This window comes from Paenibacillus sp. J22P15 (assembly GCF_056269345.1).
The window spans coordinates 345,408-403,078 of sequence record NZ_JBWDNT010000001.1; the positions used below are offsets into that span (position 1 = coordinate 345,408).

Genomic DNA, 57,671 nt, shown 5'->3' on the forward strand with positions numbered 1-57,671 from the left:
ACCAGAGCCTAACAAAGAAGGCGTGGGCAAGGTAGGGATCAGTGCCGCATTGCCAACACGTCCAGCTACTTTTTCGGAAACATTTACAGGTGCAGGCAAGCTCATGAAAAACATGACGATAAGTATTTTTGAAGGCTTCAAGAAACTTATTTTCGGAGAGTTCAAGCTTGATGACCTTGGAGGACCTGTTCGAACTGCTGAGGTTACGAGTCAGATCGCACAGCAGGGCATCGCTCAGCTTACTTCATGGACAGCATTGCTCAGCTTATATTTAGGTATATTTAATCTACTCCCAATTCCGGCACTGGATGGCAGTCGTCTTATATTCCTTGGAATTGAAGCGATTCGACGGAAGCCAATTGATCCAAACCGTGAGAGTATGGTACATTTTGTCGGTTTCGCATTAATCATGTTATTAATGCTCGTAGTAACTTATAATGATATTTTACGATTGGTAAAAGGGGAGTAAGTAGTCGCATATGTCAAAGGATAAACAGTTCGTTACAGAAATCACGCCTCAAAGCGAAGATTTCTCCAGATGGTATATTGATGTTATTAAAAAAGCAGAGCTTATGGATTACTCACCGGTAAGGGGCTGCATCGTGTTTCGCCCTGAGGGTTATGAACTTTGGGAAAATATTCAACGAGATCTCGATCGCCGCTTCAAAGAAACGGGACATCGCAATGCTTATTTCCCGCTATTTATTCCAGAAAGCTTCTTCCAAAAGGAAAAGGAGCACGTTGAAGGTTTTAATCCTGAGCTGCCTTGGGTAACCGAAGCTGCAGGTGAGAAGCTGGAAGAACGCCTTGCTATTCGTCCTACATCTGAAACGATGTTTGGTCATATGTATTCGAAGTGGATTCAATCGTACCGCGATTTGCCTTTGCTAATTAATCAATGGGCGAATGTTGTCCGTTGGGAGAAGCGTACGATGCCTTTCTTGCGTACAAGCGAGTTTTTGTGGCAAGAAGGTCATACTGCTCATGAGACAGAAGAGGAAGCTCGTCAAGAGACGATGCAGATGCTTGATGTTTATACGCAATTCGTCGAAGAGTTCCTTGCAATTCCAGTAATCAAAGGTGAAAAAACTCCTTCTGAGCGTTTTGCAGGCGCAGTTGATACGTATTCTATCGAAGCGATGATGAAAGACGGTAAGGCTGTACAAGCTGGAACATCCCATTATCTGGGCACGAAGTTTGCGGTCGCTTTTGACATTAAATTCCTTGATCGTGAAAATACATTGCAATTCGCGCATACGACCTCATGGGGAGTAAGCACAAGATTGATCGGCGCACTTATTATGGTGCATGGTGATGATCGTGGTCTTGTTCTTCCGCCAAAGGTTGCACCAACGCAAGTCATTATGATTCCTATCGGTCCAGCTAAAATGCGCGAGCAGGTCATTGGCCGTGTGGATGAGCTTTATGCAGAATTGAAGAAAGCCGGAATTCGCACACGCGTGGACGATCGCGCTGATGTAAGTCCAGGCTGGAAATTTAACGAGTATGAGATGCGCGGTGTTCCACTTCGCCTTGAACTTGGACCTCGCGATATGGAAAATGGACAGGTTGTTCTTGTTTCCAGAGTTACTGGAGAGAAACGTGTAGTACAGCAAGCTAATCTTGTTGCTGAAATTGAGGCTATGCTTGAAGAAACGCATCAAGAGATGTTTAATAAAGCAAAGCAGTTCCGTATCGATAATTCACGTTCCGTTGAAACGCTTGATGAAATGAAGAGTTTTCTGGAAGAACAGCGCGGCTTCGTAGAAGCTGGCTGGTGCGGCTCTGCCGCTTGTGAGAAGCAGGTTAAGGAAGAAACAGGAGCAACAAGCCGTAATATTCCTTTCGAACCGTCTACACACAAAGACAATTGTCTCGTATGCGGTGATCCTTCGAAGCATACTGTCGTATTTGCACGGGCTTATTAAGGACTGAAGCTAGTTCGGTTCGGATCTTAAGGAGTGGAGTTTTATGAGCCAAACCGCAGAAAAGCGGCAGCGTTTTGAGATGCTTTTACAGCATACCGAGCTGCCGCAAGAACTTATACAAACCTATTTTCAAGATGGATATATTGATCAAGTTATTGTCAGCAACAGCAATCAAGAATGGACGTTTTGCATCTGCAAAACGTCCATGGTTCCTTTAATGGCCTATAATGGACTTTTACAAGCAGCTCGAATGAAGTTTGAGTATATTGCAGCGGTTAAGTTTGTGTTCATTTATGATGATGTTGTGGAGACGGAATCCATCGTTCTGCAATACTGGCCCTTATTCATGGAGTGGGCTCAACGTGAGATCGCTTCGGTAAATGGATGGCTGCAGAAAGCATCGATTGAGGCAGAGGGTGACGTATTAACGTTGTCGTTGCTCGATAATACTGGATTAGAGCTTGCTCGCAAGAAACGTTTAGATGATGAAATTATTCGATTTTTTAAAGAAAATTTCCACCGTTCTTGTAAAGTGAAAATGATCGTTAGTGAATCGAGACAAGAGATTTTTGACGAATTCTCACTTCGAATGGTTCAAGAAGAGCGTGAATACGTGCAGGAACTGATGGCGAGTGCGCAATCCGAGTCTGAGCTCGTAGATGAGGGTGAAATCAAACTTGCTGTTGGTTATGATATCCGCGAAGAGCCAGTTCCTTTGATGAACATAGTGGAAGAAGAGAAAAAAATAACGGTTCAAGGCGCAGTATTTGGTCTTGATATGAAGGAGCTTCGTAACGGAAGCACATTGTTCACGTTCAACGTGACCGATTTCTCGGATTCCATAGCTATGAAGATGTTCGCGAAGACGAAGGACGATGTGAAAATTTTAAGTCAACTTGCCAATGGCAAATGGATAAAAGCACGCGGCAGAATTGAATATGACCGCTTTATGCAGGAGCCTGAGCTTGTTATGATGCCGAATGATTTGCATGAGGTTAGAACGCCTGCTGATCGAATGGATAAAGCGGAAGAAAAACGGGTTGAATTTCATTTGCATACTACAATGAGCGCTATGGATGCAGTAACGTCAGTTGATACTTATATCAAAACTGCTGCTAAATGGGGACATAAGGCGATAGCTGTAACTGACCATAGTAATGTTCAATGTTATCCTGATGCGAATAAGTCAGCCAAAAAACATGGCATTAAAGTACTTTTTGGAGTTGAGGCCAATGTTGTAAACGATGCGATACCGATGGTATTGGAATCAAGGCCCGAGCTTCTTGCTTCAGCAACGTATATTGTATTTGATATAGAGACTACCGGTTTATCGGTAACCAACAACAAAATTATTGAGCTTGCTGGCGTTAAAATGCGTGATGGCAAAGAAATCGATCGGTTCTCGACACTTATTGATCCACATGAAAAAATTCCTTACCATATTACACAATTGACTAATATTAATGATGATATGGTTAGAGGACAGCCGGATCTTGAGCCTATGCTTCGAGAATTCATTACCTTTATCGGTGATGATGTTCTTGTAGCCCATAATGCAAGGTTCGATATCGGTTTTATCCAAGCGAACTGTAAAGCTTTCGGTATGCCGGAAGTGAAAAATCCAGTGCTCGATACACTGGAATTAGCTCGATTTATTTTCCCAACACTCAAAAATCATCGTTTGAATACGTTAGCAGATAAATACAAGGTTAGTCTCGATAACCATCACCGCGCTGTAGATGACTCTCTTGCTCTCGGCGGTGTGCTGTATGGCTTGATTGCTGATGCAGCTGAACGGAATATAACGAATCTACATCAGTTAAATGATTATGTGGGCATTGATTTATCCAATTCACGGCCTTTCCACTGTAATATTTATGCACTTAACGCAGTAGGGAAGAAAAACCTATTCAAGCTTATCTCCATCTCCCACACCGAGCATTTCAAACGGGTAGCCACGATTCCAAAAACGAAACTGGTTGCGCATCGTGAAGGCTTGCTCGTTATATCGGGCTGTGAGAAAGGTGAGTTTTTTGAAACCGTTCTGAATAAATCGTATGAAGAAGCGTTGGAGGTTGCACGTTTTTATGATGTGTTAGAAATCCAGCCGATTGATTTCTACATGCATTTAGTCGAGAAGGGATTGGTCGGAAGCAGAGCTGAGATCGAGCAGGCTCATCGCCGAATCTGTCAAATTGGGGATGAGCTGGGCAAGCCGGTTATTGCAACGGGGAACGTTCATTATTTAAATCCTCGCGATAAGATGTATCGTGACATTACGATTCACGGGATTACTGGCTTTAGTCCGCTGAAAAGCATACGCAAACCTGATGCTCATTTCCGCACGACGGAAGAAATGTTGGAGGAATTTGCGTTCTTGGGAGAAGCTAGAGCCCGCGAAGTCGTCATTACGAACACGGTAGAGCTCGCTGATCGATTTGAGCCATATGATATGTTCCCAACGGGACTGTTTGCTCCGATCATTGAAGGCGCCGATGAGGAGATTCGCAACACTTGCTACGATACAGCGAAATCCATGTATGGGGAAGATCTTCCTCAGGTAGTCATCGACAGACTGGAGAAAGAACTTATTCCTATTATCAAATTTAAGTTCTCTGCCAACTACCTGATTTCTGAGAAACTTGTAAAGAAATCGAACGCGGACGGATATTTGGTCGGCTCTAGGGGATCAGTTGGATCCTCTGTCGTCGCAACGTTCTTAGGTATTTCTGAAGTTAATCCGCTGCCTGCTCATTATTTATGCATTAACTCGGATTGTAGGCACAGCGAATGGTTTTTGGACGGAAGCATTCCGAGCGGATTTGACTTACCCGATAAATTATGTCCGAAATGCGAGAAGCCAATGAAGGGTGAAGGACAGGATATACCATTTGAAACGTTCCTTGGATTCAAAGGCGATAAGGTTCCCGATATCGATTTGAACTTCTCGGGGGACTATCAGCCGATTGCCCATAACTATACAAAAGTATTGTTTAGTGAGAAGTGCGTGTTCCGTGCGGGTACGATCGGTACGGTTGCTGAGAAAACGGCTTATGGCTTCACCAAAAAGTACGAGGAAGAGCATAACAAAAAATGGCGCGGTGCTGAACTGGCCAGACTTGCGAGTGGCTGTACCGGCGTAAAGCGAAGCACAGGGCAGCATCCAGGTGGTATCGTGGTTGTGCCTGATTATATTGATGTTGAGGATATTACACCTGTACAATTTCCAGCGGACGATGTGAATGCAGAATGGAAAACAACCCACTTTGATTATCACGCGTTTGATGAAAATCTGCTTAAGCTTGATATTCTTGGACATGATGATCCGACAATGATGCGGATGCTTCAGGATTTGACCGGAGTTGATCCAACTACGATTCCAATGAATGATCCTAAGGTAATGAGTATGTTCAACTCAACGAAGGCACTTAACGTTCCTGGAGAACAAATCAGATCATCAGTAGCCACATACGGCGTACCTGAGATGGGAACGAAGTTTGTAAGGCAAATGCTTCAAGAGACGCAGCCTTCTTCGTTTGCGGATTTGCTGCAAATTTCTGGACTGTCTCATGGTACGGGAGTTTGGCTTGGAAATGCACAAGAGTTGATTAAAAACGGTACGTGCAATATTAAGACGGTAATTGGATGTCGTGATGACATCATGTTGTTCTTGATTTATAAAGCAGGAATGGATGCTGGACTTGCTTTCAAAATCACGGAAAGCGTACGTAAAGGTAAAGGTTTGACGCCGGAGTGGATTGAAGAGATGAAGCGCTGCAAGGTGCCGCAATGGTACATTGATTCTTGCCTCCGTATCGAGTATATGTTCCCGAAAGCCCACGCTGCCGCTTATGTTATTTCAGCGGTTCGCACCGCCTTTTTTAAGCTGTATTATCCAATAGAGTATTATGCAACTTACTTTACGGTAAGAGCAGATGATTTTGACTTAGAATTGCTTTGCCAAGGATATGATGCGATTTTGCGGAAGCTGATCGAGATCGAGGCGAAAGGATTTAATGCGCTCCCTAAAGAGAAAAACATGGTGTCACAGCTTGAAATGTCACTAGAAATGACAGCACGGGGTTTTGCCTTTAAGCCTATTGATCTGTATCGATCACATGCGACGAAGTTTCTCGTAGAAGGCGATTCACTTATACCGCCTTTTGCTGCGGTTGCAGGAATTGGGGATAATGCGGCACGCAATATTGCAGCATCAAGAGACGATGGAGAATACTTGTCAATCGAGGATTTCCAAATGAAATCCAAGGCTACAAAAACGATTGTAGAGGTTCTTACCAACATGGGCTGCTTCCGTGGATTGCCTGAATCTAACCAGCTTTCGCTGTTCTAGTAAAGGCTTGAGTAGAAAAGATTTCTTGTCACTATAGTGCGGTTATGTTATAATTTTTCTGGCAATGATGATTATAAAGACTTTGATGCAGAAGAGTGGGGAAACCCACTCTTTACGTTTTGTAAACGGCAAAATGGCATAGTGCGTATAAACAGGGGGTCAACTGAATTTGAGTACATCCAAAATCAAAGCCGCTGTCCAGGAAATAGCTTTACCATACCTCAGCAGCAATGGATTTGAACTGGTTGATATTGAGTATGTTAAAGAAGGAAGCAATTTCTTTCTTCGCCTATTCGTCGATAAAGAAGGCGGCATCGACATCGATGATTGCGGCCGTATCAGCGAATTCATGAGTGAGCAGCTGGACAAAAACGATCCAATAACAGATGCTTATTTCTTAGAAGTTTCTTCTCCGGGAGCAGAAAGACCGCTGCGGAATGAAGACGAAGTACGTAAAGCAATCGGTAAGCACGTTTACATAACGACATATGAACCGATTAGCGGCGCTAAAGAATTTGAGGGGCTGCTACTTTCATTTGATGGAGAAAATGCAGTCATTCGAACAGCCAAAAAGGAGTATTCCATTCCTTATGCTAAGGTGGCTAACGCTAGGCTCGCTATCGTGTTCTAAATATTCGTTTCTTATATTGAAGGGGGGACATCCAGTCCAATGAGTATGGATTTTATTGAGGCACTGCAAGAAATAGAAAGAGATAAAGGGATTACCAAGGATGTGCTCCTTGAAGCCATTGAGGCGGCGCTTATCTCCAGCTACAAGAGAAATTTTAATACAGCTCAAAATGTCCGCGTAGATATTAATCGTCATACTGGCGTTATTAAAGTATATGCCCGTAAGACGGTTGTTGATGAAGTTCTGGATCCGCGTCTGGAAATTACAGTTGAGGCATCTAGAGAAATTAATCCGCATTATCAGCTTGACGATATTGCGGATATTGAAGTAACACCACGTGATTTCGGACGTATCGCTGCGCAAACAGCGAAGCAGGTCGTTACTCAACGTATTCGTGAAGCAGAGCGCGGACTGATTTATAACGCATTTATCGATAAAGAGGAAGATATCGTTAACGGTATCGTACAACGTCAAGATGTTCGCAACTTGTTTGTGGATCTAGGCAAGGTTGAGGCAGTATTGCCTTTGACTGAGCTTATGCCTACCGATAAGTTTAAACATGGTGACCGCGTGAAGTCTTATATCACGAAAGTTGAAAATACGACTAAGGGTCCACAAATCATTTTATCCCGTACGCATCCTGGTCTTTTAAAACGTTTGTTCGAGCTTGAAGTGCCTGAGATCTATGACGGAGTGGTAGAAATTCGTTCGGTAGCTCGCGAAGCTGGCTTCCGTTCCAAAATTGCGGTTCATTCCCGCAACTCCGAGGTTGATCCAGTTGGTTCATGTGTTGGACAAAAAGGACTGCGCGTTCAGACGATCGTAAACGAGCTTAAAGGTGAGAAAATCGATATCGTTCGTTGGTCTGAAAGCGTGGATGAATATGTTGCGAATGCGCTAAGCCCTTCTAAGGTGCTTGAAGTAATTGTATTCGAACAGGAAAAAATGGCTCGGGTAATCGTTCCAGATTATCAACTATCGCTTGCAATCGGAATTAAAGGACAGAATGCAAGGCTTGCTGCTAAGCTGACTGGCTGGAAAATCGATATTAAGAGCGAGACGCAAGCAGAGCAAGAGTACGGTCGTCCGAAATCGATGACAGCAGTCATGCATCAGGATTCAGTTTCCATCGACTAATCTAACTTTATACGGGTAAGCGTCAATTCAGCTGGCAGAGGAGGGGTGTACAATGAGACCGAGAAAAGTACCGCTTCGCAAATGCGTCGCTTGTCAGGACATGATGCCGAAGAAGGAACTCATTCGGATTGTGCGGACACCGGCCGAAGAGGTGCAGATTGACCTGAAGGGCAAACAAGCAGGCCGTGGTGCATATTTGTGCGGCAAAGTTAGTTGCTTCAAACTAGCGAAAAAATCCAAGGCGCTTGATCGAGCGCTGAAGCAGCATGTTGGCGAGCATATTTACGATCAACTTGAGCAGGATTTTGTAGCAGTAGAGGAAGAGTTTATCGCAAGTAAGGAGCTGGTAAGCGATGAATCAGAATAAAAGCTTATCACAGCTCGGCATGGCAATGCGTGCCGGAAAGCTGATTACTGGCGATGAAATCGTACTCAAAGCTGTAAGAAATAAGAAAGTGCATCTCGTTATTATTGCAGGAGATGCTTCAGAAAATACAAAAAAAAAGTTTCGTGACAAATGCAACACCTACGGAATACAACTCGCCGAAGCATTCGACCGTGAGCAACTAGGAAAGGCGATTGGTAAGCCAGAACGGGTTGTACTAGCGGTGACCGATGCGCAATTCGGAAAAATGATTGCGAGTCATCTGAGCCATAATACGGAGGTGGATCATATTGGACAATAAACAAGACAGCAAGGACAATAAGGATAAGCTGCGCGTTTACGAGTATGCCAAGTCACTGAATATGAGCAGCAAAGAAATCATTACGATCCTAAAACGACTAGATTTGCCTGTAAATAACCATATGAGCGTCATGGAAAATGAAATGGTAAACAAGGTCGAAGGTTTTTTTCGCAATATTAAACAAAATGCAGCCGTTAAACGGGCGCAAGAATCTACAAATGTATCTGTTTCTTCTGCACAACCTACTGCTAACAGGCCGCAATCGCAGCAGCCTCAGCAACAGGAACAGAAGCCGCAACCAGCAACAGAAAATAAAAATACTAATCAAGACAGACAGGGGCCTATGAATTCTATTAATACGAAACCACAAACAACCCAACAGCAGTCGGAACAAAGACCAGCAGGACAATCAACTAATCGTCCTGCATCACAATCAAGCAGCAATCGTCCAGCACAAGGAAGCTCTAACTCAAGCCGTCCAAGCCAAGGTCAAGGCGGACAAGGCAATCGCCCTACAGGGTCAAATGCAGGTTCAAGCCGTCCAGGGCAAGGTCAAGGCGGTCAAAGCAGTCGTCCAGCATCATCTGGTCAAAGTCGTCCATCACAAGGCGGACAAGGGAACACAGGCAGCCGTCCAAGCGCACCGCGTCAAGACGCTACTAGCCGTCCATCATCTGGTCAAAGTCGTTTTGACTCTAAGCCTGCACAAGGCCAGTCACGTGGCAATGACAACAGAAATGCAAGACCGGGTCAAAAGAGATTTGAAGACGGCAAACCAGGCGGCTTCAGAGGAAACAACGGTCGTGGCGGACAAAAAGGACGCGGCGGCAAGTTCCAACAGCAACCGCCTCGTGAGAAAATCGACAACACGCCTAAAAAGATTATCGTACGCGGTACGATGACTGTTGGCGAATTGGCGAAATTGCTCCACAAGGATGCATCAGAAGTAATCAAAAAACTGATTTTCCTAGGCGTAATGGCTACAATCAACCAAGAAATCGACATGGATGCGATTCATTTGATCGCAACGGACTACGGTGTAGAGGTTGAAGTTAAAATTCCTGTTGAGGAAGATTCTTTCGAAACTGTAGAAGAGTCAGACGAAGACGAAGATTTGGTAACACGTCCACCAGTTGTAACAATTATGGGTCACGTTGACCATGGTAAAACAACATTGCTTGATGCCATTCGCCAAACGAATGTAACTGGCGGAGAAGCAGGCGGAATTACACAGCATATCGGTGCATACCAAGTTGAAATTAACAATAAAAAAATTACGTTCCTAGATACACCTGGTCACGAAGCGTTTACGCTTATGCGTGCTCGCGGTGCGCAAGTAACGGATATTACAATTATCGTGGTAGCAGCTGATGACGGCATTATGCCGCAAACAGTTGAAGCAATCAACCATGCTAAAGCAGCTGGCGTTCCTATTATCGTAGCGGTAAACAAAATCGATAAGCCTGAAGCGAATACAGAGAAAATCAAGCAAGAAATGACTGAATATGAACTAGTTCCGGAAGAGTGGGGCGGCGATACAATTTTCGTCGAAGTTTCTGCTAAGCAAAGAATTGGTCTTGAAGGTCTTCTTGAAATGATTCTGCTCGTTGCTGAAATGAACGATTACAAAGCTAACCCTGATAAACGTGCTCGCGCTACAGTAATTGAAGCAGAGCTTGATAAAGGTAAAGGTCCTGTTGCACGTATTCTCGTTCAACATGGTACTTTGAAAATCGGAGATGCTTTCGTAGCAGGTAACTGTTTCGGCCGGATCAGAGCAATGGTTAATGATAAAGGTCGTCGTTTAAAAGAAGCAGGACCTTCAACTCCAGTAGAAATTACTGGTCTAACAGAAGTTCCATTAGCTGGAGATCCGTTCATGGTGTTTGAAGATGAGCGTAAAGCCCGTGCTATTGCTGACCGTCGTTCCATTAAACAGCGTCAAACGGATATGGGTGCAAATACACGCGTAACGCTTGATGATCTGTATAACCATATCAAAGATGGTGAAATTAAAGACCTGAACGTTATTATCAAATCCGATGTTCAAGGCTCTTCCGAAGCACTTAAAGGCTCGCTTGCAAAAATTGAAATCGAAGGTGTTCGCGTAAAAATCATCCACAGCGGTGTTGGCGCGATTACTGAATCGGATATCATTTTGGCATCGGCTTCCAATGCTATCGTAATCGGATTTAACGTTCGTCCTGATCCGCAAGCTGAAGCAACGATTGCACAAGAAAAAGTTGACGTACGTATGCACCGCGTCATTTACAACGTAATCGATGAAATTGAGCAAGCGATGAAAGGTATGCTTGATCCAATCTTTAAAGAAGTTGTTATCGGTCATGCTGAAGTTCGTAACGTATTCAAAGTTACTAAGGTTGGCGCGATTGCAGGCTGCATGATTACAGATGGTAAAATTTCTCGTAACGCTGAGGCACGTCTGGTTCGCGGCGGTATCGTAGTCTTCACTGGTAAGATCGAGTCCCTTAAACGATTCAAAGATGATGCTAAAGAGGTCTCAGCGGGTTATGAGTGTGGTATTACGCTTGATCGCTTTAACGATGTTCGTGAAGGCGATACGATTGAAGCATTTGTCATGGAATCAGTAGAGAGGTGAGTAAAGCATGGCAAAAATCCGAGTAGGACGGGTCGGCGAACAGATTAAAAAAGAGCTGAGCCAAATTATACAGACAGAGCTTAAAGATCCAAGAATCGGGTTCATTACCGTAACTGGTGTAGAAACTTCGAGTGATTTATCACAAGCTAAAGTATATTTAAGTGTACTTGGCAGCGAAGAGCAGAAGGAAGCTACACTTAAAGCGCTCGCGAGCGGAACTGGATTTATTCGCACAGAGCTTGGCAAGCGCATGCGCCTTCGTCATACTCCAGTATTGCTGTTTAAGTTTGACAGCAGTATTGAATACGGCAGCCGAATCGAAGCTTTGCTTGAAAATATTAACAACGGGAATTCAGCACGATGATGGAGCAAAACAGCTATTCGAGACAGCTAGATGAAGCGCTGGCGTTCATGAAGCGTTACGAACATTATTTAGTCGTATCACATGTTCAACCTGACGGTGACGCTATAAGTTCTACTGTTGTCGTTGGCTGGTTACTTCAGAAGCTAGGGAAAACGGCAGTTTTGATTAATGAAAGCGAACTGCCGTCTAGACTTAGCTTCTTGCATCAATTTGATTCGATCGTCAATTATAAGAAAGCAGTACCTCAGCAAAAATTCGATGCCATTATATCAGTCGATTGTGCGGATTTCAAACGTATTGGAGAGGTGGCAAGCAGCTTTGCATTAGATGCAAAGCTGCTTAACATCGATCATCATCCGACAAACAATGGGTTTGGTGCTGTAAATGTTATTCGAGCAGAAGCTGCTGCTACAGTGGAAATATTATATGATTTAATCGAGAGAACAGAAATTTCACTCGATTTGAATTGCGCGACAGCCATCTATACCGGTTTACTAACCGATACTGGCGGTTTTCGTTATTCTAATACGAGTCCGCGTGTAATGGAGATTGCGTCACATCTTCTTGCTTTAGGCGTTTCTGGAAATGAGCTCGCTGATCATCTGCTTGAGAAGATGACAATGGCAAAGCTCAAGATCCTTCAAATTGCCCTCAACCGCCTTACTTTTACGGATAACTTGGAGATCGGCTGGGTCCATATTGGCAAAGATGATTTGCGCGATACGGGAGCTGTACCTGAAGATCTTGAAGGAATCGTAAATTATGCACTCAATGTTGATGGTGTTGAAGTAGGGATTTTGTTTAAAGAAACGGATGACGGAGCTGTTAAGGCAAGTCTTCGTTCAGCAGGAAGGGCCAATGTAGCCGAAATTGCGCAAGCATTTGGCGGTGGCGGTCATGTGCGCGCAGCGGGTTGCCGTATCGAAGGTACTTTAACAACTTCGATTAATGAGCTAGTGGAAGCAGTCAGAAAGGCGTTGGTTTAAACGATGGACGGCATTTTGGCAGTTTGGAAGCCGGAAGGCTGGACTTCTCATGATGTAGTTGCAAAGGTTCGCCGATTGCTGAAGATGAAGCGAATTGGACATGCAGGTACGCTTGACCCCATGGTGACAGGTGTATTGCCATTATGTCTTGGGCGTGCAACAAGAGTAGTCGAATATGTTCAAGAGCGGCCTAAGTCTTATGAAGCGGTATTGCAGCTTGGTATCGCTACGGATACGGAAGACTTAACCGGAACGGTAATTGAGCAGCAATCGTCAATATCTGTTACTGAAGAAGAAGTTCGCCAAGCACTTGCTCAGTTTCTGGGCGAAATCGAACAAGTTCCACCAATGTATTCTGCAGTCAAAGTTGACGGCAAACGGCTATACGAGTTAGCTAGAGAAGGTAAAACAGTTGAGCGGAAATCAAGAAAAGTAACTATTCATCAAATTGATCTCATTGACGTTCAGCTTGAACTCGATCAGCCCAAAATTTCGTTTTCTGTCGTTTGTTCAAAAGGTACATATATTCGCACCTTGTGTGTAGACATTGGTAAAGCGCTGGGCGTTCCTGCAACAATGGCTCACTTGACTAGAACGATGTCAGGCGGCATTACGAAGGAAAGTTGCTTGACGCTAGAGCAGATTGAACAATTGCAGCAAGCTGGTGAATTAAGCGAGCATTTAATTGCCGCTGATGAAGCCATCACTCATTTGGAACGTGTAACTATTCCACAATCATTTGGCAAGCTAGCATTGCAAGGGCAGAAGGTTAGCCTCAGCCATGCAGTTGATCTTACTCCTTTGATTGTTGATGGACAGCTTATTCGTCTCTATAATGACCAAAGCTCGTTCTTAGGTATTTATCAGATCGACCAAAAAACATCCGTTTTCAAGCCGATCAAAGTATTTTCAGCTTAGCTTATCGTTGTAGAAAGTTAATAGGAAATGCAGGTGCTTCAGCGTTGGAAATTATTCCATTAAGTTTTCCATTAAACGGTTTGTCCACGTTGTCGCTGGACAAACCGCTTTCCATAGCAATCGGTCATTTTGATGGTGTTCATCGTGGGCATCAAAACGTGATTCGTCAAGCTGTAAATGCGGCGAAGGAATCCGACATGCTATCAGCGGTTTTGACATTTGATCCTCATCCGAAGGAAGTTCTTGGACAAGGTGATCAATATTATCGTTGCCTTACACCGTTTGACGCAAAGACAGCTTTGTTCGCGGAGCTTGGCGTGGATCTTGTTTTCATCATGAAGTTTGACCTCGAGTTCGCTTCTGTGTCTCCTGAGCGCTTCGTGGATGAGGTTTTGCGTACACTTCGTGCCAAACAAGTTGTTGTCGGCTTTGATTTCAATTTCGGTCATCGAGGTTTAGGGAATACAGCAGCCTTGAAACAATTGGCGGAGCCTGACATTTCTGTTCATGTCATTGAACCTTTGTACGAAAATGGGATTAAAGTAAGCAGTACATACATCCGTGAAGCGCTAGAAACGGGTGATCTTGAACTAGCTGAACGGTTGCTAGGACGACCATACGAAGTAGAAGGCATTGTCGTTCATGGGGACAAAAGAGGTCGGACGATTGGATTTCCGACAGCTAACCTGCAATTCAATGCTCCGTATATCGCGCCAAGACTTGGCGTTTATGCGGTAATAGCTTGGATTGGAGAAACCGCATATCCTGGCGTATTGAATTATGGTTTAAAACCAACCTTTAATAAACAAGATTTGCAGCCAGTAATGGAAGCACATTTGTTTGATTTCAATAGTGATATATATGGTGAGCAGATGCGATTGCAACTACTGTCGTTTATCCGCTCAGAGAAAAAATTCAATTCTATAGATGAGCTTGTCGCACAAATTGCATCAGACTCAGAACAAGCAAAAGTAATTCACGGTTACAACAACTAGTTGTATAATATAGTGGGACAAGCGAGACTGTTCTTTCATTAGATATGTTTCTCGACAAACGCCCACCTTATGTGTTATACTATACAACGTTGTAAGTAGTCATACATTTTGTATGGTTTACTCACAAACTTAACCTTAGCTTGGATGTCCGATCTCACCGACGGCTTCGAGGCTAATGGCGATTATCAAGAAGGAGGTGAATTAGGATGGCAATTACACAAGTACGTAAAAACGAACTGATTGAGACGCATAAGACACATGCAACTGATACCGGTTCTCCGGAGGTTCAAGTGGCTATCCTGACTGAAAACATCGTTAACTTGACTCAACATTTGCGGGAGCACAAGAAAGATCATCATTCCCGTCGTGGTTTGCTCAAGATGGTAGGTCAGCGCCGTAAGCTGCTTGCATACCTTAAAAACAATGATGTTAGACGTTACAGCGCATTGATCGAAAAACTCGGCCTACGCCGCTAAAACATGCGTAAAAAAAAGCAACCTGGTTGTCCAGCCGTCCGGGAATAACGGATGAGCGGATTCGGGTTGCTTTTTGTAATAGGCAACACTTAGGAAAAACTGCCAGTATGCAGTGAAATAGACTATTCGAATAACTATTAGGAGGGATATAATGGTACAACGAATTGAGATGATGGTAGGCGGAAGACCGCTATCCATTGAAACCGGCCGTCTTGCGAAGCAGGCGAATGCAGCAGTAACTGTGCAATATGGCGATACTGTCGTATTATGTACGGTAACAGCTTCAGCAGGTCCGAAGGATCTGGATTTCTTCCCTTTGACAGTTAACTATGAAGAACGTTTGTATGCAGTTGGTAAAATTCCAGGTGGATTCATTAAACGTGAAGGCCGTCCAAGCGAGAAGGCGATTTTGTCCAGCCGACTTACGGACAGGCCTATTCGTCCGTTATTCCCAGAAGGCTTCCGGAATGACGTTCAAGTAATGAACATCGTAATGAGCGTGGATCAAGATTGTTCTCCTGAGATCGCAGCAATGATCGGTACTTCCGCAGCATTGTCCATCTCTGATGTTCCATTTGACGGTCCAATTGGCGGAGTGAACGTTGGTCGTATTAATGGTCAATTTATTATTAATCCGACAGTGGAGCAAAGCCAAGAAACCGACATTTTCGTTGTCGTAGCTGGAACAAAAGACGCGATTATGATGGTAGAAGCTGAAGCAAACGAAGTTACTGAAGCTGTAATGCTCGAAGCGATTATGTTTGGTCACGATGAAATCAAAAAAATCGTAGCGAAAATTGAAGAGCTTCAAGCTATAGTAGGCAAGCCGAAAATGGAAGTTAAGCTACATACCGTTAATGAACAGGTTAATGCAGATGTTCGTGCTTATGCTTCCGCTGGTTTGGTTGAAGCCATTAAGGTAGAAGAGAAGCACGCTCGTCAAGAAGCGATTGATGCCGTTAACAGTGCTGCAGTTGCACACTTTGAAGAGCAATATATCGATACACCTGAACTTTTATCCGATGTTAAAGAAGTACTTTATGACATCGTGAAGGAAGAAGTACGTCGTCTTATTTCTCATGACAAAGTTCGTCCTGATGGACGTTCGCTGGATGAGATTCGTCCAATTGATTGTGATGTTGCGATTCTTCCTCGCACACACGGAACTGGATTGTTTACACGTGGACAAACACAGGCGCTTAGCATTTGTACGCTTGGTGCGATGGGTGACGTTCAAATTTTGGATGGTATTTCTCCAGAAGAAACAAAACGTTTCATGCATCACTACAACTTCCCGCCGTTTAGCGTAGGTGAGGCTCGTCCGCTTCGTCCGCCAGGCCGTCGTGAAATTGGGCATGGAGCTCTAGGTGAGCGCGCGCTCTCCAAAGTCATTCCTTCTGAAGCAGAATTTCCATATACAATCCGTCTTGTTTCTGAAGTATTGGAATCGAACGGTTCATCCTCACAAGCGAGTATTTGCGCAAGCACACTAGCTATGATGGATGCAGGAGTACCGATTAAAGCACCAGTTGCTGGTATTGCTATGGGTCTTATTAAAGACGGTGACCACTTCGCGATCCTTTCAGATATTCAAGGAATGGAAGATCACCTTGGAGATATGGATTTCAAGGTTGCTGGTACAGCTGAAGGTGTAACAGCTATTCAAATGGACATCAAAATTGCTGGTATTAACCGTGCTATTTTGGAGCAAGCGCTTGAACAAGCCCGTCAAGGACGTATCTTCATTCTAGGCAAAATGCTTGAAAGCTTGCCGACTACTCGTCCAAACTTATCGAAATATGCACCTAAAATTTTGACGCTTCGTATTAACCCGGACAAAATCCGTGATGTTATTGGCGCAGGCGGCAAAATCATCAACAAAATCATTGAAGAAACTGGCGTGAAAATCGATATCGAGCAAGACGGCATGGTATTTATCGCTTCGTCTAACGAAGAGATGAACCAAAAAGCTAAATCGATTATTGAAGGTATCGTTAAAGAAGTGGTTGTTGGTGAAATTTATATGGGTACAGTTAAGCGCGTTGAGAAATTCGGTGCGTTTGTTGAAATCCTGCCGAATAAGGACGGACTAGTCCACATTTCACAATTGTCGAACGAGCGTGTTGCGAAAACTGAGGATGTCGTTAACATTGGCGACCAAATCAAAGTTAAAGTAACTGAAATCGATCAACAAGGCCGGATTAACTTATCTGCAAAAATTTTGATGACGCCAGAAGTACCGTCACAATAAGTATTCAATGCTTAGACGGTAATTTGAATAAATTAGAAAAGAGGCAGATTACATCTGGCTCTTTTTGTTTTTTTCAGAGAGGGATCACTGATCTTCGATGCCGCCACTTGCATATTCTCGTCCTACTTTTCATACATATGAATTAACATGCCGAAATAAGGTCAAGCTTAGGAAGCATGTGAGGACTTATATGGGAGTGGGAATTATGATGGTAAGAAAAGCAGCTATTATTGCGGCAAGTATGCTCATGGTTCTTGTTTTTGTCAGTATGAACGATGGCATGTCGCAATTTCTCACCTCTATAAAATATGGAAAAGATAAAACAGTATCAGCGGGAGTAACTTATACGGAAGCAGATCGACAGAAGCTATTGACCATCATTACTGCCGAGGCGGAAAAGAAGAAAATTGCTCCTATCGATGCTCGTATTGACCGCATATGGAAAGCCATCCCTGGTTATAACGGCTTAGAGGTCGATATAGAGAAAACTCTCGATGCAGCATTGCTTGCACCATCATCCCAAACCATTTCTTATATATATAAAGAAATAGAACCAAAAATTATGCTTCATGATCTAGGGCCACATCCCATCTATCGTGGAAATCCGAATAAGAAGATGATTTCTCTCATGATAAATGTGGCGTGGGGCAATGAGTTCATAGAATCGATCTTAACAACACTTAAACGAGAAAATGTGAAAGCTACCTTTTTCCTAGATGGCAGTTGGTTGAGCAAAAACGCTGATGTCGCTAAGCAAATCCAAGCGGAAGGACATGAAATGTCAAATCATGCCTATTCTCATCCGAATATGAGTACGTTGAGCAGGGAAGCCCAATACAATCAAATATCGAAAACAGAAGAGTTATTAAAATCGAGCTTGAACGTGAACAACAAATGGTTTGCGCCGCCATCAGGTGATTTCAATCAAGCAACGGTACAAATTGCAGAGCAACAGGGTTTAAAAACGGTATTGTGGACCATTGATACGATTGATTGGATGAAGCCGGCAGCAGATACGATTGTACGTAAAATATCGACAAAGCTAGAGCCGGGTGCTTTAATATTAATGCATCCAACGGCCTCAACGCGCGATGCGCTTTCTGGGATGATCGCTGCAGCGAAATCGAAGGGGTATGCAATTGGTACGGTTAGTGAAACGCTTTCTTCTTCGCGAATTCCTGGTGAAGTTGAGGGAGTCGACTGATTCTGCTATAGTAAAAACATTCATGTTTAGAGACACATGTATATGATGTCAGTTTTGTGAGGCAAATATTGGAACGAATGATCACATGGACTGTTTTGCCGTACAAAACATGAGGAGGACTACGGATGAACAAATACACACTTAGCAATGGATTACGTGTTGTCGTTGAATACATACCGACAGTAAGATCTGTATCGTTTGGGATATGGGTTAAAACGGGTTCCCGTAATGAGACGCCAGAGAACAACGGGATCTCTCATTTCATTGAACACATGTTGTTCAAAGGCACAGAAACACGTACAGCAAAGGACATAGCGGATTTGTTTGATGGTATTGGCGGAAATGTTAATGCGTTTACCTCAAAGGAATATACCTGTTATTTTGCCAAGGTGCTTGATGAGCATTTACCGATAGCGGTAGACGCTCTCTCGGATATGTTCTTCAATTCCCAGCTCGACCCGGTTGAACTGGCGAAGGAGAAAAACGTAATTCTCGAGGAGATCGCGATGTATGAGGATACTCCCGACGATAAGGTGCATGACGAGGCTTCCCGCGCTGCATTTGGTGATCACTCATTAGCCTATTCGATTTTAGGACTTGAGGATCGTTTGACAGCTATGACCTCAGACACGTTGCGCGGGTATATGAATGATACTTATACACTTGAGAATGTAGTTATTAGTGTTGCAGGTAACGTTGAAGAGCAAAGCTTGCTTGCATTAATGGAAAAATATTTTGGGAACTTTAAGAATAGCAAACCAGAGTCTTCAATTATAACTCCACCGGCATTTCACGGAGATTATTTGTTTTACAAGAAGAAAACGGAGCAAAACCATTTGTGCGTCTCTTTTCCAGGCTGCTCAATCACCGATTCACATTTGTATGCCATGATTCTTTTAAACAATGCGTTAGGGGGCGGAATGAGCTCCAGACTATTCCAAGAAATTAGAGAGAAACGTGGACTTGCGTATTCCGTATACTCCTATCACACTTCTTACGCAGACACGGGCTTGTTTACGCTTTATGCAGGAACGGCGCCAAAGCAGACGAAGGAAGTACTAGATTTAACGATGGAGCAGATGTACGAGCTTTCTATAAAAGGACTTGGCGAGGATGAATTGCACCGTGGTAAGGAGCAGTTGAAGGGAAGCTTGATTTTGAGCTTGGAGAGCACGAGCAGCAGAATGAATCGTTTAGGCAAAAACGAGCTGATGCTCGGGCAACACTACACGCTCGATGAGCTGTTGAAGCGAATTGATTCCGTGGATATGTCAGATGTAATCGAAGTTACGAAACGCATGTTAGCCGTTCCTTTCTCTGTTGCGATGGTTGGAACAAATGATAAGGCAGCAGCACAACTCAGGAGGGATCAATTTGTATCAAGTACAGTTTAAACGATTAGAAGGTAATGAGGATATTGCAATTCCAAAAAAAATGTCCGAATGGGCAGCCGGCTTTGATCTACAGGCTTCTGTAGCAGAGCCTGTCGTGTTGCAGCCAGGCGAGCGCAAGCTTATTCCCACTGGCTTTGCAATGGCAATGCCTGGGGAGCTGGAAGCACAAATCAGACCTCGCAGCGGACTTGCATACAAACATGGCATAACTTGTTTGAATACACCGGGGACAATTGATGCGGACTACCGCGGTGAGGTTAAGGTGCTGCTTGTTAATTTGGGTGATCAGCCATTTACGATTACACGTGGGGAGAGAATCGCCCAAATGGTATTCCAACTGGTGCCATCTGTTACGATCATAGAAGCTGAAGAACTGTCAGACACGGTACGCGGTACCGGCGGGTTTGGACATACTGGGGTATAAGTGAGCTTTAAACATTACTATCTTTATCAAGAAGATCGGGCAATTGCCCGATCTTTTTTTTTTCTTTTTCACCCCGCTCTGGGCGCAAGCATAAGATGATCTTGAGCTATTAGCAAGAAAGGAGTGAAGCTTAATGCTAACAGGCGTCCAAGTGCTGCTGCTTGGTGGTGATGCTAGGCAGCTTGAAGTTATTCGCAAGCTGACAGAGCTTGATGCTGCCGTTACTGTGTCAGGTTTTGACGGCTTGCATTCATCACTAGATGGAGCGGTGCAAGCGGAGTTCGAGGAGCAGATTTTTGAATCCGTCGATGCATTGCTATTGCCAGCAGTCGGCACTGATGACCAAGGCATCATCCAGACTGTTTTCAGTGATCGACAATTGAAGCTGACAGACAGTCACTTTGCAAAGCTACCTAAACATTGCACTGTATATACAGGAATGGCAAAACCTTATTTGCGCCAGCTATGCGAGCAGCATTCACTATCGCTCGTCGAGTTGTTTGAACGTGATGATGTTGCGATTTACAACTCAATTCCGACAGCAGAAGGCGCACTAATGATGGCTATTCAAAATACGGATATTACCATTCATGGTTCTTCCTCTATGGTGCTTGGGTTCGGTAGAACGGGTTTTACAATGGCACGGACACTTTCGGGTTTGGGGTCAAAAGTGAAGGTTGGAGTACGTCGTTCAGAGCACTTTGCAAGAGCGGCAGAGATGGGTTTTGAGCCTTTCTACATCAGTGGTTTATTGCATCATGTGAGCAATATTGACTTGCTTTTTAATACAATTCCGACTATGATAGTCACAGCACAAATTATCGCAAATTTACCTTCGCGAGCCGTAATTATTGACCTTGCATCGAAGCCTGGCGGCACAGATTTCCGCTTCGCAGAGAAGCGTGGAATTAAAGCGTTGCTCGCACCCGGACTACCCGGTATCGTCGCACCGAAAACAGCTGGACGTATCATAGCGGATTGCTTATCTCAGTTGATTTTGGACGATACGATTAAGCGGGGGAATGGGATATGAATTGGTCTGGAATTACGGTGGGTTATGCTTTGTCAGGCTCACATTGTACATTTGCTGAGGTTATGCCAGAAATTAAGCGGTTCGTCGATGCAGGTGCCAATGTCGTGCCGATCGTTTCGAATACTCTTATGACTACGGACACGAGGTTCGGAAAGTCCGAGGATTGGCAATCACAGTTAAAGGCGATTACTGGAAATGAACTTATTTCTACCATAGTGCAGGCGGAGCCACTAGGGCCTTCTAAGCTGCTGGACGTACTCGTCATAGCACCTTGCACCGGCAATACAACAAGCAGATTAGCAAATGCGATAACAGACAGTGCAGTTCTAATGGCTGCTAAGGCGCAAATGCGTAATGGTCGTCCGCTTGTTTTAGCGATATCAACTAATGATGGACTCGGTTTAAATGCTGCTAACATAGCGAAGCTACTAGTAGCTAAACATATTTATTTTGTACCGTTCGGCCAAGATAACCCTGTGCAGAAGCCTAATTCGCTTGTTGCGAGAATGGATTTGGTCTTGGAAGCATGCGAAGCAGCCCTCTCTGGCAAACAGCTGCAGCCTCTGCTTGTCGAACGTCATTAAAGTCACATGGCAGGGGGGAGGCGACAACAGATGTCGAATCAGAATTTTTATAACGTTGCTGTAGTTGGAGCAACAGGCGCAGTAGGCGAACAAATACTAAAATTACTCGAGTCTAGAAACTTCCCGATTAATGAGCTTAAGCTATTATCGTCTGCTCGTTCAGCAGGTACAAAAATTACATTCAAAGGTCAGGAGTTGACGGTTGAAGAAGCAACTCCGGACAGCTTTAAAGGTATTAACATCGCATTGTTTAGTGCAGGCGGCGACGTGACGAAGGCGTTGGCACCGCATGCAGTTAAACATGGTGCAGTTTGTATTGATAATACGAATGCATACCGCATGGACGAGAACACACCTCTTGTCGTTCCGGAGGTTAATATCGAGAAGATTAGCGAGCATAAGGGCATAATCGCTAATCCGAATTGTTCGACTATCCAAATGGTAGTAGCGCTAAAACCGCTGCAAGAACGTTTTGGTATTTCACGTATTATTGTTTCCACATATCAAGCCGTATCTGGTGCTGGAAGTCTTGCTATTGATGAGATGCTGCGTCAAACACAGGCTTCACTAAATGGTGAAGATGTAAACCCAGCTATTCTTCCAGTAGGAGCATTGCCAGTCAAACACCAAATCGCCTTCAATGCGATTCCACAAATTGATAAGTTTCAAGAGAATGGTTATACACTCGAAGAAATGAAGATGGTTAACGAAACAAAAAAAATTATGGGTGACGAGTCAATTCAGGTTACGGCTACTTGCGTTCGTATTCCTGTCGTATACGGCCACTCGGAATCCTTATTTGTTGAACTCAAAAACGACTACGATTTGGAAGAGGTTAAGCAGCTGTTGGCAGATGCTCCGGGCGTAACGCTCGTTGATGATCCTGCTAATCAGCAATACCCTCTTGCGACAGATGCAGCCGGTAAGCCGGATGTATTCGTTGGTCGCTTGAGACGCGATCTTGGGTCTGATCGCGGACTTAATATGTGGATCGTCTCCGATAATCTACTCAAAGGGGCAGCATGGAATGCTGTTCAGATCGCTGAACATATCGCAAGAGGTTAATGTATTAAGTAGAGGGTAACAGCTTGCTTCTTCTCTGGATCGATCATGGAGGATCATAATATGCGCATCCTGATTCAAAAATTCGGGGGCACCTCTCTTTCTACCGATCATGCCAGAGAACACGTAATCCATCATATTACCAGAGAACGCAGTAATGGCTTTGCTGTTGTCATAGTCGTATCTGCCATGGGCCGTAAGGGTGACCCTTATGCAACGGATACCTTGCTTCAGGTTATACGTGATAACGGCGACAGTCTGCCTGCGCGTGAGCGAGATATGCTGTTAGGCTGCGGAGAAATTATTTCCGCAGCCGCTTTATGCAGCTTACTCATTGCAAGCGGCATTTCTTCCGTTGTCCTCACCGGCGGACAGGCGGGTATGATTACGGATGAACAGTATGGGCAAGCCCGAATCAAAGAGATTCGGCCTGATAAGGTGCTTCATCATTTACGTGCAGGAACAGTTGTAATCGTTACGGGATTTCAAGGAAGCACTGCATTAGGTGATACAACCACGCTTGGTCGCGGCGGAAGTGATACTTCAGCTACAGCACTTGGTGCTGCGCTGCGTGCCGAAATGGTCGACATCTATACAGATGTAAATGGAATATTGACGGCAGATCCTCGAATTGTTGAAGAGGCTAAGCCGCTTCCTGTTGTAAGCTATGCAGAAATATGCAATATGGCAAGGCAAGGTGCAAAAGTTATACATCCTAGAGCCGTAGAGATCGCTCAGCAGGCTCGTGTACCTCTTCGAGTACGTTCTACCTTCTCGAACGAAACGGGGACGCTAGTAACCGATTATGCCGATATGAAGGCTGAGATGGCGGTTAAGGATCGTCATGTGACAGGAATTGCTCATGCTTCGGGGATTACACAAATATCAGTGAAGGCTATCGACGGCCGCAATGATGTGCAGCTGCAAGTATTCCAATCGATGGCCAAACATCATATTAGTGTTGACTTTATTAATGTGACGCCTAGTGGCGCAGTTTATACAGTTTTTGATCATGATGCTAAACGTGCAGTCGATGTACTGAAAGAAGGCGGATTCGCTCCTTTAGCAGTAAATGGCTGTGCTAAAGTATCCGTAATTGGCGGCGGTATGAATGGAGAGCCTGGTGTCATGGCGCGTATCGTGGAAGCGCTGACGGAACAGGGCATTTCAATCATGCAATCGGCTGATTCTAATACAACGATATGGGTGCTCGTTCGTGAAGCGGATATGGTAGAGGCACTTCGTTCTCTCCACGCAAAGTTCGAGCTTCATCGATAGAGAGCAACACTTTTGGGAGGAATTCAGATGGAATTTGGAAGATTAATTACCGCAATGGTAACCCCATTTGATGCGGAAGGTCATATTGATTGGCAAACAACGGGTCGGTTGATTGATTATTTAATTGAGGAGCAGCAAAGTGATAGTCTTGTCGTTTCAGGTACTACTGGCGAATCGCCGACGCTGTCCGATGATGAGAAGCTGGAGTTGTTCCGTTTTGCTGTGAAGCATGCGAATGGTCGTTGTAAGATTATTGCGGGCACGGGCAGTAACAATACCGCTCATTCTATCCATCTGACAAAAGACGCAGAAGCGGCTGGTGTTGATGGTATCTTGCTAGTCGCTCCATATTATAACCGTCCTAGCCAAGAAGGACTTTACCAGCACTTTAAGGCTATTGCGGAAGAAACGAAATTGCCAATCGTTTTGTATAACGTAGAAGGTCGCACGGGTGTGAATATATCCGTCGATACGACACTGCGACTAGCACAAATCGACAATATTGTGGCAACAAAGGATTGTGCGAATACAGATCAATTAACACAAATTATTAGCGGAGCACCCGCTGGATTTAAAGTCTATACCGGAGACGATAGCGCAACACTTCCAGCTTTAGCCGTTGGCGCGTATGGAATTATTAGTGTTTCAGCTCATATAGTCGGTGAACAAATGAAACAATTAATCGAAGCTTACGTGAATGGCAACGTTCAGGAAGCTGCACGAATTAATGGCGTATTACATCCAATATTCAAAGGTCTATTCTATTGTCCACATCCAGTTCCTAATCCAGTTGCCGTGAAATTCGCACTTGGCTTAAAAGGAATTTCTGTTGGCGGAGTAAGACTGCCGCTTGTTACAGTAAACGAAGCAGAAGCCACATTCTTACGCGATTTACTGGTGTAAATACAGGGTATCGTTGATTGCAGCCGGTGCTTCTAGCATCGGTTTTATTTTTTTGGGAAGCATATTGCATAATAGCAATATCGTGTTTCACTTGTATTCCAGCTTTTTCTTCATGTATAATGATTTCAAGTGACTGGGTGCGGCAAATATTTGGTAATGAACTTTACGTCAGAGCGGCATCTGACGATAACAGCGCATAGGTATAATTCTGTTCGGCATTACAACACCTATGGATCCGTACAAATTAAATATTGCTTGACCATATTACGACAATACTTACGAGGCCATTCTAGCTTCGCAAAAATAATTAGATAATTTACGAAGCGATTTGCTTCGCAAAATTTAAAAAAATGCTTATGAAGTGATTAGCTTCGCAAAATTTAAGAAAATGCTTACGAAGCGAATTTTGCTTCGCAAAATTTTAAGGAGGAAAGATACACTTGTCTAAGAAGAACAACCAGGATAAACTGCTCATTTTTGCACTAGGCGGAGTTGGCGAGATCGGGAAAAACATGTACGTCATCCAGTATAACAATGACATTGTTGTCGTTGACGCAGGACTTAAGTTTCCAGAAGAGGACATGCTCGGAATTGATATTGTAATTCCAGATATCTCTTATTTAACGGAAAATCGCGACAAAGTTCGCGGAATTATTATTACACATGGTCATGAGGATCATATTGGCGGATTGCCGTATGTACTAAAAAGTCTAAATGTGCCATTATATGCAACTAAATTAACACTCGGACTTATCGAAGGTAAATTGAAGGAAGCTAGCTTGCTCGGAGAAACAAAACGTATTCTCATTAATGCAGATAGTGAAATTCAATTAGGCTCCATTCGTGCATCATTCTTCAGAACGAACCACAGTATTCCAGACTCCGTAGGTGTTAGCTTGGATACACCGGAAGGAACTGTTGTTCATACAGGTGACTTTAAATTTGATCATACACCAGTAAATGAACAGTTCGCTGACCTACAGCGTATCGCTGAAATTGGCAAACGCGGCGTTTTGGCACTATTGTCAGACAGTACAAACGCTGAGCGTCCGGGTTACACACCTTCAGAAGCGCAAGTAGGCGACAATCTTGAAGACATTTTCCGTAAATCGTTGCAACGTGTCGTTGTAGCAACATTCGCTTCGAACGTGCACCGTATTCAACAAATTATCAATGCTGCAATCGCTACGAAACGTAAAATTGCTGTAGTAGGCCGCAGTATGGTTAACGTTGTTGGTATCGCTTCAGATCTTGGTTACTTGAATATTCCAGAAGGAATGATTATTGAGCCAGAAGAAGTAAATAAATTAGCTGCGGATCGTGTTGTAATTTTGTGTACAGGCAGTCAAGGCGAGCCGATGTCGGCGCTTACTCGCATGGCACGTTCAACACACCGTAAAGTAGATATTTTGCCGGGAGATACCGTTATCATTGCAGCTACACCAATTCCAGGTAACGAGAGATATGTTGGTCGTACTGTTGATGAACTATTCCGCCTTGGTGCAAACGTTATTTATGGAAATGGCTCGGTATCAGGCGTTCACGTTTCTGGTCACGGAAGCCAAGAGGAATTGAAACTTATGCTTAACTTGATTAAGCCTAAATACTTCATTCCAATTCACGGTGAATATCGCATGCTTCGCCAACATGCAAAGCTCGGAGAAGCAATCGGTATTGCTCGCGAGAATATTTTCGTTATTGATAACGGGGATACGGTCGAGTTCCAAAACGGCAGCGGCCGCAAAGGCTCGAAAGTACAAGCAGGAAATGTATTGATAGATGGTTTGGGTGTTGGAGACGTTGGTAATATCGTGTTGCGTGACCGCAAACTTTTATCACAAGATGGCATTTTGGTCGTTGTCGTTACATTAAGCAAGCAAGATGGAGCGATCTTGTCCGGTCCGGACATTATTTCTCGCGGTTTTGTTTATGTTCGCGAATCCGAAGGTCTTCTTGATGAAGCGAATCGTATCGTTACTTCAACACTTACACGCTTGATGAATGATAAAGTAAATGAATGGGCTTCACTCAAAACGAATGTTAAGGATGCTCTAGGCCGCTTTTTATATGAGCAAACTCGTCGTCGCCCAATGATTTTGCCAATCATTATGGAAGTATAATGTTATAATTTTTTAAGGAAGAGAATCGCTTGTCCTATCCGTAATTGCCGCGGCGGACACAAGCGATTCTTTTTTTGTTTCTGCCAGTTCAGACTGTGTTTTGTATAAATTTTACGTAAGACCTCATACTATGATGAGCATTATCATAAGAGGGGGATTGCACATGGATTGGCAAACACAGCTGCAAATGAAATCGGAGCAGCCTGAACCAAATTCGGAAGATAAAAAAAAGGCGAATGCTGTTGTCGAAACGATTCAGCAGCTTGGACAGACAGCAGTGCCGGCATTGACAGAGTCCAACATTTTTTGTATGACCATTATTGGACAAGTGGAAGGGCATATCGTCTTGCCCCCGCAAAACAAAACGACCAAATATGAGCATATCATTCCGCAGCTAGTTGCAGCTGAACAAAATCATAAAATTGAAGGTGTGTTTATCGTTCTAAATACCGTTGGCGGCGATGTAGAGGCTGGACTCGCAATTGCTGAAATGATATCTTCTCTCACCAAGCCGACAGTAACACTGGTGTTAGGCGGAGGTCATTCCATCGGTGTTCCGATTGCAGTAGCCGGGGATATGTCATTTATCGCGGAAACCGCGACGATGACGATTCATCCAATTAGATTAAATGGATTAGTTATCGGTGTTCCGCAGACCTTTGAATATTTGGATAAAATGCAGGAGCGAGTTGTCCGTTTTGTGACATCGCACTCGAATGTGACAGAGCAGACATTTAAAGAATTAATGTTCAAAACAGGCGAGCTTACTCGTGATATCGGGACGACAGTGATTGGAACGGATGCGGTTAAGCACGGTCTTATTGATGCTGTTGGCGGCTTAGGAGAAGCGCTCAAAGAGTTAAATCGTCGAATTGAGGCTTCTAAGAGCGGAAGGAGCGAGGTGAAAGTTTAAATGACACTTTATACGAACATGCCGCTTGAAGTGGTATTAGAGGGCATAAATGACGAAAGAGAGCATTTTCAAGAGGTATGGTCAAATGGTGTAAAGATGCAGGTTAGTCCAATCGCGCCAGGAATGGGGAAAATCATTCGATTATTAGAGTGCAGTCTCGATGATTATTTAAACCCAAATCTCATGCCAGGTACGATTGTAAGATACACTTAACGAGCAAACAAATGTTCGTACAAATGTCTCATAGGAACATTTGCCCACCTATGGTATAATCTTTTACCAGAGGTGACGGTTTTGGCGAAGAAAAAGAGACGAAGAAAAACAATTGGTTCAAACTTAAAATATGAAGTATACGGCATATTGCTTATTACGATCTCCATTATTGCTCTCTCCGGAGAAGCGGCTGTCGGGCGCTCGCTATCCAAGCTATTTGGGCTTGTGCTCGGCAAGTTTTATTTTGTGCTTGCTTTAATTGGAATTATTATTGGACTAGTAGTCATGATCAAGCGGGCTTGGCCAAAAGGATGGACCAATAAGCGCACAGGTGTGTTGATCATGGTGCTCGCTTTTACACTGATGAGCTCCATTTCTGAAATTGATCAAAAATTAAGACCTACAGGTGAGCTAACAGGAACGATGATATTTAAGCAGCTTAGCAGTGATTTGCAATATTCCTTAATAATCGTACCGACTGAAAATGATTTACCGATTCGAGATAAGGAAATAAGCGGTGGTTTTGTAGGCGCTATTCAATATTCGTTGTTTTTCTCCCTTTTTGGCTATTATGGCGCGAAGCTTATTATGTTTGTTATGTTCGCGATTTCTATCATGCTAATGACAGGTAAGTCGTATGTAGAATTAGGAAGATTGATTACTACGCGTGCCAATCGAATGTTTAAATTACTTGCTGCTAAATGGGAGAAGAGAGCAACCATACGTGCAGCAGCGGCTGCAAACGCGAGTTCAAGTCAAGCTGATTTGGATGATGATGACGAAACCATTGATGATGATCATGAAGGCTATATCGTATCTCCTCCTAAGAAGAAGAGAAGATCATTGTTTTTCTCTTGGAGACAGGATCAAGATAAGGAGGAACCTGAAGATTCCAATCCGGATCAGGATGAATGGGTATTTGAGCCGAGCGTTACAGATGCGCTTGCAAGCAATAAGCCAGCTTGGCAAAATGAAATCGAACCGCCATGGGAGAAATCCGGGACTGATCTACATACAAATATTATAGAAGTTAAGCAGGAGCAAGATGACTCTCTGCCATGGGAAAATGCCGGAAATGGATTAATTATTAATGATGAGCCGCCTATCCCTCAGCTTGATGAGGATTGGAAACATAATGATCTTGATGAGGAACCGATTGCTTCAGAGTATCTTGTTGATTCTTTGGAAGAGGATCATGAGGAGGAGTCTGAGCTATTTGAATCGGAAATGGATATCGCTGAAGTTGTTCCTACCTCAGAGGCACTTGTGTATGAAGAAGGCAACGAACAGCCGATACCTAAACGTCCAATTATCGAGGAAAACGCAATTAAGCCATACTTACTTCCGCCGTTCAATTTACTTATGAAGCCAAACCTAATGAGTAAGAACGCTGATGCATCCGATATGTACGACTCTCGGAGAAAGCTGGAGGCCACGCTTGAAAGCTTTGGCGTTCGTGCTAAGGTGCTGGATGTCGTTCGAGGTCCAGCGGTAACTCGCTATGAAGTTCAGCCAGCTACCGGCGTTAAGGTTAGCCGTATTGTTGGATTAACAGATGATATCGCTCTTGCTTTGGCAGCTAAGGATATCCGTATGGAGGCACCGATTCCAGGTAAATCAGCCATCGGTATTGAGGTGCCGAATATGGAGGTATCCGTAGTCACGATGCGTGAGGTTATGGAAACGACTGCTTTCCAAAATGCGGCATCAAAATTGTCTATTGCATTTGGTCGAGACATTTCTGGACAGACGATAGTGGGTAACTTGGCTAAGATGCCCCATTTGCTCGTTGCGGGTGCGACAGGATCAGGAAAATCCGTTTGTATTAACGGGATTATTACGAGCATTTTGTATAAGGCAACACCAGACGAAGTTAAGTTTCTAATGATTGACCCGAAAATGGTTGAGTTGAACGTTTACAATGGTATCCCGCATTTGCTGGCGCCCGTTGTTACGAATCCGAAGCGGGCATCGCTTGCTTTAAAGAAAATTGTTGTCGAAATGGAAAGCCGTTACGAGCTCTTCTCTAAATCTGCGACTCGCAACATTGAAGGCTATAACAACTTAATGGCTGAGAATCCAGCAGCTGTGCTGCCTTATATCGTGGTTATAGTGGACGAGCTCGCCGACCTAATGATGGTTGCTGCCAATGATGTAGAGGATTCAATCGCAAGACTTGCCCAAATGGCACGGGCCGCGGGAATCCATCTAATCATAGCGACACAAAGACCATCAGTTGATGTCATTACCGGTGTTATTAAAGCAAACATTCCTTCTCGGATTGCTTTCGGCGTATCTTCTCAGGTTGATTCTCGTACTATTCTTGATATGGTGGGAGCTGAGAAGCTTCTCGGCCGTGGTGATATGCTTTTCTTACCTGTAGGAATGTCGAAACCGATTAGGGTTCAAGGCGCTTTCTTATCGGATCAGGAAGTCGAGTCTTTAGTTAACTACGCGCGCGATCAAGCGGAAGCCAAATATAAAGAGGATCTTGTGCCTGAAGTCGAAGAGGAATCGACAGATGGAGACGAAATGCTTGATGAACTTTATGATCAAGCGGTACAAATTATTTTGGATGCGAAGCAGGCTTCGGTATCCTTGCTGCAGCGTAGAATGCGAATCGGATATACAAGGGCGGCAAGATTAATCGACCAGATGGAAGCACGCTCCATCGTCGGCCCTTATGAGGGAAGCAAACCGCGTGAGGTGCTTATTACGGCGGATCAATTTCAAGCTGGTAAAGCGAGCTCTTAATTTCCGAAGTTTGCAGATAGCGAGATTAAGTGCATAGAAGTGGGATCAACTTCTCATACTAAAGTTAGGTAACGCTACCTTAAGCGAACTAACTTGCAAGAGAAAGGCAGATCCCATCATGAGAAATCGTTTGATTTTGGTGACCTCGATTATCGTGCTGTTGTTGTTCGGTTCCTTTTCATTACTGGGCGGTGAGCGTGACAAAGCAAAGGAAACGTTCAGCAACGCTACCTTAACAGTAGGTTCATCTGGACAGGACGTAAAAGAGCTGCAAGGACGACTCAAGCACCTCGGTTATTTCAACGGAGCTGTAGACGGTAAATTCGGAACAAGCACTAAAAATGCAGTAACATGGTTTCAATGGAAGTTTGGACTCAAGTCAGACGGTGTTGTAGGTGCGAAAACAAAGCTAAAGCTTTGGGAGGCTACTAAAAAATGGACGCCGACTGCAGAAGCTCCACCTGCATCGAGCGGGGGCGGTAAAGACAATGCAAATTCTACGATAGGACAGTCTAACCGACTAGGCCTATCGGAAAATGATATTCAGATCATGGCGAATGCTGTATATGGAGAAGCTCGCGGTGAACCGTATGTTGGGCAGGTTGCTGTTGCAGCGGTTATCCTTAACCGTATGAAGTCCCAAAGCTTCCCGAATACGATCTACGGTGTTATCTTCCAACCAAGAGCTTTCACTGCGGTGGCTGACGGACAAATTTGGCTCACTCCTAATGCCAAAGCACGGGAAGCGGTTATGGATGCCATTAATGGACAAGACCCTACTGGCGGTTGCCTGTACTATTTTAACCCCGATACGGCTACCTCAGCATGGATTTGGACGAGAACGCAAATTAAAACGATTGGAAAGCATATTTTCTGTATGTAACTATACGTTATTCTCGAAAGGAAGCAGCCGCTACTGCCTTGTGCAGCAGTGGTTGCTTCTTCCATTTCCTATAGGTTAGAATGGTATAGTGATTTGTTTCATGGAATAGATTTACTCTATAACATGCCAATGAAAGGAGCAAACTGTGTGACCACATTTGAAAGAGGGCAGCTGCAGCGCATTCGTCTGCATGTGATGCCTACTAAACGATTCAAGACGTTTGCCATTTCCTTATTTGCAGGACTTTCACTTGAAGAAGCGACAGTAACACCGGTTGCTCTTATTCCGTTTGTACTGAGGAGAGGCACAGCTAACTTACCAGAAACCATAACTTTCCGTGAGAAGCTTGACGATTTATATGGGGCAGGCTTTGGGTTCGATGTATATAAAAGAGGCGACTCGCAAATCGTCCAATTCCGTATGGATACTATTAATGATCAATTTGTTTCATCGAATACTCCACTTCTTGCGGAATCACTTCAATTTTTAGGTGATGTGATTACGAATCCGCTTGTGGATCAGAACGGCTTCAATCAAAAGTATGTAGATGCTGAAAAAACGACGCTTAAGAAACGATTAGAAGCGATCGTAAATGATAAAATTCGTTATGCTGCTGAACGGTGCTTAGAAGAGATGTGTGCGGATGAGCCTTATCGTTTGCATCCTTTAGGCAAGCTTACAGAAATTGATGCGATTACCTCTTCATCTCTGTTTGAGTCATACACGCAGTGGCTGGATAATGCCGCGCTTGACCTGTATGTTGTTGGAGATACGACGCTTGAGGAAGTAACCAAGCTTGTAGCAAGCGCCTTCAAGTTAAAGGATGGTTCGCCGTCCTCCTATTCTGCGCCTAACATTAATCATTCCGTCAAGGAAGTGAAACAAGTTACGGAGCGAATGGAGGTTAGTCAGGGCAAGCTGAATTTGGGTCTTCGTACTGGAGTTGGGTATGTGGATGATGCTTATCCTGCTGCATTAATGTATAACGGTATTTTGGGTGGGTATCCACATTCTAAGCTTTTCTTGAATGTGCGTGAGAAGGAGAGTCTCGCTTATTATGCTGCTTCCCGTTTAGATGGACACAAAGGGTTATGCACCATTCAATCGGGAATTGAGTTTGCAAATTACGAACGGGCCGTTGTTATTATAAAGGAACAGCTTGAAAGTATGCGTCAAGGCAAACTGTCGGAGCTGGAGCTTAATCAAACGAAAGCGATGATTTCTAATCACCTTCGGGAGCTTCAAGATTCCGCATATGAAATGATTGCTTATGACTTTAACGGAGTTCTCACTGGCAAGGATCGAAGTGCAGAGCAGCTGCTAGAGCAGGTACAGGCGGTAACTGCTGCAGATATCGTAAAGGTTGCAGAGCAAGTCCAGCTAGATACGATTTACTTTTTGCGTGATCGAAAGGAGGCATAATCGATGCAAACCCTTAACTATCCAAATGTACAGGAAACCTTGTATCGTGAAGTGCTTGATAATGGACTCGAGGTTATCGTGCTTCCGAAGGAGGGCTTCCATAAGACCTATGCGACATTTTCTACAAAATACGGCTCAGTCGACAACCGTTTTTCAGTTGGTAATCAGCCTCCAGTAAAGGTGCCGGACGGCATTGCACATTTCTTGGAGCATAAAATGTTTGAGGAGCCAACCGGTGATATTTTCGCTGTGTTTGCTTCACAAGGAGCATCAGCTAACGCGTTTACGAGCTTTGATAGAACCGTATATTTGTTTTCAGCAACGGAGCAAATTAACGCAAATTTAGAGACGCTGATCAATTTTGTTCAAAACCCTTATTTTACCGATACAAACGTAGAGAAGGAAAAAGGGATCATTGAGCAAGAAATTAATATGTATCGTGACAATCCGGATTGGAGAGTTTATTTTGGTTTGATTGATGCGCTGTACCATGAACATCCCGTTCATATTGACATCGCTGGCACAGTCGAATCCATTAGACAAATCGATAAGGAAACACTCTATCGCTGCTATGAAACGTTTTATCATCCGTCCAATATGCTGTTGTTCGTCGTTGGCGGCGTGAAGGCGGAGGAAGTGTTCCAGCTCGTTCGTGATAATCAAAATAGCAAATCATTTGAACCGCAAGGACCGATTGAGCGATACTTTGAGAAGGAACCGGAGACCGTAAAAATTACACGTAAAGTTACGGAATTGCCGGTATCTCTGCCTAAGTGTATGCTTGGGTTCAAGGAAAAGAAGACGGGTCTAACTGGGGAAGCTCTCCTTCGTCAAGAAGTAACGACAAAACTGATGTTGGATGCATTAATTGGTTCCAGCTCTAAGCTTTATCAACAGCTGTATGAGAATGACCTGATTTCTGATTCCTTTGGAAGCGAGTATAATTCGAGTACGGGTTATGCTTTCTCAGTAATCGGGGGCGATACACCAAATCCAGATGAGCTTATTAAACAGATACGTTCTGCTGTTGAAGGCTTATTAGAAAGCGGTATAGAGCCTACTGCATTTGAGAGATCTAAACGGAAAAAAATCGGTGGATATTTACGCATGCTCAACTCCCCAGAAGCGATTGCAGGTGAATTTACAAGATATCGGTTCCGAGATAGTGATATGTTCGACGTCCTCGAATTTTACGAGAAATGTACGCTTGAACAAGTAAATGAACGGCTTCGCGAGCATTTTGATTTCGAGCAGCTTGCCGTGTCTATAGTAGAACAACCATCAAAATGAAGACGCTCCAACAAATGACGGTGCTTATTACCGGGGGAGGCCGCGGCATCGGAGCAGCGATAGCTAAACGATTTGCTGCGGAGGGTGTAAACATCGTCATTCATTATTTACATTCGCACGAGACAGCGAATGAAACGGCACGAACGTGTATGTCTCTTGGCGCGAATGTATTAACAATATCTGCTGATTTGCGATCAAAGGAGCAGCTTGAACGGATGCGGGAGAAGCTTGAGAGCCATAATATGCTTCCAGATATATTGGTGAACAACGGAGGTATTTCCCATTACGGAATGCTCATGGATGTGACGGAAGAAGAATGGGATGACGTGATGTCAGTCAATCTAAAGGGTATGTTCCTTTGCTCGCAGCTATTTATGCCGAATATGATTGCACAGCGGTACGGCCGAATCATTAATGTATCATCCATTTGGGGGATATCGGGAGCCTCATGCGAAGTTCTTTACTCCACTACCAAAGGAGGCATGAACGCCTTTACTAAGGCGCTGGCGAAGGAGCTGGCGCCGACAGGCGTTACAGTTAATGCTGTTGCCCCAGGTGCAGTTGAGACGGAAATGATGGACGGCTTCAATGCGGAGGAGAAGGCTGCAATGCAGCAGGAAATTCCTGTTGGACGCTTCGGTTCTACAGAAGAAATTGCTTCGCTGGTATATTTTCTAGCGCTTCCGGAATCATCATATATTACGGGGCAAATTATTAGTCCTAATGGCGGCTGGCACACGTAGTTGAAGCGAGCAGCTTTCCAAGACAAGCTTGTTGCATAATTAGAAATGCGATTACGCATGATATAAGTGTTGATGATTTTTTTCTATACCCATAGGAGGCGAAGAAACATGTCAACTGTACTTTCTAATTTTGCAACATGGAAGCAGTTCTTGGCAGAGCGTGTATCGCAAGCAAAAAAAATTGGTATGACGGAAGAAACGATTTCAAGCTTAGCTTACGAAATCGGAACTTTTCTCGATGAGAAGGTTGATCCGAAAAATGAGGAAGAACGTGTATTGAAGCAACTATGGGATGCTGGCGATGAAGCGGAACGTAAAACTCTCGCTCACTTGATGGTCAAGCTCGTTCAGAACTCGTAGTTGAAACAGTACGAAATTGACATCTTCCTTAACAGAAGCAGAAACAGAAGAGCCTCCCTCAGGAGGCTTTTCTGCAATGTTTCTTTTTGGGTTGCAGGATTGTGACGAAACTTGTAGAATTATGGTTCATGGCGTATGTGTATCATGAATTACATACTCTATAAGAACAGGTTTAGGACGGTGACAGCATTGGAGTCGAAACAGTGGTACATGGAATACAAAATACATAAAAACCGCCCTGGCCTTCTCGGAGATATCGCCTCATTACTAGGTATGCTTGAGGTAAATATTATGACAATTAATGGGGTCGAAGATAGAACAAGGGGCATGCTTCTTCAAACTGATGACGACGAAAAGATTGAATTGCTTGGCAAGATGCTTCAGAAAGTAGATAATATTACTGTAAACAAGCTGAGAACGCCTACAATCGTAGATATATTAGCGGTTCGTCATGGACGCTACATCGAGCGTGATTCGGATGATCGCAAGACTTTCCGTTTTACACGTGATGAGCTAGGTATTTTGGTTGATTTTTTGGGTGAAGTGTTTAAGCGTGACGGTAATCAGGTTATAGGTATACGCGGGATGCCGCGAGTTGGGAAGACAGAATCTATCATTGCAGGCAGTGTATGCTCGAACAAGAGATGGTCCTTTGTGTCTTCGACTTTGCTTCGTCAGACGGTTAGAAGTCAAATGTCGGAAGATGAATTGCAGCCGAATACTATTTTTATTATTGATGGTATCGTAAGCACAATTCGTTCTAATGAAAAGCATCACAGCTTGCTGCAAGAAATTATGGCTATGCCATCAACTAAAGTGATCGAACATCCGGATATATTTATTAAGGAATCTAATTACGATTACAGCCATTTTGATATTATTGTTGAATTACGTAACACACCAGATGAAGAAATATCGTATGAGACTTTTACAACTAACTATACAGACGATTTCTAATCGGAAGGAGGCCGTCTCATGTCTGACTTAGGTGAATTGCTTCGCAAGGCGAGAGACCAGCGTGGATTAACGCTAGATGATATTCAAGAAACGACTAAAATTAGAAAACGGTATTTGGAAGCGATTGAGAGTGGAGACCATACGGTTTTACCCGGTCCTTTTTATGTACGAGCATTTGTGAAAAATTACTCTGAAGCCGTTGGACTTGATCCGGACGAAGTACTTCGTTTGTATCAGCATGAGGTGCCTGCAGCACCGGTGGAGCAAATTTCTGAACCAATCGTCTCTAGATCGCCGCGTCGGGTTCAATCACAATCGTCAGAAAGACTCGGGAAAATCGGATTCAACGTGATGATGTGGTCTTTTCTGATTTTAATTGTCGTCGTCATTTGGATGTATTTCATTAATAATGATACTGACAAACCCAAAGAAGTCGACAATAACACAAATATTACGGAAGCTTCAGCACCGCCTGTTAAGAATGATGAAGACACTGCTGCTGGAAACGGAAATACTCCGACAAATGAGCCAGTTGCTCCAACTCCGACACCTCCTTCTACTACCGTTACATTTGGCAGTAAAGTTGGGAAAGCGGATCAATACGATATTGGACCTGTTGGCGTTACGCATAAGGTTGAAATTAAAATATCAGGCGGCAGAAGCTGGTTAGAGGTTCGTTCAGACAGCAATCAAGGTAAGAAGCTTTACTCAGCGAATGCTGAGGATGGGACTGTCGAGTTATTTGACCTTACAGGTCAGATTTACATCAATGTAGGCAGATCCGATTTAACAGAGATTAAAGTCGATGGGGTTATTGTTCCTGACGGCGACAGAGCAGGTTCCAAAAAACTGCTGCTTAAACCTGTTATTGCTGAAGATTCAACATCTGATGGAAGTACTGAAATGGGTACAGATACGGGTGCGGGTACTGGTACAAATACAGAAACTAAAACGGAACAATGATTACCGTAACAAGGGAGAGATCGATTTGGCATCAGAAAATGCTTTTGATATTGTATCTAAGGTGGACATGGCAGAATTAGCTAATGCAATAAAGCAAGCGGAGCGGGAAATTGAAACACGCTTTGATTTTAAAGGCAGCAAGAGCTCCATCGCACTGGAGAAGGAAGATCTTGTTGTAGCGTCTGAGGATGAGTATAAGCTGAAGAGCGTGCTAGATATTCTTTTGTCCAAAATGGTAAAACGCGGAGTTCCAATTAAAAACATGGACTACGGAAAAATTGAAGGTGCATCCGGCAATACTGTTCGTCAGCGGATCAAGCTAAGACAAGGCATCGAGCAAGACGTTTCTAAAAAAATCAATATTCTAATTCGTGATTCGAAATTGAAAGTTAAAAGCCTTATTCAAGGTGATCAATTAAGAGTTTCTGGGAAGAGTCTAGATGATTTGCAAGCCGTTATGAAGCTGCTTAGAGAAGCGGATCTGCCTGTTGAGCTTCAATTTACCAACTATCGTTCGTAATTATAAGGCTTCGTTTCATCGAATTTCGAGAAACGGGGCTTTTCGTTTTGGTATAGAGATAGCAGAAAAATAAGGCTTAATCCGCTTTTGACACGTGTATTGGCATGTATTATACTGGTTTAGATAGCTTTACAGATGGATCTGGGGGATACATAGATGAGGGAAAACAGACATGCAGTCACTCTTGCTTTCTTAACAAGTGGTCGGCAACAGGGACGAAAATTCGACTATTTTCGCAAACAAAGGGTTCGCGTAACGCACACCTATGAGTTAGATCGAACAGAGGAGGGAATTGCGTGAATCTGGCGAACCGCATTACACTAGCGAGAATATTTTTGGTGCCGGTTATTATGTTTTTTCTGCTTATTAAAGTGGATTTGGGGTCGTTCACCATTTCAGACTTCTCCATTACATACAATCAAATTGCAGCGGCACTCATTTTTATTGTGGCGGCAAGCACAGACGGTTTAGATGGTTATATTGCTCGCAAGAACAAAATTGTAACGAACCTGGGTAAGCTGCTCGATCCGCTCGCGGATAAGCTGCTCGTTGCTGCAGTACTTATTTCTCTTGTCGAAATGGACAAACTGAACGCATTGATTGCGATCGTTATCATTAGCAGAGAGTTTGCTGTTACAGGTCTTCGTCAAATCGCGCTGTTAGAGGGCTCAGTTATGGCTGCCAGCACGTGGGGGAAATGGAAGACAGCCATTCAAATTACGATGATTATCGCGCTATTGATTAACAATTTCCCTTTCAACTTTATTGATTTTCCATTCGATGTTATTGCTAGCTGGGTAGCTGCTGCGATTACGGTGTACTCAGGTATTGATTATTTTTTGAAAAACAAACATTTGATTCCGGTAGAATAAAGTTAAAGCATCTTTCCGTCATACGGGGGGATGCTTTTGCTTATTGCTTAAGATCACTCATACATTTGAATTCAAAGGAGAGCTAGACTAATGAAAGCGGAAATCATTGCTGTCGGGACAGAGCTGCTGCTCGGACAAATCGTAAATACGAATGCACAGTTTTTGTCGCAGAAACTTGCAGGCTTAGGTGTCGACGTCTACTTTCAGACCGTAGTTGGGGACAATGCGGTTCGCCTGCGGCAAGCGATCGAAATCGGGAGAAGCCGTGCGGATCTTCTCGTATTTACTGGGGGTCTCGGGCCGACACAAGATGATCTTACAAAGGATGTATTAGCTGATTATTTGGACCGTGGGCTTGTGATTCATGAGCCGTCAATGGCACAAATTGAGCATATGTTTAGCTCTCGTGGAATTCACATGGTTGAGAGCAATCGTCGTCAGGCTTTGATGATTGAAGGTGGAGTGCCGCTTGAAAATACAACGGGGCTAGCCGTAGGCAATGGTTTGTCCGTGGATGGTACACTTTATTTGCTGCTGCCAGGTCCTCCGCGTGAAATGAAACCGATGATGGATGGGGCTGCTGAGCAGTGGTTGCGTTCTATGCTTGGAGAGGCTAATCCCCTCTATTCCCGAGTATTGAAGTTTGCAGGAATCGGAGAATCGAACCTTGAAGAGAGGCTGCTTGATTTAATTGATGGACAGCTTGACCCAACCATCGCCCCTTATGCAAAGGAAGGCGAGGTTGCTATACGCGTATCTACCAAAGCGAGCTCATCCATTGAAGCGGATCTCAAAATAGACGAAAGTGTAACTAAGATCAAGGAACGTGTTGGCGAGTATTTATATGCACAGGAGGACGTCACCTTAGAGGAGGAGGTTGTACGCCTTCTGAGAGCCTCAAGACGCAAGCTGGCTAGTGCGGAAAGCTGTAGTGGGGGTTTGTTCGCCGAACTCATTACAAACGTTCCTGGAAGCAGTGGAGAGTATGTAGGAGGGGTTGTCACCTACACGAATATAATGAAGCATCATTTACTTAGCATTCCGATGACTCAGCTTGAAGGGGAGGGGGCGCCTGGTGCGATTAGTGACTCGACAGCTGCATTAATGGCAGAGAGAGTGAGAGAACTCTCTGATGCAGATTTTGGTATCTCATTGACTGGTGTTGCTGGACCTGCTGAATCCGAAGGCAAGCCTGTAGGGTTAGTATATTTAGGCATTGCTGAACGAGGCAAACCAATTGCTGTGCATACCTTGAACTTAAGCGGTGGCAGAGGCATGATTAGGCTTCGAGCGGTGAAGAGTGCTTTATACCGGCTATGGCTTGCGCTCCAAGCGAAGTGATTTATTGGTAAGGAATGGCGGATGCAAGGTTGGAAAAAAGCTAGTTGATATAAATAATGTTTGTCAATTGCCAAGCAGGCCGTTATAATTGAGATAGTTATCGGAAGAACCGTGGCGAAGAATACTTTGCTGCGGTTTTTTTATGTCCAGTTGAGGGGGCGAAGCTAAAAGGCGAATGTATGTTCGAAAAAATGCTTGTCAACCCGTCAGAAAAAAGGTATCATAAAATTATAAATAAAGAAGGATGTGAGTTTCTTGTCGGATCGTCGCGCTGCACTAGAAATGGCTTTGCGTCAAATTGAGAAACAATTTGGTAAAGGCTCCATCATGAAATTGGGAGAATCCACACACATGCAAGTAGAGACCGTACCTAGCGGTTCACTTGCTCTAGATATTGCATTAGGAATAGGCGGTTTACCGCGCGGACGTGTTATAGAAATCTATGGACCGGAATCCTCCGGTAAAACGACAGTAGCACTTCATGCGATTGCTGAGGTTCAAAAGGTTGGTGGACAAGCTGCATTTATCGATGCGGAGCATGCACTTGATCCGCTTTATGCAAACAAGCTGGGCGTAAATATTGATGAGCTATTGCTTTCACAGCCTGATACAGGCGAGCAAGCTTTGGAAATCGCTGAGGCTCTTGTTCGCAGCGGTGCGGTTGATATTATCGTAATTGACTCCGTTGCAGCACTTGTACCGAAAGCTGAGATTGAAGGCGACATGGGTGATTCTCACGTAGGTCTTCAAGCTCGTCTGATGTCGCAAGCTTTGCGTAAGCTTTCCGGAGCAATCAGCAAATCGAAAACCATTGCGATCTTCATCAACCAATTGCGTGAGAAGGTAGGCGTTATGTTCGGTAACCCCGAGACAACGCCAGGCGGCCGCGCTTTGAAGTTCTACTCAAGCGTACGTCTTGACGTGCGTCGTATTGAGACGTTGAAGCAAGGAAATGACATGATTGGTAACCGTACACGTATTAAGGTTGTGAAGAACAAGGTTGCTCCTCCGTTCAAGCAAGCTGAAGTGGATATCATGTACGGTGAAGGTATTTCTCGAGAAGGTACGCTTGTCGATATCGGTGTCGAGATGGATATCGTTCAGAAGAGCGGAGCATGGTTCTCCTACAATGGAGAACGTCTGGGTCAAGGCCGCGAGAATGCGAAGCAGTATTTGAAAGACCATAAGGATGTTGCTGAAGTCATTGAAAAACAGATTCGCGATGCGAGCAACCTGTCTGCAGCAGCAGCTCAGGCTAATTTTAAACCTGATGAAGACGAAGAAGAGTTTGAAGATCTGGAATAAATCGATCTAATATCATACGCGCTGATGCTTCGCCGTCCCGTTAGGGGCGGCGAAGCTGTGTTTAGAGAGGATGTACGGTATGTCAAATAGCCACTCGCGTACGGTAGAAGAATGGATGATATTATCAGTTAAACAAGACAAAAAGGAACGAAAACTATATCATCTCTTTGCTGAGTCAGAGGAACCAATTTTGTCGGTGCATGAAGATATATTTATCCGATTTCGGCTGACAAAGGGACAACTTGTAACTGAGGATCAGGTCGAGGAGATTCGGATGGAAGATGAACGTTACAGATCTTATGTAATGGCCATTGCCTATTTGGGAGCAAGACCTCGAACGAGGAAGCAGATCGAGCAATATTTGAACCGCAAACTATTTGAGTCAGACAATATACAATATGCCCTTGACCGTTTAGAAAGGGAGCATATTGTGGATGATGAACAATATGCACGCCAATTTGCTACCAGCCGACTAAAAAATCGGTTGAAGGGTCGACGCTTTATCCAACAAGAGCTGCAGCAGCGAGGCGTGTCGAAAGAAGCCGTAGCAGAAGCTATCGATTCGCTGGACCAGAAAGTGGAATTAGCGTCTGCGAAGAAGGCTGCAGAGAAGAAATGGCGATCATTAAAAGGCGAACCATTTGAGCGAAAACGCAAGCTAATGGGTTATTTAATGCGCAGTGGCTTCCCGGCAGATATCGTGAAAGACGTGATAAAATCTATCGATTTGGATGGGGAAGAAGAATCATTCGAGGAATATGATGGGCTTTTGCTTGACAATTGATTTTACGAAAAGATAAAATGAGGTTGTATTCCTTCATTATTGAATCAATTTTCCTTCCAAAAGTTGATTCAATACGATTATTTTCGTCAAATTAGTAAATGTTTAAACGGTTTGAAGCCGGTTGAAAACCTAATATCATCCCAAGCAATGCCTTGGTGTATGCAACAAGGAGGTGAACAAGATGCCTAATGAGATCATTTGGGTCTTGATCTGTCTCTTTGTTGGCGCAATTTTCTTTGGGATTGGTTATTTTATTCGAAAGTCGATTGCTGAAGCCAAAATTTCAAGTGCTGAGCAAGCTGCTATTGTAATCGTAGAAAATGCGAAAAAAGAAGCGGAAGCTCAGAAGAAAGAAACTGTGCTAGAGGCAAAAGATGAAGTCCACAAACTTCGTTCCGAAGCTGAGAGAGACATTCGTGAACGTCGCAACGAGGCTCAACGTCAGGAAAGACGTTTGCTCCAAAAAGAGGAGTCGCTGGATAAAAAGTTAGAAGCGCTAGAACGCAAAGAAGAAACTGTAGCCAACAAAGAAAAACGGATCGAAGAGACGCAAGAGCAGATCGATTCCATTTACAAACAGCAGCAAAGTGAATTGGAACGTATATCGAGTCTGACAACGGAAGACGCGAAATCGATCATTTTGTCTAATGTTGAACAGGAAGTACGACATGAAACAGCACAGATGATTAAAGAGATCGAGCAGCAAGCGAAAGAAGAGGCCGATAAGAAAGCCCGTGATATTATATCACTAGCAATTCAACGCTGTGCGGCAGATCATGTGGCTGAGACGACGGTATCCGTCGTAACGTTGCCTAATGAAGAAATGAAAGGCCGCATTATCGGGCGTGAAGGCCGTAATATCCGTGCTTTGGAAACATTGACTGGTATCGATCTTATTATCGACGATACACCGGAAGCGGTCATTTTATCTGGTTTCGACCCGATAAGACGCGAAATTGCCCGCACTTCTTTGGAAAAGCTTGTGGCTGACGGTCGTATCCACCCTGCTCGCATTGAAGAAATGGTTGAGAAATCTCGTAAAGAAGTGGATGAGCGCATCCGTGAATACGGTGAGCAAGCTACTTTCGAGGTTGGTGTTCACAGCTTGCATCCGGATTTAATCAAGATTTTGGGTCGATTGAAGTATCGGACAAGTTATGGTCAGAACGTGTTGAAGCACTCCATGGAGGTAGCTTACTTGACTGGATTGATGGCAGCAGAACTTGGCCAAGATGTTACGCTCGCGAAGCGTGCAGGTTTGCTGCATGATATCGGTAAAGCGCTAGACCACGAAGTTGAAGGATCACACGTCGAGATCGGCGTTGAACTTGCTAAGAAATACAAGGAGCATCCTGTCGTTATTAACAGTATTGCCTCCCATCACGGTGATACGGAAGCAACTTCCGTTATCGCAATGCTCGTAGGAGCAGCTGATGCATTGTCCGCTGCACGCCCTGGAGCACGTCGTGAGACACTTGAGACGTACATCAAACGACTGGAGAAGCTTGAAGATATTTCAGAATCGTTTGAAGGCGTTGAAAAATCGTACGCGATCCAAGCTGGCCGTGAAGTACGTGTTATGGTACAGCCAGAGAAAATCGATGATACGGAAGCATTCCGACTCGCTCGTGATATCACGAAAAAAATCGAGAGTGAACTCGATTATCCGGGACATATTAAAGTTACGGTTATTCGTGAAACACGCGCGGTTGAATACGCGAAGTAAATCAACAAAAAAATATCAGCTTTTCAGAAAAGTGGCTGCTTGTTAGCCACTTTTCTGTTTGCAGGCGTACAAAAAAGGAAGTGTACTCACATGAATGTATTATTTATCGGCGATATCGTAGGAAATGTAGGGAGAAGCGCACTTAAGCGCGTACTGCCAGCTCTTAAAAGTAAATATAACCCTCATATTATTATTGCGAATGGTGAGAATGCTGCTGCAGGTCGAGGGATTACTGCAACAATTGCGAAGGAATTTTTCGAATGGGGTATCCATGGCATAACGATGGGTAACCATACGTGGGATAATAAAGATATTTTTGAATGGATTGACGACGAGCCTCGTATGGTTCGCCCTGCGAATTATGCGGAGGGTGCACCTGGACAAGGCATGGCATTTATTAAAGCAGGCGGAAAGCAGCTTGCTATTATTAATTTACAAGGCCGGACATTTTTGCCTCCAATCGATTGTCCATTCCGCAAGGCTGATGAATTGATCGAAGAAGCGAGAGAGCGTACAAACAACATCCTCGTCGACTTTCATGCTGAGGCGACGTCAGAGAAGATTGCAATGGGTTGGCATCTTGATGGGAGAGCTTCGATCGTGCTTGGCACGCATACGCATGTACAAACGAATGATGATACGATCTTACCTGAAGGAACGGCTTACATAACGGATGTTGGTATGGTTGGTCCAAAGGAAGGCGTACTTGGAATGGAACGAAATGCTGTTTTGCATAAATTTATTACGCAGCTGCCCGTTCGTTTTGTAGTGGATGAAGGCAAGTGGCATTTGCATGCCATCTCTGTACAGATTGACGATGCGACAGGAAGAGCACGCAAAATTGAGAAAATACGTCTTACGGAAGATGAATGGCTTCTGATGTAATACTATCAATCTCTCGAAAGTTCTGACTATTCAGAACAGTTTGTGAATACACGAAATAAAAGCAGGAATTTTTTTAACTCCCTCGAATACTATTTAAAAGTGGAATCCATCCAACAGTCCAAGGGGAGGTTCTTTTTATGGATGTATTAAAAGTTTCAGCAAAGTCCAATCCAAATTCCGTTGCAGGTGCGCTAGCTGGCGTTCTTCGTGAACGTGGTGGTGCGGAGCTGCAAGCCATTGGTGCTGGTGCGTTAAATCAAGCGATCAAAGCTGTAGCGATTGCTCGTGGATTTGTCGCTCCCAGCGGGGTGGATTTAATTTGCATACCGGCTTTTACAGACATTGTTATTGATGGGGAGGATCGAACAGCAATCAAATTGATTGTTGAACCTCGGTAGCAAGTCCAAGCGGCGTTAATGCTTAAGCCAATTGGATATAAAGACAATTGTTCGCCTGTTTACGTCGTAGACAGGTTTTTTTGCTGTGAATCTGACAAATGGTGAGGTGCGGCTATGAAAGTGATAGATTTTCATTGTGATGTGCTCTGCAAGCTGCTGATTGACGAGAATTTAACTTTTCAAGGCAGTAAGCCTAGTTCATTAGATGTTACATACGAGCGTCTGAAGGCTGTGGGAACGGTTTTGCAAACATTCGCGATCTATATTCCTCAATCCATGAATGGACGATTAGAGCCTATTTTGGAGAGCATAGATCGATTTCACCAAATGGTATTATCTTGTGAGGACATGTTATGGGTGAAGACTGCGCAGGATCTGGATACTTGCATAAATAGCGGAAAAATAGGAGCGCTGTTGTCGCTTGAAGGTGTAGATGGCCTTCAAGGGCAAATGTCTCTGCTTCGTATCGTACATCAATTAGGTATACGTGCTGCGGGTTTAACCTGGAATCATGCGAATTGGGCTGCAGACGGGGCAATGGAGCCGCGCGGCGGGGGCTTGACCGCAAAAGGGAAATTGTTAGTAGAAGAATGTAATAAATTGGATATAATATTAGATGTATCTCATTTGTCCGAGAGGGCATTCTGGGATGTTGCTGAGCTTTCTCAGAAACCGATCCTCGCTTCTCACTCTAATGCGAGAGCGATCTGTGAGCATCCGCGTAATTTGAAGGATTCCCAGATTGAGAAAATAATTACGATGCAAGGTCTAATTGGTGTTACTTACGTCCCTTGGTTTGTAGCGAGCACGGAGGTTGTTGTGATCGATGATTTGCTGCGTCATATTGAGCATATTTGTGAGCTCGGCGGAGAGAACCATATTATGCTAGGCTCTGATTTTGACGGAATTGACAGCTACATGAAAGACTTAACGCATCCAGGCGATCTTATAAATTTGCAAGAAGCGCTTCTCAAACGTTATTCTGAGCAGCAGACCGTACAATTTATGTCTGAAAATGCCCTTCGTTTTCTTCGAAAAAATCTTCCTTTGGCTTAAAAGCGATTCGATCTATTTGCGGTATGGAAACAATCGAAACAAATTATGCTTCTATTAAGCGTTTACATCTTGATTTTTATGAATTTGAGCTTTAAACTTGTTGTGACTGTTATGAATTATACTATATAATTACTTGATGAAATAGAATGGGTGCATGTTTTAGAAAAAGAGGAGTTGGGCATTTTGATTAGTCAATTGTCTTGGAAGATCGGGGGACAACAAGGAGAAGGCGTCGAGAGCACGGACCGAATCTTTTCCACGGCGCTTAATCGGTTAGGCTATTATTTATATGGTTATCGTCATTTCTCCTCACGGATTAAAGGCGGTCATACAAACAACAAAATTCGTATAAGCACGAAACCAATTCGTGCGATTTCGGATGATTTGGATATTCTAGTTGCGTTTGACCAAGAAAGTATTGATTTGAATGCAAAAGAACTGCGTCTTGGCGGCGTTATCGTTGCTGATGCGAAATTTAATCCAATTATACCTGAAGGCATAAATGCAAGACTGTTTGCTGTTCCTATTACTGCGATGGCTGAAGAGCTCGGCACATCATTAATGAAGAACATGGTTGCTTCGGGCGCGTCTTGGGCACTTCTAGGACTGCCGCTGGAAGTATTCAATAAAGCAGTGGAAGAAGAGTTTGGACGCAAAGGTGCAGCTGTCGTTGAGAAAAATATTGAAGCGGTAAAACGCGGTGCTGAGTTTGTATTAGAGCAGGCCGGTGGACCGCTTGATGAATTCAAGCTGGATGAGGCTGACGGACAGCAGAAATTGTTCATGATCGGTAATGAAGCAATTGGTCTCGGATCTCTTGCTGCTGGCTGCCGCTTAATGGCTGCTTACCCCATTACACCAGCATCTGAAATTATGGAATATTTGATCAAGAAGCTTCCTAAATTCGGTGGTACAGTCGTGCAAACAGAGGATGAAATTGCTGCTGTAACGATGGCGATTGGTGCAAACTATGCCGGCGTTCGTTCGATGACAGCATCTGCTGGCCCTGGACTATCTCTTATGATGGAAGCAATTGGCCTAGCTGGCATGACCGAAACACCGCTTGTGATCGTAAATACACAGCGTGGCGGTCCATCAACAGGTCTACCTACGAAGCAAGAACAATCCGACTTGAATGCAATGGTTTACGGTACGCATGGAGAAATTCCAAAAATCGTAATCGCACCGGCTTCGATCGAGGATTGCTTCTATGACACGCTTGAATCCTTTAACTTGGCTGAGGAATATCAAGTACCGGTTATTTTGATGACAGATTTGCAGTTGTCTCTTGGCAAGCAGTCATGTGATCAGCTTGATTACAATAAAATAGAGATTAAACGCGGTAAACTTGTGGAAAATGTGCCTGCACTTGAAGGTCATGATTTGTTTAAACGTTATGAGCTTACGGAAGACGGCGTCTCGCCTCGTGTATTGCCTGGTGAGAAAGGCGGCCTGCATCACGTAACTGGCGTAGAGCATGATGAAACAGGGCGTCCATCAGAGAATGCAGTGAACCGTCAGAACATGATGGATAAGCGTTTGAACAAGCTGAATGAAATGTATATTCGTGAAGCGATTCGTGTAGATGCACCTCATGAAACACCTGATTTGCTTATTATCGGCATGGGCTCTACTGGCGGTACAATTGATGAAGCTAGAAGCTTACTCGCTCAAGAGGGTGTTTCTACGAATCATATTACGATTCGCCAAATTTATCCGTTCCCAACGAAACCACTGCTTCCTTACTTGCAAAATGCGAAAAAAGTGATTGTCATCGAAAACAATGCAACCGGACAGCTGGCAGGTCAAATTAAAATGCATGCTGGTTTTGCAGAGAAAATCGATAGCTTGCTTAAATACGACGGCAATCCGTTCTTGCCTTCCGACGTTCACAAAGCTTGTAAGGAGTTGAGTTTAGATGGCAACGTTCAAAGAGTTTAGAAATAATGTAAAGCCTAACTGGTGCCCGGGTTGCGGAGACTTTTCGATCCAAGCTGCTATTCAACGCGCTGCAGCTAATGTAGGACTTGAGCCTGAAAATTTAGCGGTTATTTCCGGTATTGGTTGTTCGGGTCGGATTTCCGGTTATATCAACGCTTATGGTTTTCACGGCATTCACGGTCGTGTGCTTCCTATCGCACAAGGCGTAAAGCTTGCTAATCGTGAGCTTACCGTTATCGCTTCGGGTGGAGACGGGGATGGCTTCGCAATCGGTATGGGTCACACCGTTCACGCCATTCGACGTAACCTTAACGTCACCTATATCGTAATGGACAACCAAATCTACGGTCTAACGAAAGGACAAACTTCTCCGCGAAGTGCTGAGGGCTTCAAAACCAAATCAACGCCGGAGGGTTCTATCGAGTCGACGTTATCACCGCTGGAGATTGCAATGTCTTCTGGTGCTACATTCGTAGCGCAGTCATTCTCAAGCGATTTGAAACAATTGACGAAATTGATTGAAGAGGGCATTAACCATGAAGGTTTCTCGCTGATCAACGTGTTCAGCCCTTGTGTTACTTTTAATAAAATTAATACGTATGATTGGTTTAAAGAAAATATCGTGAATTTAGAGCAATTCCCTGATTATGACTCATCTAACCGCGTGGAAGCGATGAACAAAATCATGGAGACAAACGGGATGCTTACTGGACTTATTTACCAAAATAAAACCCGCAAATCTTACGAGGATCTTATTACCGGCTTTAGTCAAGAGGGTCTTGCTAAGCAAAATATTAAGATTACTGCTGAAGAATTTGAGAAACTTGTTGCCGAATTTAAATAAATGGTATGATAAGCATACGGCTTAGCAGTCGTGTGCTTTTTCTTTCAACTCAGTGCAAAGAGGATAATTCAGATCAGGAGAGTGACAGCATCATGCATAGAGAAGTTCCAATCGGGGTATCGGCAAGACATATTCACTTATCGCAGGAGCATGTCGAGTTATTATTTGGTGCAGGTTATGAATTAACAGAAATGAAGCCTTTGTCTCAACCAGGCCAATATGCTGCTAATGAAACCGTAGCGGTTGTTGGACCGAAAGGGACATTTGCTAAAGTAAGAATACTCGGACCTACGCGTAAGCAGACTCAACTCGAAGTGTCGCGTACAGATGCGTTTACACTAGGTGTTAATCCGCCTGTTAGGGAATCCGGAGATACAAAAGGCTCTGCTGGTATTAAGCTTCAAGGACCTGCTGGAGAGGTTACGATCGACGAAGGCGTTATTGTGGCGGCAAGACATATTCATTTCCATACTAGTGATGCTGAGCGGTTTGGTATTGCGGACAAGCAGTCGCTGCGTGTTCGTTTTACTGGAGAGCGTGGTGTTGTGTTCGAAAATGTAGTTGCACGTGTATCAGAGCAATTCGCATTAGATATGCATATCGATACAGATGAAGCAAATGCAGCAGGTGTGAAAAACGGAGATATGGCTGAAATCATAGATTAATCGATGAAAAAAAAAGGCAGCTTCTAAATCGTCAGAGACGAATTGGAAGCTGCCTTTTGTATTGCAGAACGTTACTAGTGCCCCATCATCATAGAAACTTCTGGTTTTTCATTAGGATTTGTATCGTGTTCTTGCTTCGGTTTGCGAAGCAGAAAAGCTACAAGGGCACCGACGATTGATATAGAAGCTAGAATGAAGAATGTATCTCCATAGGAGGAGTAAACGACGTTAGGTCCTGGGTTTGTTGCCCCGTAATGCTCCACTCTGCTTGCAAGAATTGTCGACAACCCTGCGATAGCAAAGGAGGTCATTACTTGCTGTGCTGAAGCGGTTAGCGATGTTACACGGCTAACGAGCTCTTTGGGCGCTGACTGCATAAGATGTGTATTAAGCGGCATCATCGACAAGCCCATACCTGCGCCGAGCATAGCGATTGGAATCATAAGCGTAAGAAGAGTCGTTTCCGCTGATAATTGGCTCAGAATGAAGCCAGCAATGGTTACGATAGATAAACCGGTAATAACAAGTGGACGAGCTCCGATACGATCAAACAGCTTGCCGCCGATCGGCATGAAAATACCTGCAGCAAGAGCTTGAGGAAGCAAGATAAGTCCAGTTTCAAAAGCGGAATAGCCTTTGGCAATTTGCAAGAAAACCGGAATCAGGAACAGCGTTCCGAATAATGCGATTTGGACAATCCATTGCAAAATGATGCCGCGGGTAAAATTGCTTGATTTGAATACACGAAGCTCAAGCAGTGGTTCCTGGCGCTTTAGCTCGACGATGATGAAAATAATAAGCGAAATACCGCCTACAATCATACCAGTCAACGCTTCAGGAGAGGTCCAGCCGCTTCCTGCGCCGCCTTCAGCACCTCCAGCTGAGCTTACTCCGAATGCTAGCATAGCAAACGCGAGAGGAGCGAATATCATACCTAAAAAGTCTAGTGAAGGAACTCGCTTGCGCTCAATGTTAGGCAAAGTGCGAAGACCAACAATAACGGCAATGATACCAATCGGAAGATTGATGATGAATATCCAATGCCAAGATACATAATCAACGAGCCAACCTGCCACAACTGGGCCTAGAGCAGGAGCTAGAAGCATCGGAATTCCGATCATGCCCATTACTGCGCCTTGTTTGCCTGGAGGGCTGAGTCTAAAGGTGAAGGCCATTGCAATAGGAGCAACCATACCTCCGCCGAGTCCTTGAATGATACGGAAAACGATGAGCTGCTCAGCTGTTGTAGCTAGTGAACAAAGCCCCGAACCAATCGTGAACATAATGATCGAAAACAAGAAGATTTGTTTGGCTCCGAAACGATCGGACATCCATCCAGCGAGTGGAATAACTGCTGCTTGTGCAAGTGCGTAGCCTGTAATGGTCCATTGTACAAGAGACATCGGGCTTTTGAAGTCAGCCATTAGTCCAGGCATGGCGACATTCATGGCGGTGCCGTCTAAAATAACCATAAACATACCGACAATGATGGCGATTAACGGAGCAATAATATTGCGAATTGACATCGGATCACCAATGGGTGTTGCTTTTTTTGAAGCTGAAGCCATAACATTTCCTCCTATCCGTATCTGTGGGTCTATTCTACCTATTGTTGACCAATGTTAAGCTGAAGGCTACAATAATAGATGACCGCATCTATATGCGGACAATTGTCCGCATTACTGAATAATAATGACGGATGTGGCAATTGTCAATTATTTAATTTGTTAACGCGGAAAAAGGAGACGAGAACGATGACTGCACCAGAAAACAGCAGAACGAAACAAGCGCTCAGCAAAGCGATTTTGCATACAGCTAATCACTTGTTTACGGAGCATGGGGTAGAATCGGTCAGTATGCATCAAATCGCCAAATCGGTTGGCATTGGTCAAGGCACCTTATATCGGCGGTATTCAAACAAAGGTGATTTGTGCATGGATATGATGAAAGACAATTTTAATATTTTCATCAAAGAGATCGACGACTATTTAATGGACGCGGCAAAATTGCCCGTGCAAGATAGATTAAGTAATGTCATGTGCAAAATTATTGCGTTTATCGATAGAGAATCGAAATGGCTTGGCGTAATGCAATCCTTTAATAAAATTGAACATGAACATCCTAAGGGTGATTTTTTTCAATCGCCGCCTTATCTTTATTTGCATAATGAGCTGTGCAAATTACTTCAGGAAGCGATTGATAAAGAGCAGATTGAGCCGCTTGACCCGAGTTATGCTGCTCATTCCTTAATATCGATACAATCTCCGCATACTTTCAGACATTTGCGCTATGTCATGGGTTACTCTTGTGAGGAAATCCAAGAGCGTTTTTGTAAGACTTTCATAGACCCCTTATTTCATTAATGCAGGAATCATTAGGAACGAGAAAAGACAGCGGGTTTCGCTGTCTTTTTGCTTTATATCCACTGAGATGAATAAGTTACACAATAGTAACTGTTGCAATATCTTTTCCAGCCCAAAGATTAAAGCTATAACCTGTTTTGAGTAAATGCCAAGGTGCTTCATCGACTATAAAAGCGATATCAGCATATGTATCCCATGATCTATCAATATGCTTTGTTATCTTTACTAACACAGTCCATGTTTCTCCAATAAGTTTTTTATCTTTTATTTCGGCATAGTGTACAACGATGTCTCGTATCCATTCATTCACGGGAATTTGATTAGGATTTTTGTGCCAATTAATAAAAGCCTTTACCGACCGTATGACCATAATTTTCTCTCCTTTGTTTCGCCGATCTACGATCTGAAAGGAGATCCAAACATGAAAAGTATATTGTATAAGTATATGTCTAAATTTACTTCATTGAACGAAGAAGAACAACAAGCTATCGCTAATGAGATACTTATTGAGGAATATAAGAAAGGAACAACTCTGCTTAGACAAGGAGATGTTCCTACAAAATGTTATTTCGTATTGAAGGGATGCATAAGGCAGCATTCGATTAATGAAATGGGCAAAGAGACTACCTCCAATTTTTATACAGAAGAACAAGCCATTTCGATTTTCAATCATCATAAACAAGATAAATCATCCGAATATACGTTTACGTGTCTAGAAGACTCCGTATTGGTCGTTGGCGAACTAGATACTGAACAGGAAATGTATAACAAACACGCCCAATTGGAATCAATGACACGCAAGATGGTAGAGGAATACTTTGGTCAAGTACAAGATGATTTCGCTTCATTTATCGCTTCTACTGCTGAAGAACGTTTTAAAGAACTATTAGTGAAGCGACCTTATCTAGTCGACCGTGTACCGCAACATCAATTGGCGAGTTATCTCGGTATTACCCCAGAATCATTAAGCAGGATTAAGAAGCGGGTTCAAAATAAATAATAATACGAAGGATGTTATTCCTTTATAGCTTTGTAGAGATTTTCCCTCTACTGAATAGCAACCAAATCCCAAATCCCAATTCTCCTAAAGTCATTGGCGCAATAAATACATAATTAAGTAAGGTGATGCCGAAAATGATTAAGCCAATCGACCAAAGCGTATTAAAAGATTTTAAAAACAGCATCATGAACGATTGAAGTTGATCGAATGTAAATAATGCTGCATCGTTTGTATTGTCCAAGAGGTGCATCACAAAAACCAAATTTAATAAGGCAATTCCCAATATAGCTGCATAAATAAGACGGAAGCATGCTCCGAGCAAGGAAATGCTTTTATGAATCGGTATAAGTAAGATATAGAAAGCCCAGGCGACCACGATGTCACAGATCAGGATAATAAGCCAGCCGAAGATTTCGGCTTTGAAAAGTAATGTTGACGTCATCATATTATTCATTGTGGCCCCGGGATCTCCTTGCACTACCAGATTTCCATGAACAAAACCATAAGAAAATAATCCAGCAAGCGCCATGATAATAAGAGATATGCCCGCAGTTAGAGCAATTTTCCGCTGATCCAGCAGTTCTTTTTTTAGGTCAACCATAATAAAACCTCCTGTTCCAATTTGATTTCATTGTAATCGCAGGTTATTAACGAGTCATTGACTTAAATCAATAATGCAAATTATTTGGATTGATGGATTCTTTGAATTGCATGAGATGGATTAGGTGTGGGTGTTATGATATAATTTTAAATTGATATGTTTAAATGAATAAAATTAATTGTTTATGGAAATTGCAGATAAAGGAAGTGAATCCCTATGACGAAGGAGACCAAAAACACACCAGACTTAAAATCTGGCTTAGGTGATAAGGACTACTCCAAGTATTTCGATTTTTCAGATGCAAAAATTTTGAGTGAAGAAGATGGCAAAACTACGGTTCGAATTAAAGGTCGCAATATTCAACTCAACTCTGCTCCTAATCACAAGGATGAGAAGAAGCGGGGCAAAGAGGATATTGAGGTACACTACGACTTTACTATTCCTGATGAACTGAAAACGATGGGCATAGGCAAGTTTTATTTGATCCAAACATACGGCTGCCAAATGAACGAGCATGACACGGAAGTAATGAAGGGCATGTTCGAAGAAATGGGTTATATCGCTACAGAGGATCGAAGTCTTGCTGATGTGATCTTGTTAAATACATGCGCAATTCGTGAAAATGCAGAAGATAAGGTGTTTGGCGAGCTTGGTCATCTCAAGGCGCTGAAGACGGAGAAGCCGGATTTGCTGCTAGGTGTTTGCGGCTGTATGTCGCAGGAGGAATCGGTTGTTGGACGTATTTTGCAAAAACATTCTTTCGTAGATATGATCTTTGGAACGCACAACATTCATAGACTTCCTCATTTGCTGCAAAATGCTTATTTCAGTAAAGAGCTGGTCGTTGAAGTATGGTCCAAGGAAGGCGATATTATTGAAAATATGCCTAAGAAACGTGAAGGAATGCGTGCTTGGGTCAATATTATGTACGGGTGCGATAAGTTCTGTACCTATTGCATCGTTCCATATACACGGGGCAAAGAGCGCAGCAGACGTCCAGAAGACGTTATTGCGGAAGTGCGCGAATTGGCTCGAAGAGGCTTTAAGGAAATTACATTGCTTGGTCAGAACGTAAATGCATACGGCAAAGACTTTGAAGATATCAACTATCGCTTTGGAGATCTGATGCAGGATATGTCCAAAATCGATATTCCGCGTGTTCGCTTTATGACGAGCCATCCTCGTGATTTCGATGATCATTTGATTGAAGTGCTCGGAACAGGCGGTAATTTGGTCGAGCATATTCATCTGCCCGTACAGTCAGGCAGCACTGAAATATTGAAACGTATGAGCCGCAAGTATTCACGTGAGATGTATTTGGAGCTTGTTTCCAAAATTAAAAAAGCAATTCCTAATGCAATGCTGACTTCGGATATTATCGTCGGTTTCCCTGGTGAAACAGATGAGCAGTTCGAGGACACGATGACGCTTGTAAAAGAAGTTGGTTTCGATTCCGCGTATACGTTCCTCTACTCTCCGCGTGAGGGTACACCTGCAGCTATTATGGAAGATAATGTTCCGCTAGAGGTGAAGAAGGCTCGTCTACAGCGTCTAAATGCTCAGCTTGCTGCAAATGCGAGAGAAAAGAATGAACAGCTTCGCGGTCAAATTGTCGAAGTTCTCATTGAAGGCGAAAGCAAAAACAATGAAAATGTCCTTTCTGGGCGGACTCGTACGAATAAACTCGTTCATTTGGAAGGTCCAAAGGAATGGATTGGTCAGTTTGTAATGGCGAAGGTAACCGAAGCTCAGACTTGGTATATTAAAGCCGAATGTATTGAACAAGATGCACAAGAAGCCGTTAGCTAACGGGAAAACAGGAGAGATGACAAATGTCAGAGCAACACACAGCAGAAAATCAAGCAGAGCAATGCGATCATAATCATGAGCATGGAGAAGGCTGTGGAATTCCGAGTTTCAATACACGTGATCTCATCGTTCGCGATGATATTTCGAATAAAGCAAAAGAACTAGCGAATCTGATTTTCACGTCAGTAGAAGTCCAGGATTATCGCCGCGCTGAGCTGCAAATTAATGGCAATGAGCGGGTTCAGCAATTGATTTCCAAAATCAAGAAGAAACAAAAGGAAGTTGTCGCATTCGAGACGACTTTCAAAAATGCAGATATGGTTAAAAAAATTGAAGGCGAAATGGAAGTGCTTCAGGATGAGCTTGATGGTATTCCTATCGTAACCCAGTTCCAACAAAGCCAATCCGACATTAATTACTTACTGCAGCTCGTTATTTCTATCATTCGCGATACGGTATCTGAGAAGATCAATGTGGAGAATGCTTCAGAACCAGCTCCTGAAGAATGCAGCGACTAAATATTTTATGTTATATGCCGTATACCATACAGCTCCTAATGGGGATATGGTATACGGTTTTTTTGAATTAATTGTAACTTTTTCCAATCTCAAACGTGTATAGGGCAACAAGCTGCTGTTAGATCGTTCGGTGAAGGTAGGAGGTGGCAGAGCCGAATAATATTGATGAGTTGTATATGTTTTATATGAAAGATGTGTACCGTTATTTAATGTTTCTCTGCCAAGACAGCTATATTGCCGAAGATATTGTCCAAGAAACGTTTTATCGTGCGTATTTACATCTGGATAGCTATGAAGGTGAGAAAGTAAAGCCCTGGCTGTTTCGAGTTGCTCATCATGCTCTTATCGATTATAAAAGGAAGGAAAATCGCGCTAAACCTAGAGATGCTGCTTTTTTTGGAGCAATTGCTGATCAAATGACACCAGAAATGGTTATCGTTAGAGCGGAGCAGTTTAGTGAGGTTGGGAGAGTGGTAGAAAAACTGCCTGACAAGCATAAGCAAGCGTGGCTGCTGCATGATTACCATGAGCTTTCCTATCAGGAAGCAGCGGATATTATGGGAATCGGATTGTCGTATTATAAGGTACTGTTGTTTCGGGCGAGGCAGACGCTTCGTCAGCAGCTAGCAGAGGGGGCCGAGCATGACAGATCACTTTAAACAGAAATTGAAGGATTATGCGGAGGATAAGCTGTCTGCTGAGGAGCGGGCGGAGATAGAGCAAGATATTGCTAAACTCGAGGTTTATCAGCAGTATTTGGATGAGGCGCTGCAAGGCGGCAGCGGTGAGTCGAGATCATCACAAGACAAGCGCAGAGTAGAGCTTAATCCGAAAAAGGCAAAGCAGCTCATGAAGAAAGGGAAGCGGCGAGTTGGTTACTGGAGCGTGGGCACGGTATTTGGCATGCTGCTGTTATTATCGATAATAAATTCCGGACTTACTTCTTTATTTTATCAAACAGGCGATCCGATGCGGCAAGACATTTATAGAGATGTCATTAGGTCAGCGGTAGCCGTGACCAGGCCGAACGTTGAGGTTTCATTAAGCAGTAAACCAATAAATATATTAAGTATGAAATTTTTTGGTACTACACGCAAACAAATCGGCAACGATAATGAAGTTGTAGGGACTTATTCTCGAACGTTTCGGCTTAATCAGTGGATAGGGCCTCAAACGGATACGTATTTAGAAACGCAATCA

54 protein-coding genes (2 of these 54 cut by a window edge) are annotated in these 57,671 nt (G+C 43.7%); 51 read left to right on the top strand and 3 right to left on the bottom strand.

Going from position 1 to position 57,671, the window contains the following annotated elements:
- The 45 genes from rseP to AC0YN6_RS01895 form a co-directional block, all read left to right on the top strand.
- Positions 1-469 carry the 3' portion of an RIP metalloprotease RseP gene (rseP, locus tag AC0YN6_RS01675; RefSeq protein ID WP_475744630.1) on the top strand. Its footprint begins 806 nt before the window's first position, so 469 of the gene's 1,275 nt are visible here — the last part of the coding sequence; the start codon falls outside the window, past its left edge; the stop codon is at positions 467-469.
- Between the two features lie 10 nt (positions 470-479).
- The gene (gene proS, locus AC0YN6_RS01680) at positions 480-1,928 is read left to right on the top strand and encodes a proline--tRNA ligase (RefSeq protein ID WP_475744632.1); all 1,449 of its coding nucleotides are present in this window, start codon (positions 480-482) and stop codon (positions 1,926-1,928) included.
- A 43-nt stretch (positions 1,929-1,971) separates the two neighbouring features.
- Positions 1,972-6,279 carry a PolC-type DNA polymerase III gene (locus AC0YN6_RS01685; RefSeq protein WP_475744634.1) on the top strand — a complete coding sequence of 1,436 codons (4,308 nt, stop codon included), beginning with the start codon at positions 1,972-1,974 and terminating at the stop codon, positions 6,277-6,279.
- 169 nt (positions 6,280-6,448) lie between these two features.
- Positions 6,449-6,910, top strand: coding sequence for a ribosome maturation factor RimP (rimP, locus tag AC0YN6_RS01690; protein ID WP_475744636.1), 462 nt, complete (start codon positions 6,449-6,451; stop codon positions 6,908-6,910).
- Between the two features lie 39 nt (positions 6,911-6,949).
- Positions 6,950-8,047: a transcription termination factor NusA gene (nusA, locus tag AC0YN6_RS01695; RefSeq protein ID WP_475744638.1), complete on the top strand. Its 1,098-nt coding sequence runs from the start codon at positions 6,950-6,952 to the stop codon at positions 8,045-8,047.
- Between the two features lie 52 nt (positions 8,048-8,099).
- Positions 8,100-8,414: an RNase P modulator RnpM gene (gene rnpM / locus AC0YN6_RS01700; RefSeq protein ID WP_475744640.1), complete on the top strand. Its 315-nt coding sequence runs from the start codon at positions 8,100-8,102 to the stop codon at positions 8,412-8,414.
- Positions 8,401-8,733, top strand: a complete 333-nt coding sequence (locus AC0YN6_RS01705; RefSeq protein ID WP_475744642.1) for a L7Ae/L30e/S12e/Gadd45 family ribosomal protein — start codon at positions 8,401-8,403, stop codon at positions 8,731-8,733. The genes rnpM and AC0YN6_RS01705 overlap by 14 nt, the downstream gene beginning before the upstream one ends.
- Positions 8,734-8,794: 61 nt before the next feature.
- Positions 8,795-11,353 (top strand): translation initiation factor IF-2, encoded by a 2,559-nt coding sequence (gene infB, locus AC0YN6_RS01710; protein WP_475745505.1) that lies wholly within the window; start codon positions 8,795-8,797, stop codon positions 11,351-11,353.
- Between the two features lie 7 nt (positions 11,354-11,360).
- Positions 11,361-11,717 carry a 30S ribosome-binding factor RbfA gene (gene rbfA, locus AC0YN6_RS01715; RefSeq protein ID WP_054028943.1) on the top strand — a complete coding sequence of 119 codons (357 nt, stop codon included), beginning with the start codon at positions 11,361-11,363 and terminating at the stop codon, positions 11,715-11,717.
- Positions 11,714-12,703, top strand: a complete 990-nt coding sequence (locus AC0YN6_RS01720; protein ID WP_475744644.1) for a DHH family phosphoesterase — start codon at positions 11,714-11,716, stop codon at positions 12,701-12,703. Before rbfA ends, AC0YN6_RS01720 begins: the two co-directional genes overlap by 4 nt.
- A 3-nt stretch (positions 12,704-12,706) precedes the next feature.
- The gene (gene truB, locus AC0YN6_RS01725; RefSeq protein WP_475744646.1) at positions 12,707-13,621 is read left to right on the top strand and encodes a tRNA pseudouridine(55) synthase TruB; all 915 of its coding nucleotides are present in this window, start codon (positions 12,707-12,709) and stop codon (positions 13,619-13,621) included.
- Between the two features lie 44 nt (positions 13,622-13,665).
- Entirely contained in the window at positions 13,666-14,616 is a 951-nt protein-coding gene (locus AC0YN6_RS01730; protein WP_475744648.1) for a bifunctional riboflavin kinase/FAD synthetase, read from the top strand.
- A 206-nt stretch (positions 14,617-14,822) separates the two neighbouring features.
- A complete protein-coding gene (gene rpsO, locus AC0YN6_RS01735; RefSeq protein ID WP_053375765.1) occupies positions 14,823-15,092 on the top strand; it encodes a 30S ribosomal protein S15 in 270 nt (89 codons plus the stop codon).
- Positions 15,093-15,243: 151 nt separating this feature from the next.
- A complete protein-coding gene (pnp, locus tag AC0YN6_RS01740) occupies positions 15,244-17,343 on the top strand; it encodes a polyribonucleotide nucleotidyltransferase (RefSeq protein WP_475744650.1) in 2,100 nt (699 codons plus the stop codon).
- A gap of 205 nt (positions 17,344-17,548) precedes the next feature.
- Complete coding sequence (locus tag AC0YN6_RS01745) at positions 17,549-18,547, top strand: polysaccharide deacetylase family protein (protein ID WP_475744652.1); 999 nt, start codon at positions 17,549-17,551, stop codon at positions 18,545-18,547.
- A gap of 125 nt (positions 18,548-18,672) precedes the next feature.
- Entirely contained in the window at positions 18,673-19,941 is a 1,269-nt protein-coding gene (locus AC0YN6_RS01750; RefSeq protein WP_475744653.1) for a M16 family metallopeptidase, read from the top strand.
- Positions 19,886-20,365: a dUTP diphosphatase gene (gene dut, locus AC0YN6_RS01755; protein WP_475744654.1), complete on the top strand. Its 480-nt coding sequence runs from the start codon at positions 19,886-19,888 to the stop codon at positions 20,363-20,365. The genes AC0YN6_RS01750 and dut overlap by 56 nt, the downstream gene beginning before the upstream one ends.
- Before the next feature lie 133 nt (positions 20,366-20,498).
- Positions 20,499-21,398 (top strand): dipicolinate synthase subunit DpsA, encoded by a 900-nt coding sequence (dpsA, locus tag AC0YN6_RS01760; RefSeq protein ID WP_475744655.1) that lies wholly within the window; start codon positions 20,499-20,501, stop codon positions 21,396-21,398.
- Positions 21,395-21,982: a dipicolinate synthase subunit B gene (locus AC0YN6_RS01765; RefSeq protein ID WP_475744657.1), complete on the top strand. Its 588-nt coding sequence runs from the start codon at positions 21,395-21,397 to the stop codon at positions 21,980-21,982. The genes dpsA and AC0YN6_RS01765 overlap by 4 nt, the downstream gene beginning before the upstream one ends.
- A gap of 30 nt (positions 21,983-22,012) precedes the next feature.
- Positions 22,013-23,047, top strand: a complete 1,035-nt coding sequence (gene asd, locus AC0YN6_RS01770) for an aspartate-semialdehyde dehydrogenase (protein ID WP_475744658.1) — start codon at positions 22,013-22,015, stop codon at positions 23,045-23,047.
- A 60-nt stretch (positions 23,048-23,107) separates the two neighbouring features.
- Positions 23,108-24,322, top strand: a complete 1,215-nt coding sequence (gene dapG, locus AC0YN6_RS01775; protein ID WP_475744659.1) for an aspartate kinase — start codon at positions 23,108-23,110, stop codon at positions 24,320-24,322.
- Positions 24,323-24,349: 27 nt separating this feature from the next.
- Positions 24,350-25,225, top strand: a complete 876-nt coding sequence (gene dapA / locus AC0YN6_RS01780) for a 4-hydroxy-tetrahydrodipicolinate synthase (protein WP_475744660.1) — start codon at positions 24,350-24,352, stop codon at positions 25,223-25,225.
- A gap of 440 nt (positions 25,226-25,665) precedes the next feature.
- Positions 25,666-27,345 carry a ribonuclease J gene (locus tag AC0YN6_RS01785; RefSeq protein WP_475744662.1) on the top strand — a complete coding sequence of 560 codons (1,680 nt, stop codon included), beginning with the start codon at positions 25,666-25,668 and terminating at the stop codon, positions 27,343-27,345.
- 163 nt (positions 27,346-27,508) lie between these two features.
- The gene (locus AC0YN6_RS01790; RefSeq protein WP_475744663.1) at positions 27,509-28,258 is read left to right on the top strand and encodes a ClpP family protease; all 750 of its coding nucleotides are present in this window, start codon (positions 27,509-27,511) and stop codon (positions 28,256-28,258) included.
- Positions 28,259-28,471, top strand: a complete 213-nt coding sequence (locus AC0YN6_RS01795; RefSeq protein ID WP_475744665.1) for a YlzJ-like family protein — start codon at positions 28,259-28,261, stop codon at positions 28,469-28,471.
- Positions 28,472-28,552: 81 nt separating this feature from the next.
- Positions 28,553-31,225 carry an FtsK/SpoIIIE family DNA translocase gene (locus AC0YN6_RS01800; protein WP_475744666.1) on the top strand — a complete coding sequence of 891 codons (2,673 nt, stop codon included), beginning with the start codon at positions 28,553-28,555 and terminating at the stop codon, positions 31,223-31,225.
- A gap of 118 nt (positions 31,226-31,343) precedes the next feature.
- Entirely contained in the window at positions 31,344-32,108 is a 765-nt protein-coding gene (gene sleB / locus AC0YN6_RS01805) for a spore cortex-lytic enzyme (RefSeq protein ID WP_475744668.1), read from the top strand.
- Between the two features lie 129 nt (positions 32,109-32,237).
- Positions 32,238-33,530, top strand: a complete 1,293-nt coding sequence (yfmF, locus tag AC0YN6_RS01810; protein WP_475745506.1) for an EF-P 5-aminopentanol modification-associated protein YfmF — start codon at positions 32,238-32,240, stop codon at positions 33,528-33,530.
- A 3-nt stretch (positions 33,531-33,533) separates the two neighbouring features.
- Positions 33,534-34,820, top strand: coding sequence for an EF-P 5-aminopentanol modification-associated protein YfmH (gene yfmH / locus AC0YN6_RS01815; RefSeq protein ID WP_475744669.1), 1,287 nt, complete (start codon positions 33,534-33,536; stop codon positions 34,818-34,820).
- Positions 34,817-35,563 carry an elongation factor P 5-aminopentanone reductase gene (ymfI, locus tag AC0YN6_RS01820; RefSeq protein ID WP_475744671.1) on the top strand — a complete coding sequence of 249 codons (747 nt, stop codon included), beginning with the start codon at positions 34,817-34,819 and terminating at the stop codon, positions 35,561-35,563. Before yfmH ends, ymfI begins: the two co-directional genes overlap by 4 nt.
- Positions 35,564-35,671: 108 nt before the next feature.
- Positions 35,672-35,923, top strand: a complete 252-nt coding sequence (locus tag AC0YN6_RS01825) for a DUF3243 family protein (protein WP_475744672.1) — start codon at positions 35,672-35,674, stop codon at positions 35,921-35,923.
- A gap of 189 nt (positions 35,924-36,112) precedes the next feature.
- Positions 36,113-36,880 carry a DUF3388 domain-containing protein gene (locus AC0YN6_RS01830; RefSeq protein ID WP_475744674.1) on the top strand — a complete coding sequence of 256 codons (768 nt, stop codon included), beginning with the start codon at positions 36,113-36,115 and terminating at the stop codon, positions 36,878-36,880.
- 18 nt (positions 36,881-36,898) lie between these two features.
- A complete protein-coding gene (locus tag AC0YN6_RS01835; RefSeq protein ID WP_475744676.1) occupies positions 36,899-37,843 on the top strand; it encodes a helix-turn-helix domain-containing protein in 945 nt (314 codons plus the stop codon).
- 25 nt (positions 37,844-37,868) lie between these two features.
- A complete protein-coding gene (locus AC0YN6_RS01840) occupies positions 37,869-38,363 on the top strand; it encodes a YajQ family cyclic di-GMP-binding protein (RefSeq protein ID WP_475744678.1) in 495 nt (164 codons plus the stop codon).
- A 296-nt stretch (positions 38,364-38,659) separates the two neighbouring features.
- A complete protein-coding gene (gene pgsA / locus AC0YN6_RS01845; RefSeq protein ID WP_138751526.1) occupies positions 38,660-39,235 on the top strand; it encodes a CDP-diacylglycerol--glycerol-3-phosphate 3-phosphatidyltransferase in 576 nt (191 codons plus the stop codon).
- Positions 39,236-39,325: 90 nt separating this feature from the next.
- On the top strand, positions 39,326-40,576 hold the full coding sequence (locus AC0YN6_RS01850) for a competence/damage-inducible protein A (RefSeq protein ID WP_475744680.1): 1,251 nt from the start codon (positions 39,326-39,328) through the stop codon (positions 40,574-40,576).
- Positions 40,577-40,831: 255 nt separating this feature from the next.
- Positions 40,832-41,881 (top strand): recombinase RecA, encoded by a 1,050-nt coding sequence (gene recA / locus AC0YN6_RS01855; protein WP_475744681.1) that lies wholly within the window; start codon positions 40,832-40,834, stop codon positions 41,879-41,881.
- 79 nt (positions 41,882-41,960) lie between these two features.
- The gene (locus AC0YN6_RS01860) at positions 41,961-42,665 is read left to right on the top strand and encodes a regulatory protein RecX (protein WP_475744682.1); all 705 of its coding nucleotides are present in this window, start codon (positions 41,961-41,963) and stop codon (positions 42,663-42,665) included.
- Positions 42,666-42,846: 181 nt separating this feature from the next.
- The gene (gene rny, locus AC0YN6_RS01865; protein ID WP_475744684.1) at positions 42,847-44,391 is read left to right on the top strand and encodes a ribonuclease Y; all 1,545 of its coding nucleotides are present in this window, start codon (positions 42,847-42,849) and stop codon (positions 44,389-44,391) included.
- A gap of 90 nt (positions 44,392-44,481) precedes the next feature.
- A complete protein-coding gene (locus tag AC0YN6_RS01870; RefSeq protein WP_475744685.1) occupies positions 44,482-45,276 on the top strand; it encodes a TIGR00282 family metallophosphoesterase in 795 nt (264 codons plus the stop codon).
- Positions 45,277-45,413: 137 nt separating this feature from the next.
- Positions 45,414-45,674: a stage V sporulation protein S gene (locus AC0YN6_RS01875; protein ID WP_006036664.1), complete on the top strand. Its 261-nt coding sequence runs from the start codon at positions 45,414-45,416 to the stop codon at positions 45,672-45,674.
- Positions 45,675-45,788: 114 nt separating this feature from the next.
- Positions 45,789-46,730, top strand: a complete 942-nt coding sequence (locus tag AC0YN6_RS01880; protein WP_475744688.1) for a dipeptidase — start codon at positions 45,789-45,791, stop codon at positions 46,728-46,730.
- 183 nt (positions 46,731-46,913) lie between these two features.
- On the top strand, positions 46,914-48,671 hold the full coding sequence (locus tag AC0YN6_RS01885) for a 2-oxoacid:acceptor oxidoreductase subunit alpha (RefSeq protein WP_475744690.1): 1,758 nt from the start codon (positions 46,914-46,916) through the stop codon (positions 48,669-48,671).
- A complete protein-coding gene (locus AC0YN6_RS01890; protein ID WP_475744691.1) occupies positions 48,649-49,515 on the top strand; it encodes a 2-oxoacid:ferredoxin oxidoreductase subunit beta in 867 nt (288 codons plus the stop codon). The genes AC0YN6_RS01885 and AC0YN6_RS01890 overlap by 23 nt, the downstream gene beginning before the upstream one ends.
- Positions 49,516-49,607: 92 nt before the next feature.
- Positions 49,608-50,180, top strand: coding sequence for a phosphate propanoyltransferase (locus AC0YN6_RS01895; RefSeq protein ID WP_475744693.1), 573 nt, complete (start codon positions 49,608-49,610; stop codon positions 50,178-50,180).
- Positions 50,181-50,254: 74 nt separating this feature from the next.
- Here the strand turns inward: AC0YN6_RS01895 and AC0YN6_RS01900 are convergent, their stop codons facing one another.
- On the bottom strand, positions 50,255-51,748 hold the full coding sequence (locus AC0YN6_RS01900; protein WP_475744694.1) for an MDR family MFS transporter: 1,494 nt from the start codon (positions 51,746-51,748) through the stop codon (positions 50,255-50,257).
- A 186-nt stretch (positions 51,749-51,934) separates the two neighbouring features.
- On the opposite strand from AC0YN6_RS01900, the gene AC0YN6_RS01905 reads away from it, so the two are divergent.
- Entirely contained in the window at positions 51,935-52,543 is a 609-nt protein-coding gene (locus AC0YN6_RS01905) for a TetR/AcrR family transcriptional regulator (RefSeq protein ID WP_475744695.1), read from the top strand.
- 76 nt (positions 52,544-52,619) lie between these two features.
- Here the strand turns inward: AC0YN6_RS01905 and AC0YN6_RS01910 are convergent, their stop codons facing one another.
- Positions 52,620-52,913: a hypothetical protein gene (locus tag AC0YN6_RS01910; RefSeq protein WP_475744697.1), complete on the bottom strand. Its 294-nt coding sequence runs from the start codon at positions 52,911-52,913 to the stop codon at positions 52,620-52,622.
- A 51-nt stretch (positions 52,914-52,964) separates the two neighbouring features.
- Between AC0YN6_RS01910 and AC0YN6_RS01915 the strand changes: the two genes are divergently transcribed.
- Complete coding sequence (locus AC0YN6_RS01915; RefSeq protein WP_475744698.1) at positions 52,965-53,543, top strand: Crp/Fnr family transcriptional regulator; 579 nt, start codon at positions 52,965-52,967, stop codon at positions 53,541-53,543.
- A 22-nt stretch (positions 53,544-53,565) separates the two neighbouring features.
- Here the strand turns inward: AC0YN6_RS01915 and AC0YN6_RS01920 are convergent, their stop codons facing one another.
- Complete coding sequence (locus AC0YN6_RS01920; protein WP_475745507.1) at positions 53,566-54,120, bottom strand: DUF4386 domain-containing protein; 555 nt, start codon at positions 54,118-54,120, stop codon at positions 53,566-53,568.
- Between the two features lie 240 nt (positions 54,121-54,360).
- Between AC0YN6_RS01920 and miaB the strand changes: the two genes are divergently transcribed.
- The 4 genes from miaB to AC0YN6_RS01940 all read left to right on the top strand — a co-directional run.
- Positions 54,361-55,953: a tRNA (N6-isopentenyl adenosine(37)-C2)-methylthiotransferase MiaB gene (gene miaB / locus AC0YN6_RS01925; protein ID WP_475744699.1), complete on the top strand. Its 1,593-nt coding sequence runs from the start codon at positions 54,361-54,363 to the stop codon at positions 55,951-55,953.
- Positions 55,954-55,976: 23 nt separating this feature from the next.
- Positions 55,977-56,471 (top strand): YlbF/YmcA family competence regulator, encoded by a 495-nt coding sequence (locus AC0YN6_RS01930; RefSeq protein ID WP_475744701.1) that lies wholly within the window; start codon positions 55,977-55,979, stop codon positions 56,469-56,471.
- Positions 56,472-56,614: 143 nt separating this feature from the next.
- A complete protein-coding gene (locus AC0YN6_RS01935; RefSeq protein WP_475744702.1) occupies positions 56,615-57,130 on the top strand; it encodes a sigma-70 family RNA polymerase sigma factor in 516 nt (171 codons plus the stop codon).
- A protein-coding gene (locus AC0YN6_RS01940) for an anti-sigma factor (protein WP_475744703.1) crosses the window boundary here: on the top strand, positions 57,114-57,671 show its 5' portion. The gene runs 519 nt beyond the window's last position; 558 of the gene's 1,077 nt are visible here — the first part of the coding sequence; the start codon lies at positions 57,114-57,116; the stop codon falls past the right edge of the window. Before AC0YN6_RS01935 ends, AC0YN6_RS01940 begins: the two co-directional genes overlap by 17 nt.

Excerpts from the sequence above, each read along its gene's own strand:
- proS (WP_475744632.1), top strand. The coding sequence starts at position 480 with ATGTCAAAGGATAAACAGTTCGTTACAGAAATCACGCCTCAAAGCGAA.
- AC0YN6_RS01685 (WP_475744634.1), top strand. The coding sequence starts at position 1,972 with ATGAGCCAAACCGCAGAAAAGCGGCAGCGTTTTGAGATGCTTTTACAG.
- nusA (WP_475744638.1), top strand. The coding sequence starts at position 6,950 with ATGAGTATGGATTTTATTGAGGCACTGCAAGAAATAGAAAGAGATAAA.
- rnpM (WP_475744640.1), top strand. The coding sequence starts at position 8,100 with ATGAGACCGAGAAAAGTACCGCTTCGCAAATGCGTCGCTTGTCAGGAC.
- AC0YN6_RS01705 (WP_475744642.1), top strand. The coding sequence starts at position 8,401 with ATGAATCAGAATAAAAGCTTATCACAGCTCGGCATGGCAATGCGTGCC.
- infB (WP_475745505.1), top strand. The coding sequence starts at position 8,795 with ATGAGCAGCAAAGAAATCATTACGATCCTAAAACGACTAGATTTGCCT.
- rbfA (WP_054028943.1), top strand. The coding sequence starts at position 11,361 with ATGGCAAAAATCCGAGTAGGACGGGTCGGCGAACAGATTAAAAAAGAG.
- AC0YN6_RS01720 (WP_475744644.1), top strand. The coding sequence starts at position 11,714 with ATGATGGAGCAAAACAGCTATTCGAGACAGCTAGATGAAGCGCTGGCG.
- truB (WP_475744646.1), top strand. The coding sequence starts at position 12,707 with ATGGACGGCATTTTGGCAGTTTGGAAGCCGGAAGGCTGGACTTCTCAT.
- rpsO (WP_053375765.1), top strand. The coding sequence starts at position 14,823 with ATGGCAATTACACAAGTACGTAAAAACGAACTGATTGAGACGCATAAG.
- pnp (WP_475744650.1), top strand. The coding sequence starts at position 15,244 with ATGGTACAACGAATTGAGATGATGGTAGGCGGAAGACCGCTATCCATT.
- AC0YN6_RS01745 (WP_475744652.1), top strand. The coding sequence starts at position 17,549 with ATGATGGTAAGAAAAGCAGCTATTATTGCGGCAAGTATGCTCATGGTT.
- AC0YN6_RS01750 (WP_475744653.1), top strand. The coding sequence starts at position 18,673 with ATGAACAAATACACACTTAGCAATGGATTACGTGTTGTCGTTGAATAC.
- dut (WP_475744654.1), top strand. The coding sequence starts at position 19,886 with ATGATAAGGCAGCAGCACAACTCAGGAGGGATCAATTTGTATCAAGTA.
- dpsA (WP_475744655.1), top strand. The coding sequence starts at position 20,499 with ATGCTAACAGGCGTCCAAGTGCTGCTGCTTGGTGGTGATGCTAGGCAG.
- AC0YN6_RS01765 (WP_475744657.1), top strand. The coding sequence starts at position 21,395 with ATGAATTGGTCTGGAATTACGGTGGGTTATGCTTTGTCAGGCTCACAT.
- asd (WP_475744658.1), top strand. The coding sequence starts at position 22,013 with ATGTCGAATCAGAATTTTTATAACGTTGCTGTAGTTGGAGCAACAGGC.
- dapG (WP_475744659.1), top strand. The coding sequence starts at position 23,108 with ATGCGCATCCTGATTCAAAAATTCGGGGGCACCTCTCTTTCTACCGAT.
- dapA (WP_475744660.1), top strand. The coding sequence starts at position 24,350 with ATGGAATTTGGAAGATTAATTACCGCAATGGTAACCCCATTTGATGCG.
- AC0YN6_RS01790 (WP_475744663.1), top strand. The coding sequence starts at position 27,509 with ATGGATTGGCAAACACAGCTGCAAATGAAATCGGAGCAGCCTGAACCA.
- AC0YN6_RS01795 (WP_475744665.1), top strand. The coding sequence starts at position 28,259 with ATGACACTTTATACGAACATGCCGCTTGAAGTGGTATTAGAGGGCATA.
- sleB (WP_475744668.1), top strand. The coding sequence starts at position 31,344 with ATGAGAAATCGTTTGATTTTGGTGACCTCGATTATCGTGCTGTTGTTG.
- yfmF (WP_475745506.1), top strand. The coding sequence starts at position 32,238 with ATGAAAGGAGCAAACTGTGTGACCACATTTGAAAGAGGGCAGCTGCAG.
- yfmH (WP_475744669.1), top strand. The coding sequence starts at position 33,534 with ATGCAAACCCTTAACTATCCAAATGTACAGGAAACCTTGTATCGTGAA.
- ymfI (WP_475744671.1), top strand. The coding sequence starts at position 34,817 with ATGAAGACGCTCCAACAAATGACGGTGCTTATTACCGGGGGAGGCCGC.
- AC0YN6_RS01825 (WP_475744672.1), top strand. The coding sequence starts at position 35,672 with ATGTCAACTGTACTTTCTAATTTTGCAACATGGAAGCAGTTCTTGGCA.
- AC0YN6_RS01835 (WP_475744676.1), top strand. The coding sequence starts at position 36,899 with ATGTCTGACTTAGGTGAATTGCTTCGCAAGGCGAGAGACCAGCGTGGA.
- AC0YN6_RS01850 (WP_475744680.1), top strand. The coding sequence starts at position 39,326 with ATGAAAGCGGAAATCATTGCTGTCGGGACAGAGCTGCTGCTCGGACAA.
- AC0YN6_RS01860 (WP_475744682.1), top strand. The coding sequence starts at position 41,961 with ATGTCAAATAGCCACTCGCGTACGGTAGAAGAATGGATGATATTATCA.
- rny (WP_475744684.1), top strand. The coding sequence starts at position 42,847 with ATGCCTAATGAGATCATTTGGGTCTTGATCTGTCTCTTTGTTGGCGCA.
- AC0YN6_RS01870 (WP_475744685.1), top strand. The coding sequence starts at position 44,482 with ATGAATGTATTATTTATCGGCGATATCGTAGGAAATGTAGGGAGAAGC.
- AC0YN6_RS01875 (WP_006036664.1), top strand. The coding sequence starts at position 45,414 with ATGGATGTATTAAAAGTTTCAGCAAAGTCCAATCCAAATTCCGTTGCA.
- AC0YN6_RS01880 (WP_475744688.1), top strand. The coding sequence starts at position 45,789 with ATGAAAGTGATAGATTTTCATTGTGATGTGCTCTGCAAGCTGCTGATT.
- AC0YN6_RS01890 (WP_475744691.1), top strand. The coding sequence starts at position 48,649 with ATGGCAACGTTCAAAGAGTTTAGAAATAATGTAAAGCCTAACTGGTGC.
- AC0YN6_RS01895 (WP_475744693.1), top strand. The coding sequence starts at position 49,608 with ATGCATAGAGAAGTTCCAATCGGGGTATCGGCAAGACATATTCACTTA.
- AC0YN6_RS01900 (WP_475744694.1), bottom strand. The coding sequence starts at position 51,748 with ATGGCTTCAGCTTCAAAAAAAGCAACACCCATTGGTGATCCGATGTCA.
- AC0YN6_RS01905 (WP_475744695.1), top strand. The coding sequence starts at position 51,935 with ATGACTGCACCAGAAAACAGCAGAACGAAACAAGCGCTCAGCAAAGCG.
- AC0YN6_RS01910 (WP_475744697.1), bottom strand. The coding sequence starts at position 52,913 with ATGGTCATACGGTCGGTAAAGGCTTTTATTAATTGGCACAAAAATCCT.
- AC0YN6_RS01915 (WP_475744698.1), top strand. The coding sequence starts at position 52,965 with ATGAAAAGTATATTGTATAAGTATATGTCTAAATTTACTTCATTGAAC.
- miaB (WP_475744699.1), top strand. The coding sequence starts at position 54,361 with ATGACGAAGGAGACCAAAAACACACCAGACTTAAAATCTGGCTTAGGT.
- AC0YN6_RS01930 (WP_475744701.1), top strand. The coding sequence starts at position 55,977 with ATGTCAGAGCAACACACAGCAGAAAATCAAGCAGAGCAATGCGATCAT.